This is a genomic window from Methanoregula sp., assembly GCF_035543475.1.
In the GTDB taxonomy this organism is placed as follows: Archaea; Halobacteriota; Methanomicrobia; order Methanomicrobiales; family Methanospirillaceae; genus Methanoregula.
On sequence record NZ_DATKKA010000023.1, the window covers coordinates 221,133 to 275,390 of the forward strand.

Annotated in this window: 63 protein-coding genes (1 of these 63 cut by a window edge); 37 read left to right on the forward strand and 26 right to left on the reverse strand. The window is 57.4% G+C overall.

Annotation, left to right across the window (positions count from 1 at the left end):
- Window positions 1-99: 99 nt before the first annotated feature.
- Window positions 100-2,880: a leucine--tRNA ligase gene (gene leuS / locus VMS83_RS08655; RefSeq protein WP_325411841.1), complete on the reverse strand. Its 2,781-nt coding sequence runs from the start codon at window positions 2,878-2,880 to the stop codon at window positions 100-102.
- A 53-nt stretch (window positions 2,881-2,933) separates the two neighbouring features.
- Entirely contained in the window at window positions 2,934-4,904 is a 1,971-nt protein-coding gene (locus VMS83_RS08660) for a PINc/VapC family ATPase (protein WP_325411843.1), read from the reverse strand.
- Window positions 4,905-6,063: 1,159 nt separating this feature from the next.
- On the opposite strand from VMS83_RS08660, the gene VMS83_RS08665 reads away from it, so the two are divergent.
- Complete coding sequence (locus tag VMS83_RS08665; RefSeq protein ID WP_325411845.1) at window positions 6,064-6,693, forward strand: DUF4352 domain-containing protein; 630 nt, start codon at window positions 6,064-6,066, stop codon at window positions 6,691-6,693.
- Between the two features lie 123 nt (window positions 6,694-6,816).
- Complete coding sequence (locus VMS83_RS08670) at window positions 6,817-7,203, forward strand: cupredoxin domain-containing protein (protein ID WP_325411847.1); 387 nt, start codon at window positions 6,817-6,819, stop codon at window positions 7,201-7,203.
- 85 nt (window positions 7,204-7,288) lie between these two features.
- Here the strand turns inward: VMS83_RS08670 and phoU are convergent, their stop codons facing one another.
- The 7 genes from phoU to VMS83_RS08705 all read right to left on the reverse strand — a co-directional run bounded on the left by phoU (window position 7,289) and on the right by VMS83_RS08705 (window position 14,536).
- Complete coding sequence (gene phoU, locus VMS83_RS08675; RefSeq protein ID WP_325411849.1) at window positions 7,289-7,939, reverse strand: phosphate signaling complex protein PhoU; 651 nt, start codon at window positions 7,937-7,939, stop codon at window positions 7,289-7,291.
- 8 nt (window positions 7,940-7,947) lie between these two features.
- The gene (gene pstB, locus VMS83_RS08680) at window positions 7,948-8,709 is read right to left on the reverse strand and encodes a phosphate ABC transporter ATP-binding protein PstB (protein WP_325411851.1); all 762 of its coding nucleotides are present in this window, start codon (window positions 8,707-8,709) and stop codon (window positions 7,948-7,950) included.
- A gap of 3 nt (window positions 8,710-8,712) precedes the next feature.
- Window positions 8,713-10,614, reverse strand: a complete 1,902-nt coding sequence (gene pstA / locus VMS83_RS08685) for a phosphate ABC transporter permease PstA (RefSeq protein ID WP_325412007.1) — start codon at window positions 10,612-10,614, stop codon at window positions 8,713-8,715.
- Window positions 10,615-10,732: 118 nt separating this feature from the next.
- A complete protein-coding gene (locus tag VMS83_RS08690; RefSeq protein WP_325411853.1) occupies window positions 10,733-11,713 on the reverse strand; it encodes a phosphate ABC transporter substrate-binding protein in 981 nt (326 codons plus the stop codon).
- A 257-nt stretch (window positions 11,714-11,970) separates the two neighbouring features.
- Entirely contained in the window at window positions 11,971-12,918 is a 948-nt protein-coding gene (locus VMS83_RS08695) for a cation diffusion facilitator family transporter (RefSeq protein ID WP_325411855.1), read from the reverse strand.
- A gap of 63 nt (window positions 12,919-12,981) precedes the next feature.
- Complete coding sequence (gene hisI / locus VMS83_RS08700; protein ID WP_325411857.1) at window positions 12,982-13,353, reverse strand: phosphoribosyl-AMP cyclohydrolase; 372 nt, start codon at window positions 13,351-13,353, stop codon at window positions 12,982-12,984.
- A gap of 1 nt (window position 13,354) precedes the next feature.
- The gene (locus VMS83_RS08705; RefSeq protein ID WP_325411859.1) at window positions 13,355-14,536 is read right to left on the reverse strand and encodes an A24 family peptidase C-terminal domain-containing protein; all 1,182 of its coding nucleotides are present in this window, start codon (window positions 14,534-14,536) and stop codon (window positions 13,355-13,357) included.
- Window positions 14,537-14,776: 240 nt separating this feature from the next.
- Between VMS83_RS08705 and VMS83_RS08710 the strand changes: the two genes are divergently transcribed.
- The 3 genes from VMS83_RS08710 to VMS83_RS08720 all read left to right on the forward strand — a co-directional run bounded on the left by VMS83_RS08710 (window position 14,777) and on the right by VMS83_RS08720 (window position 17,584).
- A complete protein-coding gene (locus VMS83_RS08710) occupies window positions 14,777-15,388 on the forward strand; it encodes a hypothetical protein (protein WP_325411861.1) in 612 nt (203 codons plus the stop codon).
- 97 nt (window positions 15,389-15,485) lie between these two features.
- Window positions 15,486-16,595 (forward strand): V4R domain-containing protein, encoded by a 1,110-nt coding sequence (locus VMS83_RS08715; protein ID WP_325411863.1) that lies wholly within the window; start codon window positions 15,486-15,488, stop codon window positions 16,593-16,595.
- Between the two features lie 197 nt (window positions 16,596-16,792).
- Window positions 16,793-17,584, forward strand: a complete 792-nt coding sequence (locus tag VMS83_RS08720; RefSeq protein WP_325411865.1) for a response regulator — start codon at window positions 16,793-16,795, stop codon at window positions 17,582-17,584.
- Window positions 17,585-17,637: 53 nt separating this feature from the next.
- Here the strand turns inward: VMS83_RS08720 and minD are convergent, their stop codons facing one another.
- The 3 genes from minD to VMS83_RS08735 form a co-directional block, all read right to left on the reverse strand.
- Complete coding sequence (gene minD, locus VMS83_RS08725; protein WP_325411867.1) at window positions 17,638-18,438, reverse strand: cell division ATPase MinD; 801 nt, start codon at window positions 18,436-18,438, stop codon at window positions 17,638-17,640.
- 83 nt (window positions 18,439-18,521) lie between these two features.
- Window positions 18,522-19,091 carry a hypothetical protein gene (locus VMS83_RS08730; protein WP_325411869.1) on the reverse strand — a complete coding sequence of 190 codons (570 nt, stop codon included), beginning with the start codon at window positions 19,089-19,091 and terminating at the stop codon, window positions 18,522-18,524.
- A 22-nt stretch (window positions 19,092-19,113) separates the two neighbouring features.
- On the reverse strand, window positions 19,114-19,824 hold the full coding sequence (locus VMS83_RS08735; RefSeq protein WP_325411871.1) for a hypothetical protein: 711 nt from the start codon (window positions 19,822-19,824) through the stop codon (window positions 19,114-19,116).
- 268 nt (window positions 19,825-20,092) lie between these two features.
- Here VMS83_RS08735 and VMS83_RS08740 point away from each other — a divergent pair, with 268 nt between their 5' ends.
- From VMS83_RS08740 to VMS83_RS08760, 5 genes are all read left to right on the forward strand, one after another.
- Window positions 20,093-20,440 (forward strand): roadblock/LC7 domain-containing protein, encoded by a 348-nt coding sequence (locus VMS83_RS08740; protein ID WP_325411873.1) that lies wholly within the window; start codon window positions 20,093-20,095, stop codon window positions 20,438-20,440.
- Between the two features lie 31 nt (window positions 20,441-20,471).
- Window positions 20,472-21,206 carry a roadblock/LC7 domain-containing protein gene (locus tag VMS83_RS08745; RefSeq protein WP_325411875.1) on the forward strand — a complete coding sequence of 245 codons (735 nt, stop codon included), beginning with the start codon at window positions 20,472-20,474 and terminating at the stop codon, window positions 21,204-21,206.
- 128 nt (window positions 21,207-21,334) lie between these two features.
- Entirely contained in the window at window positions 21,335-23,749 is a 2,415-nt protein-coding gene (locus VMS83_RS08750; protein WP_414674915.1) for a type II/IV secretion system ATPase subunit, read from the forward strand.
- The gene (locus VMS83_RS08755; RefSeq protein ID WP_325411877.1) at window positions 23,742-24,665 is read left to right on the forward strand and encodes a type II secretion system F family protein; all 924 of its coding nucleotides are present in this window, start codon (window positions 23,742-23,744) and stop codon (window positions 24,663-24,665) included. The genes VMS83_RS08750 and VMS83_RS08755 overlap by 8 nt, the downstream gene beginning before the upstream one ends.
- A 1-nt stretch (window position 24,666) precedes the next feature.
- On the forward strand, window positions 24,667-25,716 hold the full coding sequence (locus VMS83_RS08760) for a type II secretion system F family protein (protein ID WP_325411878.1): 1,050 nt from the start codon (window positions 24,667-24,669) through the stop codon (window positions 25,714-25,716).
- 149 nt (window positions 25,717-25,865) lie between these two features.
- Here VMS83_RS08760 and yciH read toward each other — a convergent pair whose 3' ends face one another.
- Entirely contained in the window at window positions 25,866-26,171 is a 306-nt protein-coding gene (gene yciH, locus VMS83_RS08765) for a stress response translation initiation inhibitor YciH (RefSeq protein WP_012107470.1), read from the reverse strand.
- Between the two features lie 119 nt (window positions 26,172-26,290).
- Between yciH and VMS83_RS08770 the strand changes: the two genes are divergently transcribed.
- Complete coding sequence (locus tag VMS83_RS08770) at window positions 26,291-27,733, forward strand: cobyric acid synthase (protein WP_325411881.1); 1,443 nt, start codon at window positions 26,291-26,293, stop codon at window positions 27,731-27,733.
- Window positions 27,734-27,749: 16 nt separating this feature from the next.
- Here VMS83_RS08770 and VMS83_RS08775 read toward each other — a convergent pair whose 3' ends face one another.
- Window positions 27,750-28,016 (reverse strand): hypothetical protein, encoded by a 267-nt coding sequence (locus tag VMS83_RS08775; protein ID WP_325411884.1) that lies wholly within the window; start codon window positions 28,014-28,016, stop codon window positions 27,750-27,752.
- Between the two features lie 73 nt (window positions 28,017-28,089).
- Here VMS83_RS08775 and VMS83_RS08780 point away from each other — a divergent pair, with 73 nt between their 5' ends.
- Window positions 28,090-29,268 (forward strand): NDP-sugar synthase, encoded by a 1,179-nt coding sequence (locus tag VMS83_RS08780; RefSeq protein WP_325411886.1) that lies wholly within the window; start codon window positions 28,090-28,092, stop codon window positions 29,266-29,268.
- An 18-nt stretch (window positions 29,269-29,286) separates the two neighbouring features.
- Here VMS83_RS08780 and VMS83_RS08785 read toward each other — a convergent pair whose 3' ends face one another.
- The gene (locus VMS83_RS08785; RefSeq protein ID WP_325411888.1) at window positions 29,287-30,072 is read right to left on the reverse strand and encodes a CBS domain-containing ParB/RepB/Spo0J family partition protein; all 786 of its coding nucleotides are present in this window, start codon (window positions 30,070-30,072) and stop codon (window positions 29,287-29,289) included.
- A 462-nt stretch (window positions 30,073-30,534) separates the two neighbouring features.
- On the opposite strand from VMS83_RS08785, the gene VMS83_RS08790 reads away from it, so the two are divergent.
- A complete protein-coding gene (locus VMS83_RS08790) occupies window positions 30,535-31,236 on the forward strand; it encodes a hypothetical protein (protein WP_325411890.1) in 702 nt (233 codons plus the stop codon).
- Between the two features lie 116 nt (window positions 31,237-31,352).
- On the opposite strand, the gene VMS83_RS08795 is transcribed toward VMS83_RS08790, so the two are convergent.
- Window positions 31,353-31,928 carry an HVO_0476 family zinc finger protein gene (locus VMS83_RS08795; protein WP_325411892.1) on the reverse strand — a complete coding sequence of 192 codons (576 nt, stop codon included), beginning with the start codon at window positions 31,926-31,928 and terminating at the stop codon, window positions 31,353-31,355.
- Window positions 31,929-31,962: 34 nt separating this feature from the next.
- Between VMS83_RS08795 and VMS83_RS08800 the strand changes: the two genes are divergently transcribed.
- The gene (locus tag VMS83_RS08800) at window positions 31,963-32,400 is read left to right on the forward strand and encodes a DUF371 domain-containing protein (RefSeq protein ID WP_325411894.1); all 438 of its coding nucleotides are present in this window, start codon (window positions 31,963-31,965) and stop codon (window positions 32,398-32,400) included.
- Here the strand turns inward: VMS83_RS08800 and xseB are convergent.
- Both xseB and xseA read right to left on the reverse strand, forming a co-directional pair.
- Window positions 32,375-32,560 carry an exodeoxyribonuclease VII small subunit gene (gene xseB, locus VMS83_RS08805; RefSeq protein WP_325411896.1) on the reverse strand — a complete coding sequence of 62 codons (186 nt, stop codon included), beginning with the start codon at window positions 32,558-32,560 and terminating at the stop codon, window positions 32,375-32,377. The genes VMS83_RS08800 and xseB overlap by 26 nt on opposite strands.
- Window positions 32,544-33,818 (reverse strand): exodeoxyribonuclease VII large subunit, encoded by a 1,275-nt coding sequence (gene xseA / locus VMS83_RS08810; protein ID WP_325411898.1) that lies wholly within the window; start codon window positions 33,816-33,818, stop codon window positions 32,544-32,546. The genes xseB and xseA overlap by 17 nt, the downstream gene beginning before the upstream one ends.
- Before the next feature lie 44 nt (window positions 33,819-33,862).
- Between xseA and VMS83_RS08815 the strand changes: the two genes are divergently transcribed.
- The 12 genes from VMS83_RS08815 to rpl18a all read left to right on the forward strand — a co-directional run bounded on the left by VMS83_RS08815 (window position 33,863) and on the right by rpl18a (window position 40,304).
- Window positions 33,863-34,690 (forward strand): sugar phosphate isomerase/epimerase family protein, encoded by an 828-nt coding sequence (locus VMS83_RS08815; RefSeq protein WP_325411900.1) that lies wholly within the window; start codon window positions 33,863-33,865, stop codon window positions 34,688-34,690.
- A 111-nt stretch (window positions 34,691-34,801) separates the two neighbouring features.
- Window positions 34,802-36,079, forward strand: coding sequence for a hemolysin family protein (locus VMS83_RS08820; RefSeq protein WP_325411902.1), 1,278 nt, complete (start codon window positions 34,802-34,804; stop codon window positions 36,077-36,079).
- A gap of 10 nt (window positions 36,080-36,089) precedes the next feature.
- Window positions 36,090-36,695: a phosphoribosylglycinamide formyltransferase gene (purN, locus tag VMS83_RS08825; RefSeq protein WP_325411904.1), complete on the forward strand. Its 606-nt coding sequence runs from the start codon at window positions 36,090-36,092 to the stop codon at window positions 36,693-36,695.
- Between the two features lie 82 nt (window positions 36,696-36,777).
- Window positions 36,778-37,104: a ribonuclease P gene (locus VMS83_RS08830; protein WP_325411906.1), complete on the forward strand. Its 327-nt coding sequence runs from the start codon at window positions 36,778-36,780 to the stop codon at window positions 37,102-37,104.
- Window positions 37,088-37,339, forward strand: coding sequence for a YhbY family RNA-binding protein (locus VMS83_RS08835; protein ID WP_325411908.1), 252 nt, complete (start codon window positions 37,088-37,090; stop codon window positions 37,337-37,339). The genes VMS83_RS08830 and VMS83_RS08835 overlap by 17 nt, the downstream gene beginning before the upstream one ends.
- A gap of 111 nt (window positions 37,340-37,450) precedes the next feature.
- Window positions 37,451-38,062: a 30S ribosomal protein S19e gene (locus tag VMS83_RS08840; RefSeq protein ID WP_325411909.1), complete on the forward strand. Its 612-nt coding sequence runs from the start codon at window positions 37,451-37,453 to the stop codon at window positions 38,060-38,062.
- Window positions 38,063-38,077: 15 nt separating this feature from the next.
- Complete coding sequence (locus VMS83_RS08845; RefSeq protein WP_325411911.1) at window positions 38,078-38,407, forward strand: DNA-binding protein; 330 nt, start codon at window positions 38,078-38,080, stop codon at window positions 38,405-38,407.
- Complete coding sequence (locus tag VMS83_RS08850; protein ID WP_325411913.1) at window positions 38,407-39,006, forward strand: DUF7411 family protein; 600 nt, start codon at window positions 38,407-38,409, stop codon at window positions 39,004-39,006. Before VMS83_RS08845 ends, VMS83_RS08850 begins: the two co-directional genes overlap by 1 nt.
- Window positions 39,007-39,015: 9 nt before the next feature.
- Window positions 39,016-39,168 (forward strand): 50S ribosomal protein L39e, encoded by a 153-nt coding sequence (locus VMS83_RS08855; RefSeq protein WP_325411915.1) that lies wholly within the window; start codon window positions 39,016-39,018, stop codon window positions 39,166-39,168.
- Between the two features lie 2 nt (window positions 39,169-39,170).
- Window positions 39,171-39,437, forward strand: coding sequence for a 50S ribosomal protein L31e (locus VMS83_RS08860; RefSeq protein WP_325411917.1), 267 nt, complete (start codon window positions 39,171-39,173; stop codon window positions 39,435-39,437).
- Window positions 39,438-39,441: 4 nt separating this feature from the next.
- The gene (locus tag VMS83_RS08865) at window positions 39,442-40,104 is read left to right on the forward strand and encodes a translation initiation factor IF-6 (protein WP_325411919.1); all 663 of its coding nucleotides are present in this window, start codon (window positions 39,442-39,444) and stop codon (window positions 40,102-40,104) included.
- Between the two features lie 5 nt (window positions 40,105-40,109).
- Window positions 40,110-40,304: a 50S ribosomal protein L18Ae gene (rpl18a, locus tag VMS83_RS08870; RefSeq protein ID WP_325411921.1), complete on the forward strand. Its 195-nt coding sequence runs from the start codon at window positions 40,110-40,112 to the stop codon at window positions 40,302-40,304.
- Between the two features lie 212 nt (window positions 40,305-40,516).
- On the opposite strand, the gene VMS83_RS08875 is transcribed toward rpl18a, so the two are convergent.
- Window positions 40,517-42,004: a DHA2 family efflux MFS transporter permease subunit gene (locus VMS83_RS08875; protein ID WP_325411923.1), complete on the reverse strand. Its 1,488-nt coding sequence runs from the start codon at window positions 42,002-42,004 to the stop codon at window positions 40,517-40,519.
- Window positions 42,005-42,187: 183 nt separating this feature from the next.
- On the opposite strand from VMS83_RS08875, the gene pfdA reads away from it, so the two are divergent.
- The 9 genes from pfdA to rsmA are packed head-to-tail and all read left to right on the forward strand — an operon-like array spanning window position 42,188 to window position 48,934.
- Window positions 42,188-42,733 (forward strand): prefoldin subunit alpha, encoded by a 546-nt coding sequence (gene pfdA / locus VMS83_RS08880; RefSeq protein ID WP_325411925.1) that lies wholly within the window; start codon window positions 42,188-42,190, stop codon window positions 42,731-42,733.
- Between the two features lie 19 nt (window positions 42,734-42,752).
- On the forward strand, window positions 42,753-43,808 hold the full coding sequence (gene ftsY / locus VMS83_RS08885) for a signal recognition particle-docking protein FtsY (RefSeq protein ID WP_325411927.1): 1,056 nt from the start codon (window positions 42,753-42,755) through the stop codon (window positions 43,806-43,808).
- The gene (locus VMS83_RS08890; RefSeq protein ID WP_325411928.1) at window positions 43,808-45,133 is read left to right on the forward strand and encodes a signal recognition particle protein Srp54; all 1,326 of its coding nucleotides are present in this window, start codon (window positions 43,808-43,810) and stop codon (window positions 45,131-45,133) included. The genes ftsY and VMS83_RS08890 overlap by 1 nt, the downstream gene beginning before the upstream one ends.
- Window position 45,134: 1 nt before the next feature.
- Entirely contained in the window at window positions 45,135-45,710 is a 576-nt protein-coding gene (gene trmY / locus VMS83_RS08895) for a tRNA (pseudouridine(54)-N(1))-methyltransferase TrmY (RefSeq protein ID WP_325411930.1), read from the forward strand.
- Window positions 45,701-46,933: a tRNA pseudouridine(54/55) synthase Pus10 gene (locus tag VMS83_RS08900; RefSeq protein WP_325411932.1), complete on the forward strand. Its 1,233-nt coding sequence runs from the start codon at window positions 45,701-45,703 to the stop codon at window positions 46,931-46,933. The genes trmY and VMS83_RS08900 overlap by 10 nt, the downstream gene beginning before the upstream one ends.
- A gap of 2 nt (window positions 46,934-46,935) precedes the next feature.
- Window positions 46,936-47,226 carry a 50S ribosomal protein L21e gene (locus VMS83_RS08905; RefSeq protein WP_325411934.1) on the forward strand — a complete coding sequence of 97 codons (291 nt, stop codon included), beginning with the start codon at window positions 46,936-46,938 and terminating at the stop codon, window positions 47,224-47,226.
- 22 nt (window positions 47,227-47,248) lie between these two features.
- Entirely contained in the window at window positions 47,249-47,599 is a 351-nt protein-coding gene (locus VMS83_RS08910) for an RNA polymerase Rpb4 family protein (protein WP_325411936.1), read from the forward strand.
- Between the two features lie 10 nt (window positions 47,600-47,609).
- A complete protein-coding gene (locus VMS83_RS08915; RefSeq protein ID WP_325411938.1) occupies window positions 47,610-48,173 on the forward strand; it encodes a DUF655 domain-containing protein in 564 nt (187 codons plus the stop codon).
- Window positions 48,170-48,934, forward strand: coding sequence for a 16S rRNA (adenine(1518)-N(6)/adenine(1519)-N(6))-dimethyltransferase RsmA (rsmA, locus tag VMS83_RS08920; RefSeq protein WP_325411940.1), 765 nt, complete (start codon window positions 48,170-48,172; stop codon window positions 48,932-48,934). The genes VMS83_RS08915 and rsmA overlap by 4 nt, the downstream gene beginning before the upstream one ends.
- A 392-nt stretch (window positions 48,935-49,326) precedes the next feature.
- Here rsmA and VMS83_RS08925 read toward each other — a convergent pair whose 3' ends face one another.
- Window positions 49,327-49,596, reverse strand: coding sequence for a DUF4405 domain-containing protein (locus VMS83_RS08925; protein ID WP_325411942.1), 270 nt, complete (start codon window positions 49,594-49,596; stop codon window positions 49,327-49,329).
- An 85-nt stretch (window positions 49,597-49,681) separates the two neighbouring features.
- On the opposite strand from VMS83_RS08925, the gene VMS83_RS08930 reads away from it, so the two are divergent.
- A complete protein-coding gene (locus tag VMS83_RS08930) occupies window positions 49,682-50,239 on the forward strand; it encodes a HemK2/MTQ2 family protein methyltransferase (protein ID WP_325411944.1) in 558 nt (185 codons plus the stop codon).
- Window positions 50,240-50,367: 128 nt separating this feature from the next.
- Window positions 50,368-50,964 carry a hypothetical protein gene (locus tag VMS83_RS08935; RefSeq protein WP_325411946.1) on the forward strand — a complete coding sequence of 199 codons (597 nt, stop codon included), beginning with the start codon at window positions 50,368-50,370 and terminating at the stop codon, window positions 50,962-50,964.
- A gap of 13 nt (window positions 50,965-50,977) precedes the next feature.
- Here the strand turns inward: VMS83_RS08935 and VMS83_RS08940 are convergent, their stop codons facing one another.
- The 6 genes from VMS83_RS08940 to VMS83_RS08965 all read right to left on the reverse strand — a co-directional run.
- On the reverse strand, window positions 50,978-51,763 hold the full coding sequence (locus tag VMS83_RS08940; RefSeq protein WP_325412011.1) for an ABC transporter permease: 786 nt from the start codon (window positions 51,761-51,763) through the stop codon (window positions 50,978-50,980).
- Between the two features lies 1 nt (window position 51,764).
- Entirely contained in the window at window positions 51,765-52,673 is a 909-nt protein-coding gene (locus tag VMS83_RS08945) for an ABC transporter ATP-binding protein (RefSeq protein ID WP_325411948.1), read from the reverse strand.
- A 99-nt stretch (window positions 52,674-52,772) separates the two neighbouring features.
- Window positions 52,773-53,234, reverse strand: coding sequence for a phosphate-starvation-inducible PsiE family protein (locus tag VMS83_RS08950; RefSeq protein ID WP_325411949.1), 462 nt, complete (start codon window positions 53,232-53,234; stop codon window positions 52,773-52,775).
- A gap of 54 nt (window positions 53,235-53,288) precedes the next feature.
- On the reverse strand, window positions 53,289-53,774 hold the full coding sequence (locus VMS83_RS08955; protein ID WP_325411950.1) for a HEAT repeat domain-containing protein: 486 nt from the start codon (window positions 53,772-53,774) through the stop codon (window positions 53,289-53,291).
- 16 nt (window positions 53,775-53,790) lie between these two features.
- Window positions 53,791-54,138 carry a hypothetical protein gene (locus VMS83_RS08960; protein ID WP_325411952.1) on the reverse strand — a complete coding sequence of 116 codons (348 nt, stop codon included), beginning with the start codon at window positions 54,136-54,138 and terminating at the stop codon, window positions 53,791-53,793.
- Between the two features lie 89 nt (window positions 54,139-54,227).
- Window positions 54,228-54,258: the final stretch of a hypothetical protein gene (locus VMS83_RS08965; protein ID WP_325411954.1), read on the reverse strand. The gene runs 371 nt beyond the window's last position; 31 of the gene's 402 nt are visible here — the last part of the coding sequence; its start codon lies off the right edge, out of view; the stop codon is at window positions 54,228-54,230.

Genomic DNA, 54,258 nt, shown 5'->3' on the forward strand with positions numbered 1-54,258 from the left:
GAAGGGCCCTGAGGCGGAGAGCCCTCGTTCTGTTTTATGCGCGATCAACTGATGTATCTTCTAAAGCACACACCCGTTGTAAAAAATAAGAAAAGAATCTTACTCGATCACGATCGCCGGCTTGAACGGCAGTGCCGTGGCCCCCTTGGTATGACCACTCGACTCCGCATCAGCGATGTGGACCGGGACTCCAAACTCATGTTCGAGGAATGCCTGGGCCGATTCGAAGACTGCCCGCTCATTCACAGATTCCTGTGCAAGAGGGGCGACCACATGCGGGGGCAGGCGGTGGATGAGCGTGGTGCACTGCTTGGCTGCATCGGTGGCCTCCTTGCCCCGCTTCTTCATGTTCTCATCCTTCATGATCTCCTTGAGCACCGTGTTCCGGTCGCTGGACTTTGCGATGGTCTTGAAGACCTCGTGCTTCCATTCGGGTGCAAGCACAATGGTGATGGACTTGGGTGTGATCTGGATGAGTTTCTTAATGGACTCGACATCTTCCACGGTACGGGCAAGGAGTTCTTCCGCAAGCTCGATCCGGGTGTTGACCAGGTTCTTATCCGCCACCGGCCAATCTGCAAATGAGACAAGATCTTTGTTGCCGAGCTCCTTCCAGAGGTGCTCTGAGGTGAAGGGGATAAAAGGTGCAAGGAGCCGGGTCCAGACCGAACAGAGGGTGGTCAGATCCCTGCTGCCATCGCAGTTCCCGGGCAGCCGGCGCCGGTACCACTTCAGGTCGGTCTCGATCCCAAACGATGCTTCCTGGAGCGCCTGCCGGGTCTGGAAGTTCTCGAGCGCCGCAGTCATCTTGGCAATGTGTTCCTGGAGCCGGCTGATCAACCAGCGGTCGATATCCTGCGGCTCACCGCCCGTGTCCTTGATCTCCATAACGGTCGAGTAGAACCGCTCGATCTGCTTTTTCGTGGAGAGGACGAGCTCGTTTCTCCAGTCAAAGTCCTGCCAGGGTTCGGCGCTGCCGGTCAAAAACATCCGGACCGTGTCGGCCCCGAACTCGCTCACGGCATCTTCGAGCAGGAAGACGTTGCCCTTCGAGGAAGACATCTTGGCGCCATTCAGGAGACCCATGCCGAATACGACCATCCCTTTCGGGAGTTTGTCCTTGGGGAAAATCGTGACATGGTGGAAGATCTGGAAGGTGAGGTGGTTGCTGATCAGGTCCTTTGCCGAGAACCGGTAGTCATACGGGTACCAGTACAGGAACTCCTCCCTCATCGCGTCCAGCTTCTTCTTTTCGGGAAGGTCGGGCGACTTCTTCCCGAGGAATATATAATCGAAGACTGCCGGGGTGAGGAGCTTGGGATCAATCTCGCGGATCTTGTGGGCGATCGTGTAATACGCCATGTAGACTGTCGAGTCGGAGAGCGGCTCGATCAGCTGGGCCGGGTCCCACGGGAACCGGGTGCCCAGTCCCACGCGCCGGGTGCAGGCCCAGTCCTTGAGCCAGCCCACGGTCCGGTCGAATTCGGCCCGGACCTCGGGCGGGACGAGCGCCATATCATTGATGTGAGCTCCGGTCTGCTCCTTCCACGCGGGATCGCTGTACTTCAGGAACCACTGGTCGTGGAGGATCTTGACCTTGACCTTGTTCCCGCACCGGCAGACAACAGGCCGCTGGTCGAACTCGTACATAACGACCGAGCTGTACTTCTCGCACATCTCCTGCGCGACATCCTCCCGGGCAACCCGGACCGGTTTCCCGCCGTACTTCTCGAAGAGTTTTCCTTTTGAAAACTCCGCGGAGTAGATCTCCTGGGTAAGAGCATCCATCCGGCTGTCCATCTGGTGCCGGATGCCGGCTTTTTCCACTGCGTCCTGGGCAGGGACTTCGCCATAGCCCTCGACCTTGATCAACGGGATCGGCTTTATCTGGGTATATTTTCCCTGCTGCTGGAGGTCGCGGAGCGCGATATAATCAAACGGGGCATGGGCAGGCACGCTCATGACCATGCCGGTCGCCATATCGGGGTCCACGAAATCAGCCGGGAGGATCGGGACAGTGCCGCAGAGCGGGTGGGTGACGGTCTTGTCGATGAGGTCCTTTCCGGGGATCTCCTCTTTTACCTCTACGGTGTGGTCCTGCAGCATCAGTTTTTCTGCGGCTTCTTTCGAGACGATCCATGGCTTCCCATCGATGACAGCCCGGACATAGGTCACGTTCGGGTTCGCCCAGAGATTGGTGACCCCGTGAATGGTCTCGGGCCGGAGGGTAGCGGTGGGGATAAAAGCATCGCCGTAGTGGAACATGACGAGCGTGAACTTGATCACCTCGGCCTTGTCCCCTTCGAGTAAATCGTGGTCCCCGACCGGGTTCTCGTCAACCGTGCAGTACCGGACCGGGTGGGCCCCCTTGATCACGTGGCCGGCCTCGTACAGGTGCTTCCATTGCCACTCGACGAATTTGCTGTAGGTCGGGTCAACCGTGATGAAGCGCCGGCGCCAGTCGATCGAGAGACCGCAGGAGGTCATCACGCGCTGGTACTCGGCCGCAAAGTGCTTGACAATGGTCAGCGGGTCAGTAAACTCTGCGAGTACGTCCTGCGGGACCTTGTACAGGTCGCGGTACAGATGGACCGTTTTCGGATCGTTTCTGGCAATTCTTTTCGAGATCCCGACCACCGGTGCTCCCGTGACGTGGAATGCCATGGGGAAAAGTACCTGTCTGCCCCGCATCCGCCAGAACCGTGCGATCACATCGGGAGCGATGTAGGTACGCCCGTGGCCGACGTGCATGGCACCGCTCGGGTACGGGAATGCGACCGTTATGTAAAACTTTTCGCGATCAGAGGGGTTGGACTCGAACGCCCGTGACCACCGCTCGTGTGCATCCTTTTCGAATGTGCCCAGATCAAATTCGCTCAAAACCCTTCACCTTCTTCTCCAATTATGGGTCGTGCTTCGTTAAATTCCTCCGGTTATACCGGCCGGAGCCTGATTGTCTCGTTGTTCTGGTAGCGCCGGAGCATCTCCTGCGCAATGCTTGAGTTCTTCGCAAGGCTGATCTCGCCTGTATCGTTCACTGTTGCGGTGAAGAGGTACTCCTTGCCGGCAAAGACGTCCACGATCTTACCGCTCTGGTCCGGGGCGATAATCACGAGTTGTTTCTTATCGGTCTGGATCTTGATCCCGCCGCCCAGTGAGATCTCACCTTCGGGCTTTGCTGCCGGCTGGGCGTGCTGGCGTTCGAGGTCGGACCGGGGCTTGATATCGATCCCTATCCCGATCTTGTTGACGATGGCTGAGACATTCTTGCCGCCTTTGCCGATCGCCGCCGGGACATCCTTGTCGTCTATGTACACCACAGCCTTGGTGTCACTGATCATCTCGACATCCACCGCACCGTCCGTGTACCGCCCGATCTCGCGCTGGATCTCCTTCTCGTTGAGTTTCCAGCCGGGCCGTTCTTCTGCCTGCGCCCGGGGGGTTACATCGGGGATGGAGGCAAGGGAACTGCCGGGTTTTCCCGCCGGAAGGCCCGGCTGGCCGCTCTGGGCCGGCACGGCCTTTGCCGTGGGTGCGGGGGCTGCTGCCGGGGTACCGGGGATGACCGGCATGACGATGGTCTGGCCGTCGTACCGGAAGACATCGAGCACGAGGGTGCCGGTCTCGATATCGGTCACGGTGGTCACGGGCTGGATATGCATCTCGCTTCCCATGCCCTCTGGGACCTTGATGGTGAACCCGACATCGTAGACCCTGGTGACCACGCCCTTTTCCAGGAACACGATCGTGTTGATGATCTGCGAGAGGACCGAGAAGTCCTCGCGGTCGGAGAAGCGCTGGAGCGCGTCCTGGACGCTGTTCGCGTGGATCACGCCGACCATGCCGAGACCCGCAAGCCGCATGTCGGCAAAGACCGAGAAGTCCTCGCTCTTGCGCAGCTCATCGAAGATCACGAAGTCCGGGCGGACCAGCATGAGAACGTCGGCTGTATTGGACATGCTCCCGTCAAGCATCGTGTACTGGGTGATCTGGTCAGGCACCTGGAGTTCACGGGGCGCTTCCATGGTCTTGACCACAAATCCGCTATCAGAGAGGTACGTTGCAACGCTCTGGGCAAGTGTGGTCTTTCCGGCGCCGGGGGAACCGGCGATGATAAGGCCACGGCGGTCAGAGATAATCCTCTTCTTGATGAGATCCGCCTTTGCGTAGGTATCCAGCGTTACGTCCACGATGGGCCGGACGGCGGTGATCTCCATACCGTCCGAGAAGGGTCTCCGTGCGATCGCGATCCGCATGGAACCGATCTGGACAACGGTGATGCCCCGTTTTTCGACCTCGATAAACCCGTCCGGGTCACGTTTTGCCCGTTCGAGGATCTCCTGGGCAAGGTTACGGAGCTCGTACTCGCTCACCGGCTGGTCACGGATTTTGACCAGTTTCATGTCATTGATCGTCCCCTTCTTTGCGGACGGGGGAACCCGCTCCTTGAGGTATACGGCAATGGTATGTTCGTCAAAGAACTGGTCGATCCCGAGCGGGACAAAATCAGTAATCTGTGGTTTGAGGTAGATGACATCGAGCCCTTTTGCCCGTGCCACCTCTGCCTGCACATTGTCGCTGGTAATGAACCGTGCAGCATTCTCGATGGCGATGCCCCTGATCATCGAATCGATCTCTCCGCCGCTTGCGAGCTTGACCTGCTCGAGTGAAGGGCGGACACCGGAGAATTTGAGTTCTATCGTTTTTTCCTCGGCCATCCTGCAGAGTGACTGGAGTTCGCTGAGGCCCGAGAACCCTATTTCCCGTCCGTTGTTCGCCTGGGCCTCGAGTTCCGCGATGACCGCTTCGGGGACGATTATTGTTGCTCCTTTATATTCACCGGCTTTTATCATCGATGTTATGCGCCCGTCAATAAGGACGCTCGTATCTGGTACCAGTATCATAAAATATTGCTCCTCTCATATGGTATGCTCTTGTATTTGATGCAACGATGGATCAGATCGTTGATACGGATACTATGAGGCGTTGGGGTTTATAAGGGGTTCGGGGGAGAAAGAGTAAAGAAAAAGTACAGCGGGGGCACTCAATGTATCCTGTCATCTTCACGGTTTTGGGCTCCCTGACCCACATCTTAAAGAAAATGCGACTCTACGGGATAGGAGGGATATTTCCCTGCGCATCGTTCCCGCTAAAAGATGTCTGTACACTTTGTACCTATGCGACCCCTTACCTCTCCTCCACAAATTTCCGTACATAATCAGCATGGACGACCATATCCACAATATCCGGTTTTCACGTCATAAAATTTCAGGGAACCCGGCTATTGATTTTGGCAGAACCGGCAGGGTCGTATGCAACCATTTTACAGTTTGTACCAATGTGACCCCCTCCCTACCCGATCAAAACCAGCTACAAAATTATGTCATTTTTATGACGATAAATTCCGGCAAAACCGGGTAAAATGCCATGTGGGGGTCACACGATCCAAAAGTGATCGGGTCGCCGTATATGGGGGGTGGGCGCAGGGTACACTGCTTCTTGCCGGGCCCTGGCCGGGTGTAGCAGTTCCCGGTATGGACTTTGTGCCGGAAGGGGTAATGGGGTTTCATGAGCATGTCCAAAAAGTAAACTGCAAATTTTTTTTCACTTATCGCCAGTGTTAAGATCAAAAAGGGAGAAAACACCTTCATACAACCCTCAGGAGGTGAGCGGAAATGTTTGATTGGTCTGTATTCCTAAACATTATCATCGCGATTCTCCAGGCGATCGTCCACGTCCTGCCCGCCACATAATGCGGTCGTGCGGGATTGCAGGGATCGGGAAGGGCAGTCGGCCCGTCCCGGGGGAATCAACATTCCGGTATACCGGACGATTCCCCCACCTGCAGGCCTATTATTTCTCCTTTTTTTGTCACCCGGGCTGGAGCCGGTACCGAATTATCATTCTTTTGTCGGAATAAAAAAGAAAATTCAATAAGCAGGGCCGATCAACCGATCTACGCTTCAGGCCCATGGCTGTAGTCTGGGGTGATGGTCTCGTATTCCGTGCCCTGTGTGTCCCTTTGTGGGACCGGACTGTTGCAGGAAGAGGAGGTGATGGCGAATGGCAGTAAAACGGTGTCCCCGGTGCAGGACAGATAACCCGGCGATCTACGATCACTGCATGAACTGCGGTGCGCCACTGCCTGCCATTCCGGAGCCGCAGGGATTCCGGCCCTATATCGCCCCTGTGGTCGTTGTGGCTATTGTGATCCTGGTGACGGTCTTTATTCTTGTCCCGGCTATCCACTACTCCATGGCAGGCGGGCAGATCCTCTCAACTGCCATCAGCGGCGTCACTGCCACGCCAACCCCGATTCCTCGCTACCCACTCGATCAGCCTGCCCGCGTTGGTGACCTCCAGCTCACGGTCACCGACGCCCGCCCCGGGATTAACCAGTTCAACAGCCAGCGGTTCTATACCGTTACGGTCTCGATCCAGAATTTTAACGCTACGGATATCTATACCCTCTCCGCAACAGACTTCATCCTCACCGATGCCAGCGGGACGTATTATAGTCCGCTGGGTATCCAGTCCAAGACCACCTACGATGCACTCCCCGGCACAAACCGTCTTGCAGATCTGGTCTACATTGTCCCGCTGAACGTCACCGACATGCGGCTGCTTTACACGTTTCCCGTTGCCACCGCTGCGCCCGGGCTGGGCAGGACCGAAGTTGCGTTTGTCCTGTAAGGCAGTCTCCCTGCTTGCGTTCGGCAGCGTTCTATTCCCATCCGCGGTGCAGAGGCAGGGCTGGCTCCAATAGCCCTCATGCCCAACCATGAACCTTTATTATCCGGTAACAAACCTTACTCCATGCATGTCCGATCCGGTCAGGCAGCACTGGCCGCAGGCGCTCTCCTCCTCTTCGTAGCGCTCATATTTGCTGCCGGCTGCTCCGGTCCGTCCCCGGGTTCGGTGCCTCCAACACCGCTCTACACCCCGCAAACGACCATCCTGATCAATGGCGGGGGCGTCAACCCCCAGATCATGGTGATCGACAAGGGAGTGACGGTCACGTGGCTCAACCTGGATATGGGCATTCATACCGTCACCTCCGATCCCGGCGATCCCGACTCCTTTACAACGCCCCCTCTCACCAATAACCACCGGTATCAGTTCACCTTTACCCTCCCCGGCACATACAGTTACCACTGCACGGACAATCCGGCGATCAAAGGAACGGTCATTGTCCGGTCCTGATCCGTTTGCGAAAAAAGATGGTGTTCCCGGATCAGAATCCGGGGGAACTAATGAGGGGGGATTTGCTCTTTTCCTAGCTCTCTGCTTACTTGATCTCGATCCGTTCGCCGGTCTCCATGTACTGGACATTCTCGGCCATCTTGCAGGCATGATCGGCGCAGCGCTCCAGGTACCGGGCGATAATAATGTAATACGTGGCCTGGGTGATGGTCTTGGGATTCTCCATCATGTAGGTGATCGCCTCGCGGAAGATGGAGTGGCGCAGGGCGTCAATGGCATCGTCCCGGGCTGAAAAACCATCCAGTTTCCTTGTGTTTTCTGTCTCGTAGGCAGTGATCGCATCCTCAATCATCGCAAGCACATACTCCGACATAAGGGGGATGCTCATCATGTTGGCGATATGGGGTTTCCCGGAGATCTCGTGGACAATCTTTGCGGTGGACTTGCCATACCTGCCGATCCGTTCTGATGCCGCGATGATCTTGAGCGAGCAGACGATCATCCGCATGTCCTTTGCCACGGGCTGGTTTAAGGCGATCAACTGGTAGCAGTTCTCCTCAAGGGCCACGGTCTTTTCCCGGAGCTGGTCCTTGCGTGCAAGAACCGTGGCCGCGAGCGCGGCATCCTGGTTGATGAACGCCTCCTGCGAATCCTGCAGCATCGAGAAGGCAAACCGGGCCATGGCCGTGACCGCTTTTTTGAGGTCCTTGAGTTCTGTGTGGAATTTGTCAGTCATGGTTCCCCTCACCCGAACCGCCCGGTGATATAGTTCTCTGTCAGGTCTTCGTTCGGGTGCTCGAAGATCGTGGTCGTTTTGTCGAACTCGATGAGCTTGCCCAGGTACATGAAACCGGTGTAATCGCTGACCCGGGCTGCCTGTTGCATGTTGTGGGTTACGATGATGACGGTATACTCCTCCTTGAGCATCTCGATAAGGTTCTCGATCTTGGCTGTAGCGATCGGGTCGAGGGCAGAGCAGGGCTCGTCCATGAGGATCACCTCCGGTCCCACGGCCAGGGTCCGGGCAATGCAGAGGCGCTGCTGCTGGCCGCCCGAGAGGCCAAGGGCGAAATCATTGAGCCGGTCCCGGACCTCGTCCCAGAGCGCTGCGTGGCGCAGGCTCCTCTCCACGATCGCGTCCAGTTCCTTCCTGTCGTTGATCCCGTGGACACGGGGGCCGTAAGCAACGTTTTCGTAGACCGATTTGGGGAAGGGGTTGGGCCGCTGGAAAACCATCCCGACCCGTTTTCTCAAGGCCACGACGTCCATCCCGTTGCAGAGCATGTCCTCGCTGTCGAGGAGGAGCTTGCCGGAAATCTTTACGTGGCTGATCAGGTCGTTCATCCGGTTGAAGCACCGGAGCAGCGTGGACTTCCCGCACCCGGAGGGACCGATCAGCGCGGTGGTCTTCTTCTTTTCAATCTCCATGGTGATGTCCTGGAGAGCATGTTTCTCGTTATACCAGAGGTTGAGGTTTTTGGTTGCAATAACACTTGAAGCGGACATGGATTATCCCCGTGCCTTTTTTGCATAGTGGTTCCGGATCAGGATCGCGACGGCGTAGAATGCCACGACCAGCATCAGGAGGACGAGCGCTGTCCCGTACTTGTTGGTCGAGGAGCCCGGGACATTGGTTGAGAGAATGAAGAGGTGATAGGGCAGCGCCATCACCGGCTGGAAGAGCGATGTCGGTAAAAAGCGGGTCGAGAAGACGACCGCGGTGAACATGATAGGGGCAGTCTCGCCGGCGGCCCGGCCAATCGAGAGGATCGCACCGGTCACGATCCCCGGGACCGCGGGAGGGATGACTACGTTTCTGATCGTCTGCCATTTCGTGGCACCGAGCGCGAGACTGCCTTCCCGCAGGGATTGCGGGATATTCTTGAGTGCCTCCTCTGTGGTACGGATCACGGTAGGAAGTACCATCAGTGCAAGGGTGATCATCCCGGCAAGAAGCGATACGCCAACGTCAAAGAAGAGGACCAGGAATGCAAAGCCAAAGAGGCCAAAGACGATCGAGGGCGTACCGTTAAGGAGATCGACACCGGTCCGGATGAGTTTCGTGATCCGTCCCTCCTTGGTGTATTCCACGAGGTAGACTGCCGCCCCGACACCGAGCGGGAGCGCTATCAGGATCGCACCGGTCACCAGGTACAGGGTTCCTACGATTGCCGGGAAGATCCCGCCGCCCCTGCCGAGATCGGTGGGGCCCTGTGTCAGGAAATTCCATGATATCGCCGGCAGGCCGTTGATGATAATATACCCGAGGATGATCGCAAGAATGGCCAGGACCGCAACAGTTGCCGCGGCGACCAGGGAAAAAGCAACAATCTCGGTATGACGCCGGGAGATCCGGTCCCTGAGGTAATGCCAGGTAACGACGGCAAGGACCATAAGAAGCGTCACCTGCCAGAGCCCGATGGCAAGGAAGAGGAGCGCAATAAGGGCAAAAATAATGAGCCGGAGGTGGGGGAGGATCTTCTCCTTAACCGGGGCAAGGACCGGAAGGGGGAGCCAGGATTGTTTCGCCCGGCCGGCCGTTCTGCCGTCCCGGAGATGGGAGAGGATGGCCACTGCGCTCAGGTTGATGATGAGCGTAATTAGGAGGAGCACAACCGCAACACCAAAGAGCGCATGATAGTGCTCGCTTCCGACGGCCACATCACCCATCTCTATCCCGAGGGTACCGGTCAGGGTGCGGATGGGCGAGAGGACGTTCCAGATGGGACTGGGGATGATGGCGGCATTTCCTGTCACCATGATCACGGCCATGGTTTCACCGATGGCACGACCAATCCCAAGAATAATCGCTGCCGCAATTCCCGAAAGGGCTGCCGGGACGATCACCCTGCTGATGGTCTGCCAGCGGGTCGCTCCCGTTGCAAGCGAACCTTCCCGGAACTCTTGGGGAACCGAACTGATCGCATCTTCGGAGACGCTGATGATGGTGGGAAGCGCCATGATCCCCAGCAGGATCGACCCGGCAAGCCAGGTCTGGCCGCTGGGGATGTTGAAGGTGACACGGATGAAGGTACTGAGGACGATCATCCCGAAGAACCCGTACACGACCGAAGGAATGCCGGCCAGCAGTTCGGTGGCAGGCTTGAGGAGGTTCTTTACGCGGGGGGAGGCGAGTTCAGAGATGTATATGGCACAGCCCAGGGAAAGCGGAACGGCAAAGACCATGGCTCCAAGAGTCACGAGGATCGTGCCGAGGATGAGTGCGGCAATCCCGTAACTGGGCACGGATGCAGCAGGTGCCCAGATCGTCCCGAAGAGGAAGTTGAATACTCCTACGGTCTCGAAGATCGAATAGCCGTCCCGGAACAAGAAGAGCAGGATGAATGCTACGACGATAACTGCAAAGAATGCTGTGACGAAGAATACGGATCTGACGAATCTCTCCCTGATGCGGGAGACTACGGCGGTGTTTCCCGGGAGATTTCCGACAGGTTTTTCTCTTTCTGTAATGGTTTGTCACCTCTCCACGTTACGTAAAAAAGGGGAGTTAGGGGATTTTGTCCTCAGTTCAGGGAAGAGCGACGTATCCCTGCGCAACGACGATCTGCTGGCCCTGTGGGCTGAGGAGGAAGTTGAGGTAATCCTGGGCAAGACCGGTGGGCTGGCCGTTGGTGATCATGTAGAGGTCACGGTGAATCGGGTAGGTCTTGTCCTTGACGGTTGCAACGCTCGGGGCGATGACGTGGCCGTTCGGGGTTATGATCGGTACAGCCTTGACATCTGAAGTGAGGTATCCGATAGAGATATACCCGATGGCACCCGGGGTTTGGGCGACTTCCTGCAGGACCGCCCCGTTCGAGTTGTCCTCATGCATGGACAGGGTGTCGTTGGTGTTAATCATGACAACCTGGTCAAAGTAAGTCCGGGTTCCGGAGGAGCTGTCGCGGCCGACAACCACGATCTGGTTGTTGGAGTTGGCTACACCTGCACCGGGGATGGATGACCAGGAGGTAACACTTCCGTTGTAGATCGATTTGACCTGGTCAAGGGAGATGTCCTGGATCGAGTTTGCCGGGTTGACGATGATTGCGATACCGTCATGGGCAATCGTGATGATGTTCATCTTGGGGTCCTGAGCCTGCTGGGCTGCAGTGACCGCGGCCGAACTCATACCGATATCCACTTTGTTGTTGATGATGGCCTGGACACCGACACCGGAGCCGCCTCCGGATACCTGGATGTTTACCTCCGGATGGTTCTGCATGTAGGCATCAGCGACTGCCTGCGCAATGGGCAGGACAGTGGTCGAGCCGGTCAGAGTAAGTGTCTGGCCGGAGGAAGCTGCTGCACTTGTAGCCTGGGTTGCCGTGGCAGTGACCGCAGCCGGGGGTGCGGCAGGTGCCGCTGTGGCAGCTGCCGTTACCGGGGCAGTGGCAGGAACTGAATTTGTTGATCCGTTGCTGGTACAACCGGCAACAAGGAGCGATACGAGAAGCAGTGCCGCGAGGCATGCCGTCACCAAGAGATATGAACTCCGTTGGGCTTTCATGGTGTTCGTTCAAGAGATTATCCCGGGCTCATATACAGTTTTTCGACATAGACTATACGAATATATATGTGTATATTGTAGGAATAGAGAGTAGTGTATACATCATAGTTCTCTGGTGGGCGGGGAACAGCATCCGGGTCCCGGTATCAACCGGGCGCTCATTAATCATGAGGAACCAGGTACGCCGCATACCGCCGGCCAAACCGGGATGGTAACGTTACCCTGAGGAGAGGATACCTTTTTTCCTGTCATCCAGCTTATTCCCGGTTTGTGCAGGTACAGGCAGAATCACACTGGGTGCAACCTTCACCGCATGGCTCGATATGTATCGTCACCTTTGCCCGGGGGTACTCCACGAGCAGATCAGCCTCGAGATGATCCGCAAGGTCGTGGGAACGGGTGACCGAGATCTCGCCGGGCATCACCAGGTGGAACTCGATAAAGATATCCGGGCCGGATCGCCGCGACCGGAAACCGTGGTACCCGGCATACTGGCCGGCATGTGCACAGATGATCGCCTTGATCCTCTCTTCATCCGGTCCGGGTAGGGACTGGTCGATCAGATCAGCAAACGATCGTTTCAGAAGACCTGCTGCGGCATGCAGGATCACGATCGCGACAGCAATGGCGATGAGCGGGTCGAGCATCCAGTACCCGGTGAAGTGGATGATAATCAGCCCGGCAAAGACCCCGAGCGAGGTGTAGATATCCGTCCGCAGGTGCCAGGCGTCGCTTTCAAGGGCAATAGACTCGGTCTGTTTTGCTACCTTCATCAGCCGTGAGGAGACGTACCAGTTTGCGAGCACGGATATTCCCATCACTGCGATACCAAAGGCGAGCAGTCCTGGTTCAAACTCCTGTACCTGGCCGCTCGCCAACCGGAGGACCGCTTCAACAATGATAATGACCGCTGCGATCACGATCAGGAGTGCCTCTACAAGGCCGGAAACGTCCTCGAACTTTCCGTGCCCGAAGGCGTGGACGGCATCGGGCGGCTCCGCGGACTTTTTCACGGAAAAAAAGGCGATGACCGCGGCGAGCAGGTCCATGGATGAGTGGATGGCCTCGGAGATGATGCTCACCGAGCCTATCGCAAAGCCCACGACAAATTTCAGGATCACCAGGCCCGCATTGGAGATGACCGAAAGGTGGGCGGTCTGTACCTTGAGCCGGTCTGCCTCAGCCTGTGTGTTATTCCCGTTCATTTCTCTTCACGTGGGTTTGCCTGCCAAAAGAATGGATGTTTTGGCCTGGCCGGTCCGGGCGCATCAGTGCCCTGTCTTCCCGTATACTTTTTCCGGGTCAAAGACCTTCTTCCCGATCGTTGTTCCCTCAAGGGTCCGGTAAAAGCAGCTCTGGTATCCCGTATGGCAGGCAGCACCGGTCTGCTCAACCTCGTAGATAAGGCAGTCCTCGTCACAGTCCACGAGGATCCGGACCACCTTCTGGAAGTGCCCGCTCTCCTCGCCCTTCTTCCAGAGTTTCTTCCGGCTCCGGCTGTAATAATGGGCAAACCCGGTGCTCCTGGTCAGGTTCACCGCTTCCTCGTTTGCATAGGCCATCATGAGGATCTCCCGGGTTTTTTCATCCTGCACAATGACCGGGATCAATCCACCTTCGTCGAATTTAAGGCAGAGCATGTTATGCGCCACCGGTTACGATTCTCATGAGGGTAAAGAGGAAGTCCCCGAAGACGATCGCTGTGATCAGGCCTGCGGTAATCGGGAGGATGAACGGGACGGCGTACGAGATCCAGACCTTTCCGGCCTTTTTGTAGACCCCAAGCTCCGTTTCAAACTCATCCGGGTGCTCCCGCAGGTCCTTGGTGTATACCCTGCCTTCGTCGGAACGCATACGGCGCAGGGACTCCCAGAACCCGATGAATTTCCGCTCTACTTTCCCGCTCTTCTCGGTAAAGTCCTCCATCACAAATCCCCAGGCGTCCTGGATCTTCTCCCCTTCTACGGGAAACCCAAAAAACATGTACTGGAGTGGGGCCCGGTTCTTCCTGACCATGTTGATGAGGAAGATTCCCAGCGGGGCGAGCAGGTTGAGGATCAGCGCATTGATGAGGACGGAGAATGCGAGGAACCCTATGGGAGAGGCGTCAAAGAGCGGCGTTATGGGAAATGTCGGGATGCAGAACGCGATAAAAATGAGAGCCCAGGCATCCGCACCGCCGAAAAGACGCATCTGCCCGAAGATATAGAAGACCCCGCAGAAGACTGCAGCAAGCGCAATGTAAATGCCTGGAACGCCCCAGCTTCCGCTCCCGATCATGTAGAATGATGCTATTGCAAGAATGACTACCACAAGCACGAAATACCAGCGGCTCAGCACCTCTTCAACGTTTGATTCCCGCCGTGACTCTTTTTTTGCCTGCTTGGCCGTGAGCCGGCGTTCGGGTTGTTTTTTGTATTCCCGGTAGGTGACATAGCCGACAAGGCCCGCAAACATCACGTACCACGGGATCAGCTGCAGCTCGGGCACGTTTCCTCTCGAAAGAGCCGGGAGGATGAACCAGGAGAGTACCGGGAGTGCCAGGACGACTCCGATATAGGGGAGCCGGAACGGAGTTCCGGGCTCGTGATTATCAAGATAGTCCGCGTACAGGAAACTGGCTACCAGGGTCAGGTACCCGAATATCAGGCTGATGTTTCCGGTCTTCTGGTAGAAGAGCACAATGGTGGCCGCCATTCCTATGGCAAGCATGGGGTACCAGGTCCTGAAAGGAACACGCCGGTCCCTGATGTCCAGGTACGATGCATAGACAAGGGTGATAAGAACGGCAACAGCCGAGATCACGATCGGGGAAAATATCATAAGCAGAGGTACCGTTATATTTCCTACCACTTATGCGTGGCGCTCTCCTGCAGGATTGCCGGGCGCCTCTTTGCGTGGAATACCGGGTGAAGCGGTTCTCCCGGTCGATGATGCACGTGAGGATACCTTTGCAAATATATAATATCCTCGTTGTGAATACATGAATGAGGGTAATTAACGCGCAATCCGGGGGAGAAGTCCCGCTTTCCCGCCCCGGATTGTGCAAACGGGGACTATTTCATGGATCTGCAGGAGCTTCTCGACAACATTCTGAAAGGGGCTAAATATCTTGGCACCTTCTCTCTTACCGAGATGCTCGGGTTTGCAGCCTCCCGGCACCTGAGCGCTCTTGCCGTGTCAAAAGAGGGGTCCCGGCAATATTACCTTGCATTCCTCAACGGTGAGCCCGAGGGTGCTATCTATCTCGACGCCGAAGGGGCGCTTTTTGGCGACAAGGCGGTCGTGTATATCCGTGAGGGCAGGCAGTATGTCCTGTGCGATGTAAAGCCAGAGATCATCGATGCCCTTGCCATGGGATGCCGGATCTTCGAAAAAGGGCATCTCCGGAAGAACATCACGTATGCGGTTCCGGAGATCGGGAAAAAGAGCGAGGGCATCGGGGTGATTACCCTCTCTGTCCTCCGGGAGAAAGAACCCCTGAACGGTGTACGTGTTTCCATCCGGAAAGACGGCAAGATCGTGGGCAGCGATGTCACTACAGGCAAGGGGGAGGTTAGTTTTCGGGTCATGTACGGGAACTATACCTGTACCGTCCAGGACCGCTCGCAGGTAGTGAGGCACTTTTCGATCATTTTTGATGAATCACACACAACCCATGTCCTGGATCTCTGATGGACCGTTTTGCGGAGCAGACTCTTGTTTTTCGTCGCGATTTTATCCCCGGGCCAAGACGAAATCCTTTAATTATATAATAGCAGATTGATCGCTTATGAAGATCGGACGGGAAGACTTCGAGGCGTTGATCAAGGGTGAGAAGGACATCACCCCTTACATCGAGATGGATCCGGTGGCAGGTACCTACTCGGTGTTCGGGGTGAAGACCGCAAGCAACCCCAACTACCTTATTAAGGCAATCTACGAGATGTACGAGGGTCACCTGAACAAGAAACTCGCCGTAAAAGCGGTCCGGAAACTCTTCCGTTCGGTTGGCCACGGTTCAATCGGCCTGTATAATCTCCTCAAAAAACTCGGGCTTGAACTCTCTCCCGGTGAATTTCTTATGCTGGTCTTCAAGCTCCAGCACCAGCAGGGGTGGGGGGCACCGTTCGAGCTTGTTGAGCAGAGCGAAAAAAGGATCGTGCTGCGCACGAAGCACACCTTTGAGGCGGAGATCCTAAAGGACTGGAAGATGCCGGTCTGCGGCGTCCACATGGGATGGATTGAGGGCGTACTGACCGCGGTTACCGGCAAGAGCTGGTATTGTCTCGAGCGCAAGTGTATCGCAAACGGGGATGACTGTTGCGAATTTGTCGCTGACCAGGTGGAACCCAGCTGGAAGTTCAAGGCACAGGCCGTGGTCAAAGGGGACTCTGCAATCACCGAGTTCATCGATCACCGGCCGATGGAAGGGACGATCAAGCTGATCGATGACCCGGTGGTGATGATGCCACGGTTTGTTTTCACGTCCATGATGAGCTCCTTAAAAAAGACCATGGGGGAACTTCCGGCAGGTGGAGTAAACTACCGGGCCTACATGGACATGGGCAAGGAAAACGTCGAGCATTATAAGAAAATGGGCATCACGCAGCCGAATACACTTTCCGACATGGCATTCACGTTTTATTCCCAGATGGGCTGGTTCAAGCTCGTAAAAAGCGAATGGAACGAGGCGAAAAAGGAGAAGACCATCACGCTCGAACACACGGTCGAGTCCGAGGCTTTCGGCACTACCGGCAAAAACGTCTGTTACTGCACTGCGGGACTTCTTGCCGGCATTATCGAGGGATCGTTTGGGATCAGGGTCCAGTGCCGCGAAATCAAGTGCAGGTCAAAGGGCGACGAGTATTGCGTCTTTACCGTGACCAACAAACCCGAATAACCCGGGGTGCAGGCCACCCACTAGGGTGTGTGATTCCGACCCGACGCCTACCGGAATCTCCTGTCCGTCCCGATATCCACAAATCTTTTTTGAGGATGATCGCTCTTGGATTCAGGATTATTATAAAAAAAGAAAATCTATATTTAAATACTCCTGTCTCGTATTCTTAACCGGGATAATCCCGCCCTGTGAATGCCATGGCCTCGCCCGTCCAGATCCTGATCGTGGAAGATGACGAGATCATCTCCAACCTTATCAGCGTGATTCTCGAAAAGAAAGGATATGCCGTTGCCGGCAAGGTTACGACCGGCGAAGAGGCCATCATGAGGGCAGCAGAGTACATGCCGGATCTGGTCCTTATGGACATCAGTCTCGCCGGTTCCCTGGATGGCATCACCGCAGCGCAATACATCTATTCCATCTTCCGTATCCCGGTGATCTTTTTAACCGGCCAGTGCGACGACGCGATCCTTGCCCGTGCAAAGGCCGCAGAACCGTACGGATTCCTTCTCAAGCCGTTTACCTCCAACGAGATCGTCTCCAACATAGAGATCGCCCTGTATAACCATAATATGCGGAAACGGTTTTTTGACAAGGCTGCCATGTGGGATATGAAGAAGATCATGGCCGCACTCGAATCGGTGATCATTACCGACACCAAGGGACGGATCATCTTTTTGAACCCGTATTCCTGCAGGCTGCTGGATATCCAGGAAAAGGATGCCCTGGCAAAACCCCTCCGCAAGGTGCTGATTCTCGTCAATAAGGTAACCGGGGAACGGATCAGCGATCCCGCACAGGATGTCCTGCGGGACAGGATCGTGGTCAGTTACGAGCTTAATACGGTCCTTGTATCCCTTGCAAACAAGAAACGGTTCGTCGCTCTTACGGCCCGACCCGTAAAAGATGATAAAAATGATCTGATCGGCGTATCCATTCAGATCCGCGAGAAGACCCTGACCGAGATCAAGATGGCAGAAAAGGTCTGATCCGGGACTTTTTTTCATTCCGGGAAAAGGATTCAGAAAAAAGGACCGGAGTATTATTTCTGTTCGGATTTCTTCTTGAAGAGCGCCTTTGAGAAGCGATCGATGAAACTCTCCCGGGCCGCTGCGGCCGGGGTGTCATCCTTGTACGCCACGCCAATAATATCGGCAGCAATCCGGTGGATCGCTTTTGAGGCCGGTGAATCGGGGTAGGTTATGACAATCGGGGAACGCGCCGCTGCAGCCCTCCGGACATTGGTATCCTCGGGGATAATGCCTAAGACTTTTACCCCGAGAACTTTCTCCATCTTCTTTGCGATGACATCGCTCCTGTCCTGGTCTACCCGGTTGATGATGGATCCGATCACGTGCCCCCCTACCACTTCCGTGAGGATCTTGGTCTTGAGGGCGTCCACAATGGAGGAGAGCTCGGGATTAACCACAAGGATGACCTCATCGGCAATCGCGAGCGGGACAACCCCGTCCTTGCTGATGCCTGCGGGAGCATCGATCAGGAGAAATTCGCACCGTTTTACAATCTCTGACATTACATCGCGGATCTTGTCCGGGTCTGCCTGCTGGAATCCCTGAAGGGAGATGCCGCTTGGGATAACCTTGAGACCTGCCGGGCCCGGATAAATCCCCTCATCGATATTATTCTTCCCGGCGAGAATTTCATGCAAGGTGACCGGTGCGTCCTGCAGGCCCAGGATCAGGCCGACGTTTGCCATACCGATGTCGGCATCCATCAGGTAGGTCTCTTTTCCCAGTTTGGCAAGCATCGTTCCGAGATTAACTGAAACGGTGGTTTTACCTGTACCCCCTTTTCCGGATGCGATTGTGTAAACCTTTACCATCAAACACCTGTTGTCGTCCTGATTATTATCCTGTTCAAATATAGGTATTCGGGAATATTTTATTTAAGTGTTACATATTCGTGTTATATCCACCTGTTTAAAATATCTTTTGTCTCGCTGATCAGGTCCTGCTCCGGCTCCTGCGGATACAGGTCCCTGGTCTTTGCGATCCCCACAAGGGGAGAGCCCTTGTATTCCAGGCCGAACAGCATGATTCCCGGGGGCCGGGGCTGGACGTTTTCCGCATACATACCTGCGTATCGCGCCACCGTATCGGCGGAAGGCTTTTTCCCGGAAGAGGCCAGCAGCAGGCCGTCTGCCGTGGCAAGGGTGAGATCTTCCAGGGAGTATTTTTCAGCAAGGGCCTGGAGGCTCTCCCCGAGATCGGCCCTGCCGGACAGACAATCGATCTGCCGTGGGCGGGGTTTGGCGGGGGATTGGGCCACGGGATCGGAAGGGCTGCCCGGTATGGACGCCGGGATCTTCTGCACCTTCAGGGGCGCCCGCGACCGCTCCGCGGATAAAACATGCGTCCGAATCTTCAGGCCGGCACGGCGTCTCCGGAGGAGGAGGCCGGCCGCTATGCAGACAACGATTGCAATAGATGCACAAAGGAGGAGAACGGTATTATCGATACCAGCGAGAACGGGCATTTTTCCGGTCACCCTAAAAATGTCAGTCCTTGTCCATCAGGTGGTCAAGGCGCAGGTGTTTTACCATCGTCTTGCAGTCGTCCCGGATCTTATCCGTCACCTGGTCCAGGTTCATGGAATCCAGGGTGTCCAGATCGTTCTCAAACTCAGTCTTTTCCGGCTCTTTTACCGGAGTTTCCGGTTCTTTCTGGGCAGGAGGTTTCCTGTCCCGGAGCGAGGATGGGGGCACACTTACGGGACTTTTCGGGCCAGCGAGATGACGAGGGGTCTTTTCCGGGGAGCGTGCAACGAGTGTCGGCACTTCTTCAGCCGGGGGGGCCGGGTGCAATGCCGGCTCATGACCCGTTTTTTTTGCGAGGACCCTGGGAGACGGCGGGGCTGCAGGCTGTACAGTTTTCTTTTGAAGGGATGGAGCATGGGGATTTATGAGGACTCTTTCGGCTTTATTGAACTCCAGAGAGAGCTGGATCTGTGCATCGTCCAGTGTTGAGAACGCAGCATCGACAGATTCGTCCGCAACAGGCCCCTGAAGATTTTCGAGAGCCGCATCCCCTTTTGAGGTGCTGTCCTCGGCGAGAATACATTTTCCCGCCCTCAGTACGACCGTAGTGATACCGTCCCGGCATGAAATGCTGCAGATCCCGGAGAACCGGGTACGCTCCAGCTCAGCGAGGATATCCGTGGTCTTCTGGTTCTTCTGAATCTCGCGGAATGTCCCGCGGGGAAGTTGCATGATCTCTCTAATGATCGCATTCAAGTATATAGATTCTTTTTGGCAAAGGAGATAGGGGAGATCTCCTCCGGGACCAGGAAAGGAAATATTGATCTCCTTTTGATCTCCCGTCGTTATTCGGGAGGAATATCTTTGAAATGGGGGGCCGGGGCGTATATGGCTTTATTTTGTTATTTTCGAAGATTTTTATCCCCCATTTATCGGAAAAATACCCCAACATTTTAATAGAAAAAAAACAAGAAAGTCACAATTATTAAATGGTGGGATAATGCTCAAGCCGTTGTTAGATGAATTTCTACGAATTGAAGGAGTATCTGCTGCAGTGGTCGTGGGAAGGGACGGTTTTGTGATCGAGAGCGCCGTGTCCGGCAAGGTGGATATCGAGGCGCTGGGTGCAATGGCATCCACGGGTCTTGGAACCTCTGAAGCAATGGGGAATACGCTGGGGAAAGGCGAGCTCTCCCAGATGCTGGTGGAACTGGAGAAAGGGCCTATTATCCTTGCCCCCTTGTCCGCAGATGAATTGATTGCGCTGGTTGCAGATACAACGGCAAACATCGGCAGAATTCGTTACGAGTTAAAGAAAAACAAGGAACGAATCGTTGCGGCCCTCTAAAATTATTATTTAACGGACTATTTTTATGAAAATGCCGGCAGGAACACAGGGGGGTGTCGCTTTCGATCCCAAAAAGGGGGATATGATCCAGCACCTCAGGGAATTCAGGGGCATTATCGAGATTGAGACTGTACAGGGTAAGGGCTTCCTCCTGATGCGCAACGGCGAACTGGTCGCAGCACAGTTCGAGGGTAATGAAGGCACCTACCGGGGAAATGATGCCGTCCGGTATATTATGGCAGTACCGGAAAGGGATCGCGGCCCGCTTTCGCAGAAGTTTACCATGAGGGCATATTCGGATCAGGATTACACTGACGCGCTCAATGTGTGCACGAAAGAGGGACTTTTTATCGGATCCGCCGCTCCCGGCACGGATGTCCCCCCCTCACCAACCGAAAAGAGCAAATCATCGCGCACGGCTCCGTGCATCGTGGATAAGGGCACCTTAAACAAGATCATGAACCAGCCCGGCGTTATCGCGGTTTCGGCATTTTATGAAGGTTTTCCGGTCCTCTCCCTGGGGAAGGCGGACTTTGAGCATGTGGCTGCACGGGCAGAAGATCTTCTCCGGGCGGGGACCCGGATTGCAGAGGATATGGATCTCGGGCAGCCCGATCAGCTGATCCTCGAAACCGGAGAGAATAAATTCATTATTGTTCCCTGCGGAGACCTATTTCTCTGTATTATCGCCCGTGCCGATGCCCAGCTCGGTCTCCTCCGGGTACTGATCCGGAGTATCCAGAACGATGTGAGGGGCGGATCCTGACCGGGCCCGCACGCGTATGAGGCAAAGTTTTTCCTATTTCGTGTCAGAGAATACATATAGTCAGAGCTAAGAAGAATCTTTTATAATAATACCGGAAACGGTTAACTGCTGACAGGGGGACGTTTGGATTGAAATCACACGATGACGAGTCTCAGGATGATGTAAGCACTCTTCTCAAGAAGATCCGGGGGATCCAGGCACCGGAAAAAGAACCGGCTGTTCCTGCGGTGGCACCCCCTCCCGAAAAGGCACCCGGCAAGGAAGAACCGGAAGCAGGAGGCACCGGGGACTTTTCCGCACTCATGAAAAAACTTGGTATGGCTCCTGCCGCTGCACCTGCAGAGAATGAACCGGAAGCAACTCCCCCGGAAGATACAGTCCCCCCGGTAAAAGAGGCTCCTGCAGATGAACCGTCCGAAGATTTCGATGACCTCCTTGAAGACGTCCCCCCGTCAGAACCGGTCACGGAAACTCCCCCCATAAGCAGCAACGATGTCCGGGCGGCCCTGGGAAAGATCGTGGGACAGGCCCCGCCGCCACCTCCTGAAGAGAAACCCGCTCCCGCGGCCACCCCGCCCCCTGCCGAACCGGCCGTGGAAATCATCAACGAGGATCCCCGCGACAAGGGGGCCTCCCTCTTCTTTAAGAAGAAGAAAGAGAAGGCTGCAGGCGGTGGAGCCGCAGCTGCCGAAGAACCCCTGGTGACCGATGCTGACGAACGGATCATCTCCGCAGACCAGATCTCCGAGTACTCCGGTCTTATCCTCCCCAAGGGTGCCACGTTCCAGATCGAGGAGCTCAAGCTCCATGGCAGGATCAATGCGTTCGAGACCACGGGGACCGGGACCCTCCCGCCGGAACTTGCTGAGATCTGGAAACGGGAATTCTCGACTGCCGGTTTCAAGGATCTGGAGTCTGAATTTATCCCGGACAAGGATAAAACAGAACGGGCTGCGGCAAAGAAATCCGGCTTTGCCGCACTCTTCAGTGCCATCCGTTCGGCCACCGTGGAATACGATCCAAAGATCCATGGCCCGCTGGTGGATCTCACCTTTGATCCTAAACCCGGCATCGAAGTCATGGAGATGTACCCGGTCAACGAGCCTTATGCCTATGTCCGGGTCATCTATGACCATTCCACCCATGAGTATACCTACCTGGTGATCGAGCCGGTTCTCTCCGAGCCGGAAAAGGACCTCTTAAAGGAGTTAAAGGAACGCCTCTTTGAGACGCTCGATATCAACACCAAGGATATCTCCAAGGAAGAAGCCCGGCAGCAGCTCAGGACTGCCGTCGACGATATCCTTGCCGATTATGGGATCAAGCTCAATCCGGTCCAGCGCGAGAAACTCCTCTACAACATGCACAAGGATTTCCTGGGTGACGGCCTGATCGACGCGATCATGCATGACAAGTATATCGAAGATATCTCCTGCGACGGGGTCAATACCCCCCTCTTTGCCTTCCATGCCAGCTACGAGTCGATGAAGACCACGCTGATGTACCACAATGCAGAGGAACTGGACTCGTTTGTCACCAAACTCGCCCAGCGCGCCGGCAAGTACATCTCCATTGCCGAACCCATCCTCGATGCGACCATGAGCGACGGCTCCCGTATCCAGATGACCCTGGGACAGGAAGTGACCGCCCATGGGTCAACATTTACTATCCGTAAGTTCAAGGACGAGCCGATCACCCCGACCGATCTCATTGAGTGGCATACCTTTGCCCCGCTCTCCATAGCTTACATCTGGCTTGCGGTCGAGAACGGCAAATCCGCGATCTTTGCGGGAGGAACGGCATCCGGGAAGACCACATCCCTCAACGCCATCTCCCTCTTTATTCCCCCGATGGCAAAAATTGTCAGCCTCGAGGATACCCGTGAGGTCAAGCTCCCCCATCCCAACTGGATCCCCAGCATTACGCGTGACTCCTTTGACACGGCGGGCCGCGGGGAGATCAACATGTACGAGCTCCTGCGGGCTGCGATGCGTCAGCGGCCTGAGTACATCATTGTCGGGGAGGTCCGTGGCAAAGAATGCCAGACGCTCTTCCAGGCCATGAGCACGGGCCACGTCACGTACTCCACGATCCACGCGGACTCGGTATCGAGCGTTGTCCACCGTATTGAGAACCCGCCGATGGATGTGCCGCGGAACATGCTCTCCGCCCTAGACATCGTGTGCATCCAGGTACAGGCCCGGATGGGTGGGAAACGGATCCGCCGGAACAAGCAGATCGTCGAGATTCTCGATATCGACCCGCGGACAAATGAACTGATCACCAACGAGGTCTTCCGCTGGCGGTCGGCTACCGACGAGATCACCTATTCAGGGAAGTCGTTTATCCTTGAGGATATCATGGAAGCCCGGGGCTGGAACGAGAACCGTATGCGGGAGGAACTGAAAAGGAGGCAGGAGGTACTGGAGTGGATGCGCATCAAGAAGATCCGGCACTACAAGGATGTGGCAAAGATCCTCATCTCGTATTTCCGCGAACCCGAAGTAGTGATAGAACGTGTAAGGAAGGATCTCTATGAATAGTTTCGAACGGTTCTGCTTCAACCTCCTGGGCATGCGGATGAAGGCAAAAAGGGAACAGTATTCCCAGCTCAGGAATGACCTTATCTCCGCACGGCTGAAAACCCCCTTTGAAGTCTATGTCTCCACGGCGATTGTCAGCGCTATCATCGTGGGACTGGTCTCCGCGGTCTGTCTGGGCCTGCTCACCTGGGTTTTGAAACTCCCCAATCTCATCAAGTATAAGGGAGAAGTCCCGGCCACGATGCTCTTCCTTAACCAGTACGGCCTCCTCCTCGGGACCATCTTTGCAATCATCTTCTCCCTCCTCGTGTTTGGGGGGATCACCTACGCTATCTTTATCGCGTATCCCTCGGTTGTTGCGGGAAATCGGCGCCGGAGCATCGATGCGACCCTTCCCTATGCCATTAACTACATCACCTCCATGTCCACGGCAGGGATCACCCCGGCGGAGATCTTCCGGTTGCTCGGGGACAGCCCAATCTACGGCGAGAGCTCGGTGGAAGCCCGCTACATTGCCCGGGAGATCGATATCTTCGGGCGGGATCTGATCGATGCGCTCAGGATTGTCTCTTCGAGCACCCCCTCCCTGCGTATGAAAGAGTTTTTGCAGGGTGCAATGGCGAGCATATCTAGCGGAGGGAACCTCACGGATTATTTCCGAACCAAGGCCGCCCAGTATGCCCTTGAAAACCGGCAGACCCAGAAGCTCTTCCTGGATACACTCGCACTGATCGCAGAGTCGTACGTCACGGCGATGGTGGCAGGGACGCTCTTTTTGATCATCCTCCAGTCCATCATGTCCGTCCTTGGCGGGGATGCAAAACCGATGTTTCTCTATGTCATCATCTACCTCATGATCCCCTTCGGCACAATGATGTTCATCATTATGATCAGTTCCATGACCCCGGAGTCCTGATATGGCATTGAACGACAGATTATCCGGCATACTCGGAAAAGAAAAGGATTCCCTTTCCCAGCCGCCACCGGCGCTCAGCCGCACCGAAATGGACGCGGTTGAAAAAGAACTCAACGAGCTCACCGGCAAACTGGAAACCGAACGCAAAAGCCGGGAAGGGATGGGGCGGTTCCTAAAGCATCCGCTCAGGGTGCTGACAGAACGACCCGAGAATATCCTTATTGTCTGTGCCCCACTCTCGCTGATCGTTTTTATTGGCGGCTTTCTCTCGATGGTCAGGATGTACGGTATCCAAGTGCTCTTTAGCTCGACCGTTATCGACGATTTTGCCGTTGCCGCCATTCTCATCTCCATTATCCCGGTGGCCGTTCTCGATTTCCGGGAACAGTCGCGGATACGGAACATTGAGGTGGCACTCCCTAACTTCTTCCGTGACCTCGCCGGTATGAACGATTCCGGTATGACCCTGCCCAATGCCGTCCACCTTGTGGCGGGAGCGGAATACGGGGCTCTCTCCCCCCATATCCGGAAAATGGACAACGAGATGTCCTGGGGGATCGGTTTTGTGGAGGCCATGTACCGGTTCGGCAAGGGCCTGGGCACACCGCTCGCTGACCGGAGCGTGGACCTGATCGCCAAAGCAAGCAAGGCGGGTGGCGACATCAGCGAGGTGCTTCGTGCCGCAGCAAACGACACCTTCGAGGTGGTCAATCTCGCACAGGAACGCCGGAACAACATGCTGATCTACGTGATCATCGTCATTGTCTCGTTTACGGTCTTCCTGTTCGTGATTGCGGTTCTGGTCAGCTCCTTCCTGAGCACCATGGCAACGGCAGGTACTGCGGCACAGATGACGAGTGCCAGCAGCAAGTTCATGGGACGAATCGATCTTCCGGCGTACAAGCGCCTGTTCTCCCATGCAGCGATGATCCAGGGATTCTTCTCCGGACTCTGTGCAGGACAGATGGGCGAAGGCAGAGCCATTGCCGGACTCAAGTACGCAGCGATTATGCTGATTGTCTCGTGGGTTGTCTTCCGGTTCTTCATCTGATCTTTCTTTCTCTCCCCTTTTCACTTGCGATTATCATACGCACGTTACGTGGTATCACTGAATTGTATGCAGGAACGACCGGGAGGCATGCACAAGCGGCAGCTCCGTTGCATTCAAAGAGAAGAAAAAAAGAGAGAACCGGAATGTGATCAGGAGATGTTTTCCGTGCTGTAACCCTTCAGGGAGAGGAGCTCCTTGACACGGTCGCGGTGATTTCCCTGCAGCTCGATAGAATTTCCTTTCACGGTTCCACCGCAGGCAAGTTTTCCCTTCATGAATTTCGAAAGATCCTCAAGGTCAATGTCTGTCGGATCAAGGCCCTCGATAACCGTAACCTCTTTTCCGTACCGGCGTTTGTTGACTTTGACATTGATCCTCTGCTGTTCCTTTGCTACCTCCTCACAGATACATAATTCCTTAGGAAGTCCACACGTCGGGCAAATGCCACCAATCATTACAGCTATTTTTCAGTTCTGGTTATTTATTACTTGGCATTGTCCGGGCCCGTTTCTTGCTTTTTACTGCAAAATCCGACACGTATCCGTTTTATGTGGGGGCATTCAAATGAATGTATATGCCGCTCATGGTTGTGGGAACGTCGTCCCATGTGGGTAAGAGCATAACGGTGGCTGCGATCTGCCGGTGCCTGGTGCACCGGGGGATCCGCGTAGCCCCGTTCAAATCCCAGAACATGAGCCTGAACTCTTTTGTAACGGAGGACGGTGGTGAGATCGGAATTGCCCAGGCAATGCAGGGCTGGGCTGCCCGGCTTTCGCCAACTACCGACATGAACCCGGTCCTTCTCAAACCCAAAGGAGACCGTGTCTCGCAGGTCGTGCTCCTCGGCCATCCCTACAAGGATGTCCCCATCGCCGAGTATTACGCGGAGACGCCCTATCTTCTTTCGGAGGCCCTTGCCGCGTACGGGAGGCTGCTCCAGGAATACGGGCAGGTGGTGGTCGAGGGAGCAGGCGGGGCTGCGGAAGTCAACCTCTATGACCGCGATATTGCCAATACCCTGCTTGCGGAAAAACTCCACATCCCGCTGATTCTTGTGGCAGATATCGAGCGGGGCGGGGTCTTTGCCCAGATCTACGGTACCATCAGCCTGCTGCCGGCTCCGCTCCGGCCGCTGGTTAAGGGCATCATCATCAATAAGTTTCGGGGCGATCCCGCCATCTTTGCAAACGGGATCCGGATCATCGAAGAACTTACCGGTGTGCCGGTACTCGGTGTGGTGCCCTATGTCTCTCTCCCACTCCCCAGCGAAGATTCCCTCTCGATCGCGGACAAGAAGCGCCGCGACCTTCCGGTACGGATCGCGGTGATCCGCCTCCCCCATGTGTCCAATTTCACCGACTTCGAGCTGCTCGAACAGTATGCCGCAGTGGAGTATGTGCCCTGCGGGGAATCGCTTGATGGCTTTGACTGCGTCATCATCCCGGGTACCAAGAACACTATCGATGACCTTGCAGCGCTCCGGACGGCTGGAATGGACCGCGAAATTCTGGCGGCACGGGAGCGGGGGGTGCCGGTGATTGGCATCTGCGGCGGGTACCAGATGCTGGGTTCAACCCTCATTGACGACGGGTTCGAATCCGCGGCCGGAGTATACACCGGCCTTGGGCTGCTGGACTGCACCACCCGGTTTGCCTCGTACTCCAAGAACACTACGCAGGTGAAACGGATGGCTTTCCCCGTCTCCCCGATCCTCTCCACCATGGGCGAGGTGACCGGCTACGAGATCCATATGGGCGTAACCGAACCGGGCACCGAGCAGGAGGCGTTCTCCGGGGACGGCCGGGTAACCGCAGATGGCCTGGTCTTTGGCACCTATATGCACGGGCTCTTCCTCAACCCGTCCGCAGCAAACGCCCTGCTCGCGTATCTTTTTGAGAAAAAAGGGTTGCCTTTTACCCCAGTACCGGCCGAGGCTGCCGATCCCTATGATATGCTCGCTTCCCTCTTCGAGGAGCACGTGGATATGGACGCTATTGTGGCGCTGCTGAAAAAATAAGCGGGTGTTTCCGGTCCTATCCAATGAGACTGGTGATGCTGTGGAAGCCCTCGCCCTGCCGGTCCGCACACCGGACTGCCTGGACCGCCGAGAGATCCACTTCCCCGGTCACCCGGCACTTCACGCAGTAGGCAAGGGAAGGGGATTTCACGAACTGTCCCTTTACCTTGAACTCCCGGCAGTGGATGCAGAGCCGGCAGTGTTCCACCGGCTCCCGTTTCTCCGGCAGGCACTGCACGGTGCCGCCCTGTGTGTCAAGATCCCGGTACGTTTCCGATCCCATGTTCCCCCTCTCCGTAACAGTACTCTTTGTCCGGGCACTATACTTAAAGCAATTCAACACCAACGTTTGAACCATGAAGGTGTGTATCATGTGCGGGGGCGAAGGGACCCGCCTTCGTCCCCTCACGTTCGAACGGCCAAAACCCTGTATCCCGATCGTCAACCGCCCATCGATCCAGCACCTGGTCTCCCACCTCTCCAACCTGGGGTTCCGCGAAGTGGTGATGACACTTGGGTACATGGGAAAGGACATCGAGGCAGCACTTGGCGATGGTTCACTTTTCGGTGTCGATATCACCTATGTCCACGAGAAGACCAAGCTGGGGACCGCCGGGAGCGTGCGGAATGCCAAGAAGTACCTGGACGGCCAGGACTTCCTTGTGGTCGGTGGAGACCACGTCACTGACCTCAATGTCCTCGAGTTCTACCGAACCCACCAGAAGGAGAAGGCCATTGCCACCATCGGCCTGATCTCGATCGATGACCCCGGGGAGTACGGTATCGCTGAGATTGATGTCAACTATGAGATCAAAAGATTCAAGGAGAAACCTGCTCCCGGTGAGATCTTCTCGAACCTTGCAAGCACCGGGATGTACGTCTGCAGCCCTGAAGTCTTCGACCACATCCCGGCCGGAAAGAAGTCCGACTTCGCCCGGGACCTCTTCCCGCACCTGATGGAAGAGAAAAAGATCCTCAAGGGGTGGCTTGCCCGCGGGAACTGGACCGATGTGGGCAGCCCGCACATGCTCCGGCAGGCCGAGCGGTGGAAGCTGCAGGAGATCACCACCACCGATATTATCGGCGACCTCTCCATGCACGGCGCCCGGGTACAGGGGCCGGTCAACCTGGGGGATGCGATCACCCTGGGTAAGAACACCCGGGTGATCGGACCGGTAGCGATCGGGACGGGCACGATTATCGGGAACAACGTACTGATCGGCCCTTACACGAGCATTGGCGAACGCTGCATTATCAGGAACAATGCGAAGATCTTCTCATCCTCACTTTACAACCGCGTAACGATCGGGGCGAACAGCACGATCTCCGGGAGCATCATCGATAACGACACCCACATTGGCGAAGGATGCAGTATCGAGAATGACACCGTGCTCGGCCCCCGGGTGGTGCTGCGCAACAACGTGGTGGTCCACTCCAAGACAAGGATCTGGCCCGAGATCGTGGTCAGCGACGGTCAGATCATAAAAGAACATGTCCTCAACGACAAGTTCGATCTCCGGTGCGAGGGATCGTAAAAACAGGTATTTTCTTTTTTACTGCCGTTTTACCAGCCGGTGCGTGATGGCCACGAGCGGGTGGCGGGCGTAATCCAGCACCTGAACATCATCGAGTGTCTTGAGGTTCATGGTATGGGCGGTCCGTTCCATGCCGAGTTCGATATCCTCTTTGATCTCGATGATGTACGCGTCCAGCGCCGTGATGCCCAGCCGCTTTGCGGCAACGGCACGGTGGTGGCCGTCCACGAGGATCGTCCGTCCCGGCCGGCGCACCACGATGATGGGCTCTGCCAGCCCCTTCTTGATCTCGTAGATTCGCCCTTCAAGCTCGTCTTCGTAGATCTTGGACTGGGTGGGGAGCAGATCCTTTACCGGGACGATCCCCCGGTTGAGGGTGGGATCGACGCCGTAAAGCTTTTTGAGCGTGGTCATGAAGTTGAAGACCTTCTCCGGCGAGACGTGTTCGATCTGCGAACGGATCACATCAGAATTGGAGATGATCCCGAGCAGGTGGTTCTTCTCATCCACAACGGGGAGTTTCTGGATGCCGCTCCGGAAGATCACCCGGGCCGCGTCGGTGATATCCATCTCGGGGTCGGCAACGATCAATTCGCCGGACATGGCCGACGCGATCGTTTCGCCCGGTTTGACAAAGAGGAGGTCCCGGGCTGCGATGTACCCGACAACTTCGGCGCCGTCCAGCACCGGGAAGCCGTCGTGCTTGGTCTGCTGGATCTTCTCGATGACCGCTTCCACGGTGCCATGGAGATCCACGCTGACCACGTCATAGGTCATGTAGTCCTTGACCTTTTTTTTGTCCATCTGTACAGCTTCCGGCGCCCGTGACTTTAAAGGAATCGGTAAAAAAAGGAGAAATGGGGTATGAGGGGTAGGGGGCACCCCCTCCCCCACATGACCGTTCCTGGACTCTCTTATTACAGGGTCACATCATGAGCTTCGCGTAAAGTCGTTGTCGTGAATGAGGAGGTCTGCAGGTGTCGGCGGGTGGTGATGGATCGCCCGGCTCGGCCCGGTCAGGGAGAGGGGGTATCCCCCCGGCGCTCTGGCCCAAAGGGGGGAAGATGCCCCCCATTGTTTGAAGGATGGGAGGGGGGTGGTCACCCCCATCAACCAGCCAGGGCCCTGCCCCCTGTTCCCTGATGTGGGCAGATGCAGCATAACCTTCGAACCACACGGCTCGGGTTATCACCTCTACTCCCCTCTTTTTCCGCTCAGAATAGTTTATGACCGTTCAACATGGAAGTAGTAAGGAAGGTTTTAGGAATGGGCACGAAAAAACAGGCAGAGAAATCGAAGAAACTGTGGGTCAAGGTACTCGCCGTCGTCGTCGGGGTTGTCTTTGTGGTGCTGATGGTCGTATCGGCCATGGGATCGAGCTGGATCACGAGCCTTGCCACCGTCAAGCCCGGTGATACTGTGGTCGTGGACTATACCCTCAAGGATGCACAGGGGTCACCGATTATGACCTCCAACCAGCAGCTGTACACCCAGCTTGCCAGCCAGGGCTCCGGTATCATGTTTTCCAAGACCCTCACCCTTACGGCCAACCGAACCCTTGGTTCTGGTGTGTACCCGATCGCCTTCTATACCGCATCGACCGGGTGGTCGAGCGACAACCAGTTCGCCCTCTTCTCCAGCGAATACAATACTATCTCCGCGGGGCTTGTCGGCATGAGGGCCAATACCCAGAAAACAATCTCTCTTGCAACGGCAAAACCCATGACCCAGTTCTGGTCAGCAGATCAGCTTACGGCAGGCAATATGAGTTTATCCTCGATCCAGGTCGGGGACTACCTTAACATGGGCGTTTCCAGCGGTACCACTGCAGGCGAGGCCGCCTCATCGGCCCCGACCTATATCAGGCTCGGGAAAGTCACTAACAAGACAGCAGACGGCATCACCGTCGATTTCTCCTACCCGAGCATCGATGTCACGGTTACTTCCATTAACCCGACATCGAGCTGATTTTAATATTTTTTTTAAAAACGGCGTAATTCCTTGATTATATCCTGTATTAAAAAACGGGCACGGTATTTCCCTCTCCGGTTGCAGGAGATCCGTGCCGGCCCGGGAAAAAAGTTCTATGACCGGACCCCGTAGATCCTCTTGATCCGGCGGGCAAACGTCTTCCAGTCCGGCTTTCGCATCAGGGGACCATCGCGCAGCTTGATGTGAGAGAGGGTGAAGCGTTTCCCATCCACCACGTACTTCTGGCCGACGACAAACTCCTCCTCCCCCTCGCATTCCAGGTAGAGCGGGATCGTTTTTCTTCCATCGTGGATGGAGATCTTCACCACCACCCGGTCAATGATCCGGGTCCAGAGGGCAGAGATATCCTTTGCCTTTGCCTGCTGCGGCCGCTTGCCCCCGGTCTCGATGGCGGCCACCTCAACCCCGTAGGCCTCGTCCCCGGCCTCCGCGACCAGGTGGTCTCCGACAGAGCATTTATCCTCGGGATCGAACTCGATGGTGCCGGCAACCGAGGTCCCTTCGCGGGAGATGATCGCCTTGATCATGAGCGGTTTTTGCTCTTTTTCCTTGGGGATATGGTGGTGATGCCCGCACGCGGTGCACCGGACGAGCCGGTCGCGGGATTCTGAGAGGACCTCGTGCTCGGTCTCCTCTTTGCACTCGGGGCACGGAACGGTGATAAACATTAAAATATGAATGGCAACCCTCACATGATAAAGCATGGAGGCGCAGGAGATTATCCGGTGCCGGGGGCATCCCCTCGTCCTCGGCACCCACCCAACAACCTTTGAGGTGACATGCGAAGAGCACCTCACGGAGAACGGGAATTGCATTATTGGGATCGCGGCCGACAAAGGCTGCGTCGGCCTTTCCGATCACTTCCGGTCCCTCCTCTGCCACAATGACGCTGTTCTTGTGACCCGGCTGGAATCCGGGGGTGTCACGGCAGAAGTACACGCAAAAGGATCGGACCGGCTTACCCTCGATCACCCCACCGATCTGGTCTGGCGGCGGAGCACGTTTGCCTGCGGAAGGACAATCGGCATCTCCTCGGATGCGGTCGCCGCTACGCTGCCCCGGGAGCTCATTGCCCGGCTCAGGCAGGGGGAAGAGATCGTTGTCACCCTGACGGTTACGCGTCCCGGGCAAGGGTCGTGATCTTCTCTTCTGTCTCGGCGAGCAGTGTCTCGCACTGTTTCACGAGTGCAGCCCCTTGCTCATAGAGCTTCATGCTCTCGTCCAGGCTTGTCGTGCCGTCCTCGATCTTTGCAATGATCTGGCGCAGTTGTTCGATCTTTTCCTCATAGGTTTCCGTCATGATCTACACGCTCCACGATGACCTCGCCCCTACCATCATAAAAGTGCAGGGAGAGCCGGTCGTCCTTTTTTATGACACCTGCGGATCGCACTACGGTGCCCTCTTTTTCCGCCACGCAATAGCCCCGGGCGAGCACCGCCCGCGGGCTCCTCCCTTCGAGTGCCGTTCTCATCCCGGCAAGCACGAGCCGTTCCCGTTCGATCCGGGTGGCAAAGGCCCGTTCGAGCCGGTCGGAGAGGTCGGCCGTGGCCTGTCGTTTCTCACCGATCTTCCGGCAGAGCCGCTGGGGACGGAGCCGGTCACGGAGATCGGCAATCTCCTTCTGGGCCTGGGCAATTCGGGCGAGGAGGGCACCACCCAGCTGACACCGGAGTTCCCCGAGTGCCGCCCGGAGATCCCGCCGGTCCGGTACCACGAGCTCCGCCGCCGCGGACGGGGTCGGGGCCCGGATGTCTGCCGCGAGATCGGCAAGGGTCACATCAACCTCATGGCCGATGGCCGAGACCACCGGCACCGGGCAGGTGGCAATGGCCCGCACAACAGCAGGGTGGTTGAAGGGAAAAAGATCCTCAAAACTCCCGCCGCCCCGGGCCACGATCACCACGTCAGCATACCCTGCAACCCGGGCAATAGCCCGGGCAATATCTGCGGGGGCTTCATTCCCCTGCACGGCGGTGGGGGAGAGGACGATCTCCACCGGGAAACGCCGGGCAAGCACGGTCCGGATATCATGGATAACTGCCCCTGTCTCCGAGGTGACCACACCCACCCGGGCGGGAAACGGGGGCAGCGGGCGTTTTCTCTCCGCAGCAAAGCACCCCTCCGCGGCCAGCTCTTTTTTCCACTGTTCCACGAGAAGATATTTCTCCCCGAGGCCACCCCGGGTCATCCTTTTGACCTGGATCTGGTAAGTGCCCGAAGGTGCATAGACACGGACCGAGCCGGTAACCACCACTTCCATCCCGTCCTCGGGATCGAAGGTGAGCCGGTCCGCATCCGACCGCCACATCACGCACCGGATCACCGCTGCGGTGCTCCCGCCTCCTTTCTCGGAAAGGGAGAAGTACCGGTGGCCCCGGCTGTGGTGCTTGTAGTTGGTTACCTCGCCCAGTACTTTGATATCCTGAAGCCTCTGGTCATCGAGCAGGTCTTCGATAATGGCGCTTACTTCCCCGACGGTGAGCGGAGCCTCCGGTACCGCAGGTGCTCCCGGCGGGCCCTGCCCGCCCGGTGCTTCGGTACCGTAGAACCAGTCCATGAAGGAAATATTATGCACTAAAGCGTTTATCAATTAGTATTATCATGACCGCCTATGGCGTTTCGAGTATGTTTTTCCACGAGTACACCTCAGCGGAGATCTTCGCAAACGTCTCGCGGTCGGGTCTCGGCGGGATCGAGTACTGGCTGGAGACGCCCCATTTCTGGCTTCGGGATCTTCCGGCGGATGAGGTGACCGCCTGCCGCCGGGCACACCCGGAGATTGCCACCTTCTCCGTCCATGCGCCGGTCCTTGACCTCAACCCCTGCTCTATCAATCCCGATGTGGCAGAGGTCTCGGTTGCATGGGCGGCGAGGTCCCTTGCCCTGGCCCAGACGCTCGGGGCCGGGATCCTCACCGTCCACCCCGGCAGGAGGACGGCAAAGCGCCCTCCCGGCGAAGCTGATCGTGCCCGGTTCGATCATTACCTGTCTGCACTCCGGGAGGCGGCCCTGAAAGACACGGTCACCGTTGCCATGGAGAATATGGAACCGGCGGTGAACGCCCTTATCTGCACTCCGGAACGGATGCGGGAAGTGCTTGATGCTGAGCCCTGGCTGAAATTTACCCTCGATACATCCCATGCCCTCGCAGCCTCCGAGGGAACCGTCATGGAGTACCTCAGGCTCTGCGGAGACCGGCTCGCAAACGTGCACCTCAGCCGGGCCACCGGGGGCAGGCTTCATCTCCCGCTGGACAGGAGCCCGGTGATGGAACGGATCCTTACTTCGCTCCGTGATCACCACTATCATGGCCCCCTGATGCTCGAGATCGATGATCTCAACTTCCCGCACCCGCTCTCCGCGGAGGAGAAATGCACCATCCTCGCCCGCGATCTCACCTTTATGCGGGATTGCATGGAACCCGACTGAGCTGTTTTGTCCGTCGTCCGTTGGTTTTATCTGATCCCCATCCCCATATGTGCTGTAGATTCCGACTATGAACCAAGGATGCTGGCGTGCCTGCGGACGGCGTGAAAGAGGATGATTGAGGACTTTTTATATCTCCTGCTCTTTATCATCTGCATCCTGCTCTCTGCGTTCTTCTCGAGCTCGGAAGTCGCCCTGATCTCAATCACCAAAGCGCGGGTGCGGACGCTTGTTAACGACAAGAAACCCGGTGCAGCCGCCCTTGCCTGCCTGAAGGAAAACCCCGATCACTTTCTCACCACGATCCTCATAGGGAATACCCTCGCCAACATCGCTGCCGCGTCCATCGCAACAGCGATTGCGATCAGCACCTTTGGTAACATCGGTGTCGGGATTGCGACCGGTGTCGTTACCCTCGTCCTTTTAGTCTTCGGTGAGATCGGCCCCAAGATCTATGCATCCCGGGCTCCGGATACGTTCCCCCGGGCCGTTGCCCCCGTAATACTCTTCCTTTCCCGCCTGCTCTCTCCCGTCATCTGGGTGGTTGAACGGGTAAGCCCGTCTCTTGGCGTGGGAAAAGATGCGGCAGAACCGGCCGTTACCGAGGATGAGATCAAGGAGTGGATCGATGTGGGGAAAGAAGAGGGCACCATCGAGCAGGACGAAAAGGATATGCTGTACTCGGTGCTCGAGTTCGGGGATACCATGGCCCGGGAGATCATGACCCCCCGGGTGGATGTGATCGTGATGGAGGACACCACGGCACTCGGTGATGCGATCCGGATCTTCAACGAGACCGGGTTCTCCCGTATTCCCATCTACCACGACCAGATCGACAACGTCACCGGCGTCCTCAATGTCAAGGACGTCTTCTCGGCACTAGTCTCGAACCGCAAGGACCTCTCGATTAAAGAGATCATGTACGACCCGACCTTTGTTCCCGAGACAAAGAAGATCGATGATCTCTTAAAGGAACTTCAGGTCCACCGGGTCCAGATCGCGATCGTCATCGACGAGTACAGCAGCTTTGTCGGCATCGTCACGGTCGAGGATATCCTGGAGGAGCTGGTCGGAGATATCCGGGACGAATATGACCGGGAGGAGCCCGATGTGCAGAAGATTGCTGAGGGCGTCTATGTGCTCGACGCCCAGATGTGGGTGGACGATGCAAACGAAGAACTCGGCCTGGATCTTCCCATGGACGAGTCCTACGAGACCGTTGGCGGCCTTTTGATCGACCGGCTGGGCCACCTCCCGCAGCACCCGGGAGAGAAGGTGGAGATCGGGAACGGGAGGATCACTCTCGTGGTCATGCAGATGCACGGTCGGCGGATCGTGAAGATCAAGTGTGTTGTCCGCCCGGAGAGAAAGGATGGGGAAGAATCCCGGTGAGGGTGGATGCATGGCTAAACGGATTGTTGTGGTTGCATCAGGAAGGGGCTCGAACTTCCAGGCAGTGATCGAGTCCGTGCAGCGGGGATGGATTGGGGGGACCTGCGTGGCACTGGTCACCGACAACCCCAGGGCATACGCGATCGAGCGGGCACAGGCCGCCGGCATCCCGGTGGTCATTGTTGATTACAGCCGGTTTGCTTCACGGGAGCTGTACGAGCAGGCGCTCCTTGCCGCACTCCGGGAAGTACGGCCCGATCTCGTTGTACTCGCCGGCTACATGCGCATCCTCGGGTCTGCGATCGTGCGGGAGTATGCCGGCAGGATGATCAATATCCACCCGGCGCTCCTTCCCAGCTTCACCGGCCTCCACGCGCAACGGCAGGCGCTCGAACATGGGGTCAAACTGGCAGGCTGCACTGTCCATTTCGTGGACGAGAGCCTGGACGGGGGACCCATCATCCTCCAGCGCTGCGTCCGGGTGATGGATGACGATGACGAGGACACGCTCGCAGAGCGGATCCTTATCCAGGAACATATTGCCCTGCCCGAGGCCATCCGGCTTTTCTGCGAAGATTGCCTTTCCATTGAGGGCCGGAAGGTCAGGATCCGGTAGCCGGCGCTGATCTTTTCCGGGGCCCCTCTTATATATACCACGGGCGCGGATAGTATGACACCTGCAGGGCAGGGATGCGGCCATGAAGGACAAGAAGCGCCCCTCCTCCGTAAAACCCCTGGCACGGGAGCGTATCGCGGTACTCTTTTCAGAGGCGGAAAAAGTATTTTGCGAGGATCCTGCTTACAGTGACCGGTACGTGGAGCTTGCCCGGAAGATCTCCATGAAGGAGCGGGTCCGGATCGATCGCGAGTACCGGCGCCAGTTCTGCCACCACTGTTCCCGGTATCTTATGCCCGGGGCAAACATGCGGGTGCGGGTGCACCCCGGGTGGGTGTCGGTCACCTGCCTGTCCTGCAAAAAGACGACCCGGTACCGGGTGGAGAAGAAGCATGTCAACACATCATGATCCTGCGATGCAGGATCTCAGGCCAACGGTCTGGATTGGAAAGCAGGGCTGTACTGAAGCAACGATCGAAGAGATTGCCGCCCAGCTCAAGAAGCGCAAGGTCATCAAGGTAAAATGGCTCCAGAACACCGAAGTTGACCCGGAAGCGGTGGCAGCAGCAGCCCGCGCGGCACTTCTTGGGGTCCGGGGAAAGACCATGGTTCTTGCAGAACGCGGGAAAAAAGAGAAGAAATAGTCCTTTTTTTGTAGTCCGGACACCCTGTACCGGTACCTCGAAATATATAAAAACCTCGCTACCCAATAAGTTAAGACTGTTATTTAGTTTTAAATACAGTGAGGACTAGTCATGACGACCGTATATGATGTCCCGGCCGACCACCTCATCAGGAAGGTTGCCGAGGAGCTCAGGAAGCGGCAGGAGATCAAGCCGCCGGCATGGGCTGCCTTTGCAAAGACCGGGGTGCATAAGGAGATGCCTCCCGAGGATCCCGACTGGTGGTTTACCCGGGCAGCAGCAGTGTTAAGACGCGTCTATGTCGACGGCCCCCTGGGTGTCGAACGGATGCGGAGTTTCTATGGCGGAAGCAAGAACCGCGGCTCCAAACCGAATGCTTTCCGGAAGGGCAGCGGCTCGATTCTGCGAAAAGCCCTCCAGCAGCTGGAGGCCGCAGGCCTGATCATCCACGACAAGACCGGCCGCAGGGTTTCTCCTGCCGGCATGGCGTTCCTGGACAACATGGCCCAAGAGGCACTCACCCACCCGCCGGCCCCGATCCCGAAGAGGGCAAAGCCGGTCGCCGAGGAGCCCAAGAAGGCAGAACCCGGCAAGAAGGGCGGCAAGGCGCCAAAGGGCGAGAAGGCCGAGAAGTCCGACGATGCGAAGGCCGAGAAGAAGCCTGCCGCAAAGAAGGGCGAAGGCAAGAAAGATAAAGCTGAAGGCAAGAAGCCTGAAGCATAAGACTGGTGACATTCCATGGGAGACGACGAGCTGAGTGAGATCCGGAAGAGAAGGATGGCACAACTCCAGCAGCAGGCAGGCCAGCAGCAGGAGGAACTCGAACAGCAGCAGCGTCTCAAGCAGCAGATGCAGATGGTAATGATGCAGATTCTCGAGCCTGACGCACGGGAACGCCTCAATACGATCAAGCTGACCAAGCCGGATTTTGCTGGTGCCGTGGAACAACAGCTGGTGATGCTTGCCCAGAGCGGGCGTCTCCGGCAGAAGATCACCGATGCACAGTTAAAAGAGCTGCTCCGGCAGCTTGCGCCGGCAAAACGGGATTACTCGATCACCAGAAAGTGATGAAAGCAGGAGTGCTTTACAGCGGCGGGAAGGATAGTTCCCTTGCAGCAATCATGCTGGGTACGTATTTCGAGGTCGAACTCAACACCTTTGTGTTCGACCCCGCCCGCCTAATCCCGTCAATAGAACGTGCCGCGCAGGCGCTGGGGTTCCCGTTGAAAAAACGGGTATTTCCCCATGGTATGGCAGAAGAGATGGCAGAGATGGTAATTTCGTGCGGTTATCCCAACGATGCGATCAACCGCATCCACCGGACTGCCATCGAGACCCTTGCCGGTGAGTACGAGGTTGTCGGCGACGGCACCCGGTTTGATGACCGGGTCCCGATGCTCACCAGGGAGCAGGTGCAGAGCATCTGCGGCCGGACCGGGCGCACGTACGTGCGCCCCCTTCTCGGCTATATGCGGACCGACGTCGACCGGCTGGTTGACCGGTTCCTCCTCGTGGAGTACGGGGAGACCGGGACGATCGCAAACGGCGACTACGAGTCCGAGATCCGGGCGGCCGTCCGTGCCCGCGGGGCCGATCCCGCCGCCCTCTTCCCCCCTCATCACGAGCAGTCGCTTGTTGTGGGAACAAAGAAGGCCATAAACAACTAGGTGAAGAACATGAGCAAGCTCAGCAAAGGAAGGAAGGTCCGGCTCGCCAAGGCATGCGACCAGAACCGGCGCGTGCCCCAGTGGGTCATGATCCGGACCAAGAGGGCTGTGGTGAACCACCCCAAGAGACGCAACTGGCGCAGAAGCAATCTGAAGGTGTAATCATGGCAGAGCAGATGAAGGAACACATCTACATTATCCCCCTCCGGGACGCCCGCAGGATGCCCCGGTGGAAGCGTGCCAATGGCGCGATCAAGGATATCCGCAAGTACCTTGCCAAGCACATGAAGACCGAGAACGTGAAGCTTGACAAGACCATCAACGAGAAGGTGTGGAGCAGGGGAGCCGAAAAACCGCCCTCAAAGATACGCGTCCGCGCCATGAAGATGGAAGACGGGCAGGTCCAGGCGGAACTTGCCCCGGAATCGTAGGCATATGGAACGCACCACGAACTTTACCGGGGATCCCAATATCGGGGTCTTTGCCCGGGTAGCAGGCGATATTGCGGTGATCCCGCCGGATGCCCCGGAGGAGTTCCGGGCGGCAGTAACGGAAGCGCTCGATGTCGAGCTGGTTGTTTCCACGATCCAGGGCAGCTCCATTGTCGGGTCGCTCGTGGCCGGGAACAGCCGGGGGCTGGTAGTCTCCGGCCTTGCGACCGAACCCGAGCGTGCGGTACTCTCCGAGTACCGCAAGGTGATGCTCCTCTCCGAGACGATGAACGCGGCAGGTAATGTGATCATGGCCAATGACTCGTTTGCCGCGGTGCATCCGGATCTTCCGGCAGATATTGCTGCAAAGATCGGGGAGTTCCTGGGCGTTGAGGTGATCCACCTGACGCTTGGGGGTGTACGGACGATCGGCATGGCCGGTGTTGCAACCAACAAGGGTGTGATTGTCCACCCGCGGGCAACGGCTCAGGAGATCGCCCGGCTCGAAGCAGTGGCCAAAATTCCGGTCGGCACCGGGACGATCAACATGGGCAGCGGTCTCGTGGGCACCGGCCTTCTCGTGAACGACAAGGGATACCTTGCCGGCAACGCGACGAGCGGGTTTGAACTGGGCAGGGTCGAGGACGTATTTGGATTTCTGGAGTGAGAATTATGGCAGCAGAGCAGAAGTTTGAAGTGAAAGGAACTTTCTTAATGGGCGAAGACTGGATGCCCTACACGAAAGTGATCGAGGCACCCAATGCAAAGCAGGCCGAAGAGCGTGCCTTTGCAACCATCGGGAGCAAGCACAACCTCAAGAGACGCTACATCAAGGTCTCCGGCGTTACGCCGGTCAAAGCAGAGTAAATCTTTTCTTTTTCACGGAGCCCGGTGATTGTCACCGGGAGATCCGGGAACTTTCGTGAATCTGTGGGTCTGATAATATCGTGGGGGCTGTCGCCCCCACACCCCTACAAACGATGCTCCCCGCCGTGCCCCGTGAGGGGCCCTGAGGCAGGGAGGACTCATATAAATATTCTAGGAACCCTTCACCGCGAGAGTCATCACAATATCCTTTTTCAGATCATCCCCGGCCCTATCCCACCCTCATCGTTCTGGTAGTCCGGATGGATCTCCTGCCGGACCACCAGCGCCAGGGCAAGGATGATCAGGCCCAAGACAAACGAACCGAAGAAAGCGAGGTCAAAACCGGCCGTTGCTACCTTTATCTGCAGGTCGACAGGGGACTCCATCGTCACGTTATGATTTGCCGCGATCGAGACAATCCCCCATAAAAAGATTAGGTTGAACAGGGCGATCCCCATTGTGAGCGGGACAAAGCGCTCGAGACTGGTGAGGCTCGAGACCATGCCCTGTTTTGCTTTTGCCACCGAGTTCATCACCAGGTTCGAGGCCGGGGTAATGACGAGGCCCAGCCCTAGGCCGATAAGAACCAGGCAGATCACCACGTACCCCACCGGCGTATCGGGGTGGAGCTGCATGATGAAGAAATAGCCGGCGCAGAGCAGGATACCGGCCCCGATACAGAGCAGTCGCGGTCCGGTCCGGTTGAAGAGGAGGCCGGCGAGGATGCCTGCCCCCATCATCGCAAAGGAGAGCGAGGTCATGACAAGGCCGGCGGTGGAGGTGTCGTAGGCGCTGATATACTTGAGGTAGAACGGCAGGAGGTAGTTGATCCCGGCAAAACTGAAAAAGACGAGCGAGAGCAGGAGGTTGACGGCAAGGAAGTTCCTGTTCCTGAAGAGCGAAAAATCGAGGAGCGGGTCGGCGATCCGGCATTCGTGGCGAACAAACCATGCGAGCGTCACCACGGCAAGGACGGCGAGACCAAGGATCACCGGCGAGGTCCAGCCCATCGTCTCCCCCTCCGAGACCACAAAGAGCAGGGAGGCAAGGCCGGTGAAGACCAGGACTGCCCCGGCCCGGTCGAAACCGGCCAGGGACCCTTCCCCATGGGATGCCGGGATCACCCTGGCGCCCAGCAGCACCGCCCCGATGCCAACCGGCACGTTGATGAAGAAGATCCAGTGCCACGAAAGGTACTGGGTCAGAAATCCCCCGATGGTCGGCCCCAGTGCCGTCCCCAGCCCGGCGAGCGTCATGACAATCCCCATCGCCTTTCCCCGTTCGCTCATCGGGATGTAGGCCGTGACCATCGCCGGTGCAATGGCCGTGATCATCGCCCCGCCGACCGCCTGCACCATCCGGGACCCCACCAGCAGGTTGAGTGAGTGAAAGAGGTCAGGGAGCGTACCGCAGGCAAGCGAACCCAGCGTAAAGATGACAAACCCGGACAGGAAGATCTTCTTAAAACCGATGATGTCCGAGATCTTCCCGAAGACCAGCACACAGCCGGCCATCACGAGCAGGTAGGCGGTAGCGACCCAGCTCACGGTCGTGGAAGAGACATGGAATGACTCGGAGATCGTAGGCAGTGCAATGTTGACAATGGTACCATCGAGACCTGCCATGAAGGTAGCAAGCGAGATGGAGAAGACCAGAAGAAAAAAACCGGATTGGGCGGTCCCTGTGCCGTACTCACGCATATGCAGGAGATTACCGCCCATCTGTCATGAGAATTGTGATCTGGTCTGGCATTGTGTGGGTGGGATAATGGTCCGGATGCAGATACGCAGAACGGGCAGAATCCGGCCGGGATAATGGGAGGAAATGATGTGCCGGAATGGGTTTTTTAGTCAGCACGAACCGCGTCTTATCAGGAGGTATTTATGCTCCCTGCGGACAAACATATCAGAAAGACCCGGCAACCCGGAGAAGAAGGGGAGACAGGAATCGTGGCAGCAGCACAACCCATGGACCAGCGTGAGATCGAGACACTCCAGTACTACTTGAAGGAATACGGACAGCAGGCAGAAGTCTTTGCCGGCCAGCTCGAACTGATGGAGAACGGGCGGATGGAAGCACTTGCCGCGATCGAGGCGCTGGAGGCGCTCGCCACATCCGAGGACAGGACCGTCCTCCTCCAGCTGGGCGGAGGGACGAGCCTGAGGGCAAAGGTCCTCGAACCGGAAAAAGTCCTCCTCAACATCGGCTCCGAAGTGATCCTCGAGAAGACCAACGCGGATGCGGTCGGGTATCTCAAAGACCGGATCACCGAGATGGAAGCCTCGCAGAAGAAGGTGGCCGAGGCGCTGGAGAAACTCCGTGTCCAGATGAACGAGATCGCAAAGCGGCTTGAGCAGGGATACCGGCAGGCCTCCGGTGCCGGCCCGGTCCCCCGCGGCCGCGACAGCGAAGACAACGATGAAGAATAAGCAATAGGAACCGCACGATATGTTTTCGGGGCTCAGGGAACGGCTGCAGGCTGCACGGGACCGGCTCGGCGCAAGCATCGGCGCAGCGGCGGAGGCAGCAAAGCCGGCAGCCCCGCCACAGCCGGTTCCACCCGCCGCACCCGGAAAGACCGGGGAGGTTCCCGCAGCAGGCCCGGTAAAGAACCCGACCCTTGCCGATAAAGTAAAGATTCTCATCATCGACCGTGAACTGGTGGTCTCGGAGAAAGACGTCGCCGATGCCCTTGCGGAACTGGAGATGACGCTTCTCGAAAGTGATGTGGCTCTTCCCGTGACCGATGCGTTAATTGCCGATATCCGGGCCGGCCTTGTCGGAAAACACCGCAAGATCGGGGAGTCCGTGGATTCTCTTGTATTCCACGCCCTCAAGTCTGCACTTTTAAACGTCCTTGGCACGGGTTTTGACCTCACTGCCTATATCAAATCCCACGAGCGGCCGGTCAAGATCCTCTTTACCGGGGTGAACGGGACCGGCAAGACCACAACGGTGGCAAAGATCGGTGCCTACCTCAAGAAGGAGGGATTTTCGGTCGTTATCGGGGCCGGAGATACGTACCGTGCCGGCGCTATCGAGCAGATCGGCGTGCATGCCGAACGGCTGGGCATCAAGGTGATCGAGCACCAGACCGGTGCCGACCCGTCCGCGGTGCTCTTTGATGCGGTGCAGTACGCCATGGCCCACAAGACCGATGTGGTACTTGCGGATACCGCCGGCCGGTTCCACACCAAGGCAAACCTCATGAGCCAGCTCGAAAAGATCCGGCGCGTGATGAAGCCCGATCTTATCGTGTACGTGGACGAGGCGGTCGCCGGGAATGATGCGGTGGTCCGGGCAGCGGAGTTTGACCGGACCGTGGGTGCTGATGCGATCGTACTCACCAAGGTCGACATGGATTCCCGGGGTGGGGCGGCGATCTCGATCGCCCACACCATAGGTAAACCCCTCCTCTTTCTGGGCACCGGGCAGGCATACGAGGATATCGTGCCTTTTGAGCCCGGGGCCGTTGTTGAGGAACTGCTCGGGGGTGCTTCCTGATGATGGACAGCCTCTCTGATGCGCTCAAGGACGCCCTCAAAAAGCTCGCCGGTAAGGCCGTGGTGGACCGTGCGGCAGTCGACGAGCTGGTAAAAAATCTCCAGCGGGCTCTCCTCTCGTCTGATGTGAACGTCAAGCTGGTCATGGAGCTCTCAAAAGCGATCCGGACCCGGTCGCTGGACGAGGAGCTGCCCAAGAACACCAATGTCCGGGAACATGTCCTGCGGATCGTGTACCAGGAACTGGTCCGGCTGGTCTATGCCACCGCGGACTTAAAACTTGAGCCGCAGGTCATCCTCATGGCCGGTCTCCAGGGGAGCGGCAAGACCACGACCACGGCAAAGATCGCCCGCTTCTTCCAGAAGAAGGGGATGAAGGTTGGCGTGATCTGTGCCGATACCTTCCGCCCCGGTGCCTACGACCAGCTTGTTACCCTCTGTGAAAAGATTAACGTGCCCTGCTTTGGCGATCCCAGGGCTACCGATGCACGGCAGATCGTCCGGGCTGGTCTTCTTGCCGTTAAGGACCAGGAGGTCATCATTGTCGATACCCAGGGCCGCCACGCACTGGAACCCGACCTGATCCAGGAGATTATCGACTTAAACGTGATCACGAAGGCCACCCACCGCTGGCTCGTGATCGATGCGGCACTTGGCCAGCAGGCAAGCGAGCAGGCCCGCCGGTTCCACCAGGCAATCGGGATCGACGGCGTGATCATCACCAAGATGGACGGCACCGCTAAAGGCGGCGGAGCACTTTCGGCCGTGGCCGAGACGAAAAGCGGGATCGTCTTCATCGGGGCCGGGGAGACGATCGAGGACCTCGAACGCTTCGACGCGAACGGTTTCATCTCCCGGCTCCTCGGCATGGGCGACCTGCAGGCCCTTGCCGAGAAGGTCCAGGAGGCCCAGGTAGCTACCGAGATTGACATGGATGCGATGATGAAGGGCCACTTCACCCTCCGCGACATGTACAAGCAGCTCGAGGCCCTCAACAAGATGGGCCCCTTAAAGCAGATCATGAGCATGCTCCCGATGGGGAACATGCAGCTCCCCGAGGGGGTCTACGATGTGACCAGCACCAAGATGGTCCGGTACCGGATCCTCATGGACTCGATGACGCCCCAGGAGCTCGACGACCCCTCCACCATCAACAGCTCCCGGATGCAGCGGATTGCCCGGGGTGCGGGGGGCACTCCCGAAGAGGTCCGGGAACTCTTAAAATACTACAAGATGATGCACAAGACCCTCAAGGGCCTGCGGGGTGCCGGTGGCGGAAAATTCAATATGCAGCGCCTGATGAAACGCTTCTCCGGAATGCAGTAAGATGACCTCGTTTGCCATTGTCGGGCACCTTGCCCGCACGAACGGGGATTTTTCCTTAAACGACCTCCCCGGGGCAGGGCGCATGGATGTGCTCTGCCGGTGCGTCAATACCTCACTCTTCCTCTCGCACGACCTGCGCCGGGACGTGGAGTGCTCCCTTGTCCTTCTGGGTGAACCCAAAGCCCCAAAGACGGTACTTTTCCGGGGGAACGGGCTCTGTTCGCTCTCTCCCGATGAACGGAGCGCGGGGGCGCTGATCAAAAAGGCGCTCTCCATCCCCTGCGGGAGCGAGTTCCGCGAAGCAGCGCCGGGCGTCTTTGTGAGAAACGGCGGGCTCGAACGGCTCCTTGCGGAGCAGGCATTTGCGGTGCTGGACGAGAACGGCACCGATATCCGCACGGTGCAGGCAATGCCGGGGGCGTTCCTTCTCTCCGACCACCAGAATTTCACGGAGGCCGAGGAGGCGCTCATAAAAGATGCATCCCGGTACTCGGTCGGGCCGGCCTGCCTGCATGCCGACCACACGATTACGGTACTCTCAAACGAGATCGACCGGAGGAAAAAAGGATGGAAATAAACGAACAGGTCGAAAAGATTCTCGCGTACGGGGACTGCTGCGATCACTGCCTGGGCCGCTTCTTCGGGAAGCGCTCGCATGGCCTCACGAACGATGAACGCGGGCGGGCGCTCAGGATTGCACGGGCACTTGCGGCCAACCAGCCGTACGAACGCTTCTCCGGTACCTGCTGGGTCTGCGGCAACTTCTTTGAGAGTGTCGCTGAATGGGCCGGGAAAGTTGCAACAGCCCTGGAAGGCCATGAGTACAAGACGTTCCTTGTCGGTTGCCGGGTCCCCCCGCTTATCGCGGAGAACGAGGAGATGGTCTGGAGTGATCTCTCCCTTGGGGAGCCCGAGCCGTTCAAATCCGAGGTGAACCGTGAAGTGGGAAAGGCGGTCTCTGCCATTACGGGAAAAGTCGTGGATTTCAAAAAACCCGATATTATCGCCCTGCTCGACCCCGCGTCCGGGATCGTGGATATCCAGGTCAATGCCCTGTTCTTTTACGGCAGGTACCAGAAGTTCGAGCGCGGCATCCCGCAGACGCACTGGAACTGCCGGACCTGCGGGGGTGCCGGTTGTGAGAAATGCAATTATACCGGCAAGCAGTACGCAGATTCGGTAGAAGAACTGATCGGGCGCCCGGTCATCGGACTTTTTGACGCGGAGGATGCCGTGCTGCATGGGGCTGGCAGGGAAGATATCGATGCACGCTGCGTGGGAACCGGCAGGCCGTTCATCCTGGAAATTGTGGCTCCAAAGAGCCGTTCTGTCGATCTGGCTGCCGTAGAAACGGAGATCAACCGGACGGCTGAGGGACGGGTTTCGGTTGCCCTCTCGCGCTGGAGCGACCGATCGGAGGTGGAAACCCTTAAATCAAGTAAAGCGCATAAAAAATACAGGATCCTGGTCGAGGTTGAGGGGCAGATACCCGCAGAAACGCTGGTAAATGCCCTGAATGCCTTAAAGGGCGTCACAATACAGCAGCGCACGCCCGAACGGGTCGCTCACCGGAGAGCAGATAAGGTCCGGGAGCGTAAAGTCCTGGATATCGAGTACGTGGGGGAACAGGACGGAAAGTTCATTCTTGAAGTCCTCGGCGAAGCTGGCCTCTACATCAAGGAACTCGTATCCGGCGATCAGGGAAGGACCACCCCAAGTCTTGCCGAGATCCTGCAGCGGCCGGCACACGTCACCAGCCTTGACGTTGTGCAGGTAGAAGGACCACAGGAGGGAGATTAAGAATGGCACACCACAACGGACCCAGAAAGAAAACAAGGTATAAGTTCAAGAAAGAATTGAGACAGCGCGGGCTGCCGCCGGTCACCTCCGTCATCCAGCAGTTTGAGGTGGGCGACAAGGTCCATATCGTTGTCAACTCAAGCGTCCAGAAGGGCATGCCCCACCGCCGCTTCCACGGGCTCACGGGCACCGTGATCGGCAAGCGTGGACGGGCCTGGATGCTCTCAATCCTCGACGGCAATGCGGAAAAAACCGTCATTGCGCGACCGCAACATCTAAAAGCACAAAAGTAAACTCAATTGTCAGGTGATTGGCATGAAAGTGAAGGGTATTCTTAGCGAAGAGAAGGTTACGCTCCCTGAACTCCGCGCCGCTCTTATGGGCGTGGAATCTGAGAGGATCGCTGCCGAGAAGGAGTTGTCCTATGAGTTCAGGCGGAGCATGGATCATGCCAATCAGCTTGCCAGGACCTCGCCCGAGAAATCCAAGGAGCTTGTGGAGAAACTCCTCAAGCTCGAGAAGATGAAGCCGGAGATCGCCTACCGTATCGCTAATATCATGCCCAAGAGCCGGGATGAAGTGCGGGCGATCTTCGCAAAAGAGCGCTTTACTCTCTCTCCCGAAGAGATCGATTCCATTATCGACCTGGTCATGGCACACTTCTGAGGTGTTTTTCATGAAGGCCGAGAAAAAGGAGGTCAACGCGATCGTACTGGACGTGCTCATGAAAGGGCATGCCGAAGACCCCCGGCCCCAGTTCAAGCGCGAACCGCTCGTGCAGGCCATGGGCCTTGAGCAGTTCAAGCTGCTTGAACTGATCCCCAAGCCCGGGGTTGCCATCAACCTGCATGACAAGGTGTATATCGGTGACTCCGAGCGCGATAAAATTGAGCGGGTGAAACGCCGGATCGGGTATGAGGAGCTCACGCCCACGGCAAAGGGGGAACTGCCGTTCATGATCGAACAGGTAGTAAAGGAGCGGGAAGCCGATTTTGTCACTTTCTTTAACAAGGCGATCTCCATCACCCCGAAGCTCCACATGCTCCACCTGCTGCCCGGTATCGGAAAGAAGCTGATGTGGGAGGTGCTTGAGTCCCGGAACCGCAAGCCCTTTGAGAGTTTCGTGGATATCTCCACCCGGATCAAGTCCATCCCCCACCCGGAGAAGATGATTCAGGCCCGGATCCTTGAAGAGCTGCAGGACAAGGACGTCAAGTACCACCTCTTCACCACGAAATGAAAGCCCGTCACGACCAGCACTTCCTCATCGACAAGAACGCGATCAACCGCATTGCGGACAGTGTGGAAGTAAAGGGAAAGATGGTTCTCGAGGTCGGGCCGGGGAACGGGGCCCTGACCCGGGCCCTGCTCGCCCGGGGCGCCACTGTCCATGCGGTGGAGCTGGACCGGATCCTCTGCGAGGATCTTAACGACCTTTTTGCCGATGAGATCCAGGAGGGGACGCTCACGGTCACCCACGGGGATGCAACCCGGTGTGAGCTCCCGCCCTTCCAGATGGTGGTCTCCAATCTCCCCTACTCCGTTTCCTCGAAGATCACCTTCCGGCTCCTCGATGCCGGGTTCGAGACGGCAGTCCTGATGTACCAGGAGGAGTTTGCCCGGCGCATGGTGGCCCCGGCCGGTACCAAGGACTGCGGGCGGCTCTCGATCATGGTCCAGACCTATGCGGTGGTGCAGCAGTGCTTTACCCTCCCGCCCACCTGTTTCTCGCCCAAGCCCCAGGTCCATTCGATGGTGGTGAGGATCACCCCCCGCCCGCCCATCTTCGGCGTTAACGACAAAAAACGGTACGCGGACGTGGTGCGGGCACTCTTTACCCACCGGAGAAAGACGGTGAAAAACGGCCTGAAAGGTTCCTCAGGCATCCTCGATCATGACTGGGCAGAGCGGGCAATCGCTGCACTCCCCGATGAGATCCTCAAGAGCCGCCCTGAGGAGCTGTATCTCGAGGATTTTGCAACGATAGCCAATCTCGGGTAGCTCCCGGGCGTATCTTCCTGCCTCTTCGGCTTGCAGTATTCATATTTTTTTCGTTTGGTAAGAAAGCGGGGCCATTCCGGACCGTTCTTCCTCTTCCGTCCCCTCGTGAACATTTCTTCATCATCTCTTTTTCCGTTTTTTCCCGCGCCCGGTTCACCGGGCTTCCCTATCCTCTCCATTCAGGAATTTTCCGTCTATAAATCCCCGGCAGGTTTATGATATGCGGGACCATGAACGGGCAGCAGTCCGTTTATTCCCGGGAGAACGCCCGGTTCAGTGCAGGTTCCCGGAGAAGCCCCCTCACAGAGGTGGCGTGTCGGCTGTTCGCGAAAAAAGTGCCCGGAACCTTAGCCCGTTCCTGTTCAGGACGGGTTTTGCTAAAAAAGAAGAGATCAGTCTTTTGTCCCGCTCCGGGCAAGGATCTTTTTTGTGGTGGCAATGATCCACCGGCGGTTCAGGAGCAGGTGGAGGAAGACAAAGAGCCCCATGAGAAGACCGGTCCAGTCATGGAGATCGGAGATCAGTGCAGAAGGAAGGATCACGTTGTTGAGCCCGGTCAGCTGGAGGAGGACCGGGTACTTCAACAGGCCGGTGATGAAACAGACCAGGAACGAGATCCCCATGAGGAGGTCGATAAGCCATTTTACCTTTATGGTGTCCATTGGATCAACCTTTTTCCTGACTCCTGATATTGGTTTGCGATTGATGCGATCCCTTTTTCCCTCTTTTGTCCCAGAATTCATTATCATGTCCTGTGATCCCGCCCAGGTGTACCAGCCCGAGGCCGATACTTTCCTCCTCCTCGAGGCCGCACAGGCCGAGGTGAGGCCTGGTGACCGGGTGCTCGAGGTCGGGACCGGCTCCGGCCGGATCGCGGCGGCGCTGGTGCGGGACTGCGCTGTGGTGGCCACGGACATCAATCCCCATGCGGTCTTCTGCGCGAGAGAGGAAGGGCTCGATGTGGTCCGGTGCGACCTCTTCTCCGGCATCCGGGGCACCTTCGATCTGGTGCTCTTCAACCCCCCCTACCTTCCGACCCGGCCCGAGGAGCGTATCGATGACTGGCTGGAATACGCGCTTGACGGCGGGGTCACCGGCAGGGACGTGATCGGGCGGTTTGCCGCATCGGCAGGAACAGTGCTCGCCCCCGGGGGCCGGATCCTCCTCCTGGTCTCCTCGCTCACCGGGCTTGCCGAGGTTGTCGGGCTCTTTGCCGGGCACGGGTTCGCAGCAGTTCCGGTGCTGCGGCGGACCGTGGAGGACGAGGAGCTGGTCGTGCTCCGGATCACCCGGAATGAACGCTAACTCCTCACCCGGAGGATGAGCACTCTCCCCGTATGACCATATTATTTAAAGAACCAGCGGCAATATCACCGGCAGATTTTCAAAAGTATTCTTTCCCGCTTTACCCGCCTTCCTGCACAGGTAATCCCATGGACACGACCACGACCGACGATATCACCCGCCGCCTGCACCGGTTTGCCACCGCTGTGCAGGAGACACGCACCCATGCTTCTGAACGCTGCACTTTCGGGAGGTACCGGGCCGGAGCGCCGTATTTCGAGGAATATCCTCTCCGTTCCCTGATGGACCCCGTACGGGAAGATGCCCGGATCACCCCGGTGCACCGGGAGGAGTACCGGCGGGCCCTCGCTGACCTTGCGTCCCTCGAAAAAGAGGGGGGGAGGGCGTACCGCGAGGAGCTCCTCGCCGACCTTTCCGCGTACACGGAAGCGTACCGTACCCTGATCTGCTGCCATGAACTGGGCCTCTGCTCTCCTGACAGCATCCTGCAGGACCCGCTCCGGGAGGAAATTGCAGTTCTCCTTGTGGAGCTTTCGGGAGAGTTCCCCTTACGCGATATCAGCGCCCTCGTTGCAAGCCTCGATGAGACGCTCTGTATCCTCAGGCGTTCGCCCGTTACCGGGTCCTGCGGTGCCGATCCTGCTGTCGGGGCAGCACAGGACGTTTCTCTCTGGCAGCCCCGGTGCTCGTCCTCCCCGTCGCGGGAACGGACCCGCCCTCTCTGATCTTTTCTCGTTCTCACGCGATCAGCCGGCGCCGCATCAGGTTTATGGAGATGATGCAGAAGACGACCGTAGCCACAAGCATCCAGGTAATGCTGACGGGCAGCAGCATTCCGGCCGTGGGCAGGGTGGCCATCCGCATGAGGATCACGAGGTGGGTGAGCGGGAAGCACGCGAGGGTGATATACTGGAGGAGCACCGGGAGGATGGTGAGGGGAAAGAACGTTCCCGAGAAGAGCATCATGGGTGTGATGAGCAGGAACGCGGGATAGTTGAGCGTGTCGATGATGGGGGTGATCGCGGTAAAGCACATCGCAAGGCCGGCAAACATCAGGCCGCCGATGAATGCCAGGGGTATGGCAAGGAGCGAGAAGGGCAGGGTGACCACGTTGAACACCACGAGCACCGGCAGCATGATCGCCACCGAGATCACGCTCCGGGTGGCGCCCCAGAGAAGCTCCCCGGCGATCACGTCCTCGATGGAGAGGGGCGTTGCGATCATCGCGTCAAAGCTCTTCTGGTAGTACATCCTCACGTAGGAACCATAGGTGCACTCAAAGAACGCAGAGTTCATGGTGGTGATGGCAAGGATGGCCGGGGCAATGTAGTTGATATACGGTACGCCCCCGATGGCACCGACGTAGGTCCCGATCCCCAGGCCGATGGCCGAGAGGTAGAGGAGTGCCTCGATAAACGGCGGGAAGAAGTTCACCTTCCAGGTCTTCACAAAGACGTCGAGGTTGCGCTGCCAGACCCTGGCGGCGCGGCGGGTGATCCGGGGAAACGACCAGATGTGCGGCATCTCACTCACGCAGCGTCCTCCCGGTCAGTTTCAGGAACACGTCCTCGAGGGTTGCCGGCCGGGTACTCACCCGGCTCTTCGTGCACCGGTCGAGCAGGGTCTTTGCGAGCTCCCGCGAGACGTCGGTCGCCACCTGCACCTGGTCGCCGGCGGTCTCGTACGGCACGCCGAGCTCCGTAAGGCATGCGATCACTTCCAGGGTGTTATCCATCTCAATGATCTCGCTTCCCACCTGCTCCCGCACCAAGTCGGCGGGTGCACCCTCCACGAGGAACGTGCCGTGGTCCATGATCACGAGCCGGTCGCAGAGCCGTGCCGCCTCGTCCAGGTAGTGGGTGGTGAGCACGATGGTGTTCCCCTGGGCCCGGAGGAGTCGGAGGCGTTCCCAGATAAGGTGGCGTGCCTGCGGGTCAAGACCAATGGTGGGCTCGTCCAGGATGAGCAGGTCCGGGTTATTGATGAGCGCCCGTGCCAGGATAAGCCGGCGTTTCATCCCCCCCGAGAGCTTGTCGATGGCGGTCGTGCGTTTCTCGGTCAGGGCCACGAACTCGAGGAGGTTTTTGACCCGTTGTTCCGCCTCGGCCGGGGGGATATCGAAGTACCGGGCATAGACGAGTAGGTTTCCCGCACACGTAAAGTCCGGGTCAAGGTTGGTCTCCTGCGGGACAACGCCGATCCGCTGCTTGATCTCCGCCGGGTTCGTGTCCGGGTCCCTCCCAAAGACCCGCAGATTCCCCGATGTCCGGGGCGAGACGCACTCGATCATCCGCATGGTAGTGGTCTTCCCGGCGCCATTCGGGCCCAGGAAACCGAAGATCTCGCCTTTCCGGACAGAAAAACGGATGTGGCTGACCGCTGCTACCCCGTTGTAGGTCTTGGTCAGGTCGTCGGCCTCAATGATCGCGGTCATTCCGTCCTCTCCGTACCCCTCAGTTCACCGCCCTTCCATAAAATGCTCGCGATGTTCCCCCATCCCGGGGATGACGGGGGGGCGGTTGCAGTAAAAAAATCAGACCGGTGCAACCTGCAGATCTTCGCTTTTTATGAGCACGATCCCGGCAATGAGGACCGCGAGCAGGGCCACGGTGGCAAACATCTGGGGCGCATCCGTGGTCGCCACATTAAAGACGAGGACGTGCCGGACCAGGCCGGTGAGGCCGGCGATGAGAAGTGCCCGCACATCAACACGCTTGGTCCGGAAATAGACCGTGACTGTCTCGAAGAGGACAATGATGGTGATGGTGAGGAGCAGCGCATTGATCACCTGGACAAGACCATCTGAAATGTTGCGGGAAACAATCATGGTCACGATCTGCTGGGCCGCATCGTAGATCGAGAAAGCGGCGATGATCGTGAGCAGCGCCGCGACGATGATATACATCGCCAGCGGGACAAGGGCAAAGAACCTGACAATATAATCGAGGCCGGGCTGATCTGCCGGCATCGGTGCAGCAGGATTTTTTTCTGTCATGGTAATTCCTCGTGAGGACAGGTACCAGTACGGCGGTTCCCCGCGATTAAACTATCACGGGCCGGCCCGCCTCTTCTTTTGGATGCGGTCAAGGGCCCGTGCTGCCGCATCCCGGACCTCCGCGAAGGGATCGGCTGCGGCCGAGGTGAGCGCCTTTGTCGCCCGGGGATCGCCAAGCCGGCCCAGCACTTCAGCTGCCCCGGCCCGGATCCGGTCATCGGGGTCGGCAAGGCACCCGGTAAGGGGGATGACCGCCCTGCGATCTTTTAACCGGCCAAGCGAGGTCATCACGGCCCCTTTCACGTCGTTATCCGTATCGGCCAGCGCCGCAACAAGGCCCGGTACAGCCCGGTCATCGTCCAGCCTCCCGAGGGCAAGCGCGACCTCGATCCGGATCGCCGGGTGGGAGTCGTTAAGCGCCTGCACCAGCGGCAGGACCGCAGCCGGGTCCCCGGATCGGCCGAGCTCTGCTGCTGCCTCCCGCCGTGCCTTTATGGTTGGGGAGGACAGGGCCGCAACCAGGGGGGTGATATCCGTCATAAAAAAAGGGACCGGATCAGCGTTCGCATTCCCCGCCGGACTCGTAGGCAGCGATAACCTTTTTTGCCATCTCCGGGGAGATCCGGTCGTGGACGATCATCACGAACGCCTCCGCGTCCTCGGGCGCAACGCACCCCAGCCCTTCCTCGCCGGTCAGGATCTTCTCGGTGATATAAGCCAGTTCCTCGTCGGAGAGGCGGCGGATCCGCTCGGAAAAATCCTCGGCACTGTCGGCAAAATGGTTGGAGACCGGGGGCAGGATCGCGTGGAATTGGTGCCCCGAGCCCCCGCAGGTAAGGTCCCCGCATTCGGGAGCAAGTTTCTGGAGAATTGCAATGTCCTTGTCGCTCAGTTCGCGTGCCATCTGTTGTCAGCCCTTCGTGAATGTATGTCTGGGTTCTCCGGACAAGCCGCCTGGACCGCGCCGGACACTAGGAAAAAAAAGACGGGAGATCAGAAGTATTTATTGATCCAGCGCTTGATC

Excerpts from the sequence above, each read along its gene's own strand:
- VMS83_RS08795 (WP_325411892.1), bottom strand. The coding sequence starts at position 31,928 with ATGTTTATCACCGTTCCGTGCCCCGAGTGCAAAGAGGAGACCGAGCAC.
- VMS83_RS08740 (WP_325411873.1), top strand. The coding sequence starts at position 20,093 with ATGCTCAAGCCGTTGTTAGATGAATTTCTACGAATTGAAGGAGTATCT.
- VMS83_RS08940 (WP_325412011.1), bottom strand. The coding sequence starts at position 51,763 with ATGCCGCACATCTGGTCGTTTCCCCGGATCACCCGCCGCGCCGCCAGG.
- VMS83_RS08690 (WP_325411853.1), bottom strand. The coding sequence starts at position 11,713 with ATGAAAGCCCAACGGAGTTCATATCTCTTGGTGACGGCATGCCTCGCG.
- phoU (WP_325411849.1), bottom strand. The coding sequence starts at position 7,939 with ATGACTGACAAATTCCACACAGAACTCAAGGACCTCAAAAAAGCGGTC.
- hisI (WP_325411857.1), bottom strand. The coding sequence starts at position 13,353 with ATGCTCTGCCTTAAATTCGACGAAGGTGGATTGATCCCGGTCATTGTG.
- pstB (WP_325411851.1), bottom strand. The coding sequence starts at position 8,709 with ATGTCCGCTTCAAGTGTTATTGCAACCAAAAACCTCAACCTCTGGTAT.
- VMS83_RS08890 (WP_325411928.1), top strand. The coding sequence starts at position 43,808 with ATGATGGACAGCCTCTCTGATGCGCTCAAGGACGCCCTCAAAAAGCTC.
- VMS83_RS08860 (WP_325411917.1), top strand. The coding sequence starts at position 39,171 with ATGGCAGAGCAGATGAAGGAACACATCTACATTATCCCCCTCCGGGAC.
- VMS83_RS08950 (WP_325411949.1), bottom strand. The coding sequence starts at position 53,234 with ATGACAGAAAAAAATCCTGCTGCACCGATGCCGGCAGATCAGCCCGGC.
- VMS83_RS08755 (WP_325411877.1), top strand. The coding sequence starts at position 23,742 with ATGAATAGTTTCGAACGGTTCTGCTTCAACCTCCTGGGCATGCGGATG.
- VMS83_RS08735 (WP_325411871.1), bottom strand. The coding sequence starts at position 19,824 with ATGCAACTTCCCCGCGGGACATTCCGCGAGATTCAGAAGAACCAGAAG.
- VMS83_RS08790 (WP_325411890.1), top strand. The coding sequence starts at position 30,535 with ATGGGCACGAAAAAACAGGCAGAGAAATCGAAGAAACTGTGGGTCAAG.
- pfdA (WP_325411925.1), top strand. The coding sequence starts at position 42,188 with ATGCTCCCTGCGGACAAACATATCAGAAAGACCCGGCAACCCGGAGAA.
- VMS83_RS08695 (WP_325411855.1), bottom strand. The coding sequence starts at position 12,918 with ATGAACGGGAATAACACACAGGCTGAGGCAGACCGGCTCAAGGTACAG.
- VMS83_RS08925 (WP_325411942.1), bottom strand. The coding sequence starts at position 49,596 with ATGGACACCATAAAGGTAAAATGGCTTATCGACCTCCTCATGGGGATC.
- VMS83_RS08845 (WP_325411911.1), top strand. The coding sequence starts at position 38,078 with ATGGGAGACGACGAGCTGAGTGAGATCCGGAAGAGAAGGATGGCACAA.
- VMS83_RS08850 (WP_325411913.1), top strand. The coding sequence starts at position 38,407 with ATGAAAGCAGGAGTGCTTTACAGCGGCGGGAAGGATAGTTCCCTTGCA.
- VMS83_RS08660 (WP_325411843.1), bottom strand. The coding sequence starts at position 4,904 with ATGATACTGGTACCAGATACGAGCGTCCTTATTGACGGGCGCATAACA.
- VMS83_RS08665 (WP_325411845.1), top strand. The coding sequence starts at position 6,064 with ATGGCAGTAAAACGGTGTCCCCGGTGCAGGACAGATAACCCGGCGATC.
- VMS83_RS08710 (WP_325411861.1), top strand. The coding sequence starts at position 14,777 with ATGGATCTGCAGGAGCTTCTCGACAACATTCTGAAAGGGGCTAAATAT.
- rpl18a (WP_325411921.1), top strand. The coding sequence starts at position 40,110 with ATGGCAGCAGAGCAGAAGTTTGAAGTGAAAGGAACTTTCTTAATGGGC.
- ftsY (WP_325411927.1), top strand. The coding sequence starts at position 42,753 with ATGTTTTCGGGGCTCAGGGAACGGCTGCAGGCTGCACGGGACCGGCTC.
- VMS83_RS08960 (WP_325411952.1), bottom strand. The coding sequence starts at position 54,138 with ATGGCACGCGAACTGAGCGACAAGGACATTGCAATTCTCCAGAAACTT.
- rsmA (WP_325411940.1), top strand. The coding sequence starts at position 48,170 with ATGAAAGCCCGTCACGACCAGCACTTCCTCATCGACAAGAACGCGATC.
- VMS83_RS08760 (WP_325411878.1), top strand. The coding sequence starts at position 24,667 with ATGGCATTGAACGACAGATTATCCGGCATACTCGGAAAAGAAAAGGAT.
- xseA (WP_325411898.1), bottom strand. The coding sequence starts at position 33,818 with ATGGACTGGTTCTACGGTACCGAAGCACCGGGCGGGCAGGGCCCGCCG.
- VMS83_RS08935 (WP_325411946.1), top strand. The coding sequence starts at position 50,368 with ATGGACACGACCACGACCGACGATATCACCCGCCGCCTGCACCGGTTT.
- VMS83_RS08670 (WP_325411847.1), top strand. The coding sequence starts at position 6,817 with ATGCATGTCCGATCCGGTCAGGCAGCACTGGCCGCAGGCGCTCTCCTC.
- VMS83_RS08820 (WP_325411902.1), top strand. The coding sequence starts at position 34,802 with ATGATTGAGGACTTTTTATATCTCCTGCTCTTTATCATCTGCATCCTG.
- VMS83_RS08840 (WP_325411909.1), top strand. The coding sequence starts at position 37,451 with ATGACGACCGTATATGATGTCCCGGCCGACCACCTCATCAGGAAGGTT.
- VMS83_RS08770 (WP_325411881.1), top strand. The coding sequence starts at position 26,291 with ATGCCGCTCATGGTTGTGGGAACGTCGTCCCATGTGGGTAAGAGCATA.
- VMS83_RS08715 (WP_325411863.1), top strand. The coding sequence starts at position 15,486 with ATGAAGATCGGACGGGAAGACTTCGAGGCGTTGATCAAGGGTGAGAAG.
- VMS83_RS08800 (WP_325411894.1), top strand. The coding sequence starts at position 31,963 with ATGGAGGCGCAGGAGATTATCCGGTGCCGGGGGCATCCCCTCGTCCTC.
- VMS83_RS08830 (WP_325411906.1), top strand. The coding sequence starts at position 36,778 with ATGAAGGACAAGAAGCGCCCCTCCTCCGTAAAACCCCTGGCACGGGAG.
- xseB (WP_325411896.1), bottom strand. The coding sequence starts at position 32,560 with ATGACGGAAACCTATGAGGAAAAGATCGAACAACTGCGCCAGATCATT.
- VMS83_RS08835 (WP_325411908.1), top strand. The coding sequence starts at position 37,088 with ATGTCAACACATCATGATCCTGCGATGCAGGATCTCAGGCCAACGGTC.
- VMS83_RS08915 (WP_325411938.1), top strand. The coding sequence starts at position 47,610 with ATGAAGGCCGAGAAAAAGGAGGTCAACGCGATCGTACTGGACGTGCTC.
- VMS83_RS08930 (WP_325411944.1), top strand. The coding sequence starts at position 49,682 with ATGTCCTGTGATCCCGCCCAGGTGTACCAGCCCGAGGCCGATACTTTC.
- VMS83_RS08900 (WP_325411932.1), top strand. The coding sequence starts at position 45,701 with ATGGAAATAAACGAACAGGTCGAAAAGATTCTCGCGTACGGGGACTGC.
- VMS83_RS08705 (WP_325411859.1), bottom strand. The coding sequence starts at position 14,536 with ATGATATTTTCCCCGATCGTGATCTCGGCTGTTGCCGTTCTTATCACC.
- trmY (WP_325411930.1), top strand. The coding sequence starts at position 45,135 with ATGACCTCGTTTGCCATTGTCGGGCACCTTGCCCGCACGAACGGGGAT.
- VMS83_RS08745 (WP_325411875.1), top strand. The coding sequence starts at position 20,472 with ATGCCGGCAGGAACACAGGGGGGTGTCGCTTTCGATCCCAAAAAGGGG.
- VMS83_RS08785 (WP_325411888.1), bottom strand. The coding sequence starts at position 30,072 with ATGGACAAAAAAAAGGTCAAGGACTACATGACCTATGACGTGGTCAGC.
- VMS83_RS08905 (WP_325411934.1), top strand. The coding sequence starts at position 46,936 with ATGGCACACCACAACGGACCCAGAAAGAAAACAAGGTATAAGTTCAAG.
- VMS83_RS08780 (WP_325411886.1), top strand. The coding sequence starts at position 28,090 with ATGAAGGTGTGTATCATGTGCGGGGGCGAAGGGACCCGCCTTCGTCCC.
- VMS83_RS08815 (WP_325411900.1), top strand. The coding sequence starts at position 33,863 with ATGACCGCCTATGGCGTTTCGAGTATGTTTTTCCACGAGTACACCTCA.
- VMS83_RS08945 (WP_325411948.1), bottom strand. The coding sequence starts at position 52,673 with ATGACCGCGATCATTGAGGCCGACGACCTGACCAAGACCTACAACGGG.
- yciH (WP_012107470.1), bottom strand. The coding sequence starts at position 26,171 with ATGATTGGTGGCATTTGCCCGACGTGTGGACTTCCTAAGGAATTATGT.
- VMS83_RS08955 (WP_325411950.1), bottom strand. The coding sequence starts at position 53,774 with ATGACGGATATCACCCCCCTGGTTGCGGCCCTGTCCTCCCCAACCATA.
- VMS83_RS08875 (WP_325411923.1), bottom strand. The coding sequence starts at position 42,004 with ATGCGTGAGTACGGCACAGGGACCGCCCAATCCGGTTTTTTTCTTCTG.
- VMS83_RS08775 (WP_325411884.1), bottom strand. The coding sequence starts at position 28,016 with ATGGGATCGGAAACGTACCGGGATCTTGACACACAGGGCGGCACCGTG.
- VMS83_RS08865 (WP_325411919.1), top strand. The coding sequence starts at position 39,442 with ATGGAACGCACCACGAACTTTACCGGGGATCCCAATATCGGGGTCTTT.
- VMS83_RS08855 (WP_325411915.1), top strand. The coding sequence starts at position 39,016 with ATGAGCAAGCTCAGCAAAGGAAGGAAGGTCCGGCTCGCCAAGGCATGC.
- VMS83_RS08910 (WP_325411936.1), top strand. The coding sequence starts at position 47,249 with ATGAAAGTGAAGGGTATTCTTAGCGAAGAGAAGGTTACGCTCCCTGAA.
- purN (WP_325411904.1), top strand. The coding sequence starts at position 36,090 with ATGGCTAAACGGATTGTTGTGGTTGCATCAGGAAGGGGCTCGAACTTC.
- minD (WP_325411867.1), bottom strand. The coding sequence starts at position 18,438 with ATGGTAAAGGTTTACACAATCGCATCCGGAAAAGGGGGTACAGGTAAA.
- VMS83_RS08720 (WP_325411865.1), top strand. The coding sequence starts at position 16,793 with ATGGCCTCGCCCGTCCAGATCCTGATCGTGGAAGATGACGAGATCATC.
- VMS83_RS08730 (WP_325411869.1), bottom strand. The coding sequence starts at position 19,091 with ATGCCCGTTCTCGCTGGTATCGATAATACCGTTCTCCTCCTTTGTGCA.